Annotated in this window: 72 protein-coding genes and 1 other annotated feature (1 of these 73 running past the window's edge); of the genes, 69 read left to right on the top strand and 3 right to left on the bottom strand. The window is 45.9% G+C overall.

Annotated features, from left to right (window positions below):
* Nucleotides 1-1045 carry the 3' portion of a DNA integrity scanning diadenylate cyclase DisA gene (disA, locus tag FS818_RS27530; RefSeq protein ID WP_090924697.1) on the top strand. Its footprint begins 32 nt before the window's first position, so only the last 1045 of its 1077 coding nucleotides appear in the window; the start codon falls outside the window, past its left edge; it ends in the stop codon at nucleotides 1043-1045.
* 41 nt (nucleotides 1046-1086) lie between these two features.
* Nucleotides 1087-1818, top strand: coding sequence for a CDP-diacylglycerol--serine O-phosphatidyltransferase (gene pssA, locus FS818_RS27525; protein ID WP_090924696.1), 732 nt, complete (start codon nucleotides 1087-1089; stop codon nucleotides 1816-1818).
* A gap of 156 nt (nucleotides 1819-1974) precedes the next feature.
* Here pssA and FS818_RS27520 read toward each other — a convergent pair whose 3' ends face one another.
* The gene (locus tag FS818_RS27520) at nucleotides 1975-2370 is read right to left on the bottom strand and encodes a nucleoside triphosphate pyrophosphohydrolase family protein (protein ID WP_090924695.1); all 396 of its coding nucleotides are present in this window, start codon (nucleotides 2368-2370) and stop codon (nucleotides 1975-1977) included.
* A gap of 172 nt (nucleotides 2371-2542) precedes the next feature.
* Here FS818_RS27520 and FS818_RS27515 point away from each other — a divergent pair, with 172 nt between their 5' ends.
* From FS818_RS27515 to FS818_RS27200, 64 genes are all read left to right on the top strand, one after another.
* Nucleotides 2543-3628 carry a PIN/TRAM domain-containing protein gene (locus tag FS818_RS27515; protein WP_145336498.1) on the top strand — a complete coding sequence of 362 codons (1086 nt, stop codon included), beginning with the start codon at nucleotides 2543-2545 and terminating at the stop codon, nucleotides 3626-3628.
* Between the two features lie 102 nt (nucleotides 3629-3730).
* Complete coding sequence (ispD, locus tag FS818_RS27510) at nucleotides 3731-4423, top strand: 2-C-methyl-D-erythritol 4-phosphate cytidylyltransferase (RefSeq protein ID WP_145336496.1); 693 nt, start codon at nucleotides 3731-3733, stop codon at nucleotides 4421-4423.
* The gene (gene ispF / locus FS818_RS27505) at nucleotides 4420-4896 is read left to right on the top strand and encodes a 2-C-methyl-D-erythritol 2,4-cyclodiphosphate synthase (protein ID WP_017692052.1); all 477 of its coding nucleotides are present in this window, start codon (nucleotides 4420-4422) and stop codon (nucleotides 4894-4896) included. The genes ispD and ispF overlap by 4 nt, the downstream gene beginning before the upstream one ends.
* 33 nt (nucleotides 4897-4929) lie before the next feature.
* On the top strand, nucleotides 4930-6384 hold the full coding sequence (gene gltX / locus FS818_RS27500) for a glutamate--tRNA ligase (protein WP_145336494.1): 1455 nt from the start codon (nucleotides 4930-4932) through the stop codon (nucleotides 6382-6384).
* 137 nt (nucleotides 6385-6521) lie between these two features.
* Entirely contained in the window at nucleotides 6522-6827 is a 306-nt protein-coding gene (locus tag FS818_RS27495) for a hypothetical protein (protein WP_145336491.1), read from the top strand.
* A gap of 81 nt (nucleotides 6828-6908) precedes the next feature.
* Nucleotides 6909-7562, top strand: coding sequence for a serine O-acetyltransferase (gene cysE / locus FS818_RS27490; protein WP_145336489.1), 654 nt, complete (start codon nucleotides 6909-6911; stop codon nucleotides 7560-7562).
* A gap of 65 nt (nucleotides 7563-7627) precedes the next feature.
* On the top strand, nucleotides 7628-9028 hold the full coding sequence (gene cysS / locus FS818_RS27485; protein ID WP_145336508.1) for a cysteine--tRNA ligase: 1401 nt from the start codon (nucleotides 7628-7630) through the stop codon (nucleotides 9026-9028).
* Nucleotides 9025-9546, top strand: coding sequence for a Mini-ribonuclease 3 (locus tag FS818_RS27480; RefSeq protein ID WP_260989984.1), 522 nt, complete (start codon nucleotides 9025-9027; stop codon nucleotides 9544-9546). The genes cysS and FS818_RS27480 overlap by 4 nt, the downstream gene beginning before the upstream one ends.
* A 51-nt stretch (nucleotides 9547-9597) precedes the next feature.
* On the top strand, nucleotides 9598-10344 hold the full coding sequence (gene rlmB / locus FS818_RS27475; RefSeq protein ID WP_090924688.1) for a 23S rRNA (guanosine(2251)-2'-O)-methyltransferase RlmB: 747 nt from the start codon (nucleotides 9598-9600) through the stop codon (nucleotides 10342-10344).
* 5 nt (nucleotides 10345-10349) lie between these two features.
* Entirely contained in the window at nucleotides 10350-10871 is a 522-nt protein-coding gene (locus tag FS818_RS27470) for an NYN domain-containing protein (protein ID WP_145336486.1), read from the top strand.
* A 172-nt stretch (nucleotides 10872-11043) separates the two neighbouring features.
* Entirely contained in the window at nucleotides 11044-11688 is a 645-nt protein-coding gene (gene sigH, locus FS818_RS27465) for an RNA polymerase sporulation sigma factor SigH (RefSeq protein WP_024633601.1), read from the top strand.
* 310 nt (nucleotides 11689-11998) lie between these two features.
* On the top strand, nucleotides 11999-12148 hold the full coding sequence (rpmG, locus tag FS818_RS27460; RefSeq protein ID WP_072735843.1) for a 50S ribosomal protein L33: 150 nt from the start codon (nucleotides 11999-12001) through the stop codon (nucleotides 12146-12148).
* Nucleotides 12149-12169: 21 nt separating this feature from the next.
* Nucleotides 12170-12361, top strand: a complete 192-nt coding sequence (gene secE / locus FS818_RS27455) for a preprotein translocase subunit SecE (protein ID WP_024633600.1) — start codon at nucleotides 12170-12172, stop codon at nucleotides 12359-12361.
* 22 nt (nucleotides 12362-12383) lie between these two features.
* On the top strand, nucleotides 12384-12917 hold the full coding sequence (nusG, locus tag FS818_RS27450) for a transcription termination/antitermination protein NusG (protein WP_145336484.1): 534 nt from the start codon (nucleotides 12384-12386) through the stop codon (nucleotides 12915-12917).
* 68 nt (nucleotides 12918-12985) lie between these two features.
* Complete coding sequence (gene rplK, locus FS818_RS27445) at nucleotides 12986-13411, top strand: 50S ribosomal protein L11 (protein ID WP_017692062.1); 426 nt, start codon at nucleotides 12986-12988, stop codon at nucleotides 13409-13411.
* A 94-nt stretch (nucleotides 13412-13505) separates the two neighbouring features.
* A complete protein-coding gene (rplA, locus tag FS818_RS27440) occupies nucleotides 13506-14198 on the top strand; it encodes a 50S ribosomal protein L1 (protein ID WP_090924686.1) in 693 nt (230 codons plus the stop codon).
* 68 nt (nucleotides 14199-14266) lie between these two features.
* Nucleotides 14267-14413: a sequence feature (ribosomal protein L10 leader region), on the top strand.
* Nucleotides 14414-14436: 23 nt separating this feature from the next.
* A complete protein-coding gene (rplJ, locus tag FS818_RS27435) occupies nucleotides 14437-14940 on the top strand; it encodes a 50S ribosomal protein L10 (RefSeq protein ID WP_145336482.1) in 504 nt (167 codons plus the stop codon).
* 71 nt (nucleotides 14941-15011) lie between these two features.
* A complete protein-coding gene (gene rplL, locus FS818_RS27430) occupies nucleotides 15012-15374 on the top strand; it encodes a 50S ribosomal protein L7/L12 (RefSeq protein WP_145336480.1) in 363 nt (120 codons plus the stop codon).
* Between the two features lie 98 nt (nucleotides 15375-15472).
* A complete protein-coding gene (locus tag FS818_RS27425; protein WP_145336478.1) occupies nucleotides 15473-16075 on the top strand; it encodes a class I SAM-dependent methyltransferase in 603 nt (200 codons plus the stop codon).
* A 412-nt stretch (nucleotides 16076-16487) separates the two neighbouring features.
* Nucleotides 16488-20033 (top strand): DNA-directed RNA polymerase subunit beta, encoded by a 3546-nt coding sequence (gene rpoB / locus FS818_RS27420; protein ID WP_123067248.1) that lies wholly within the window; start codon nucleotides 16488-16490, stop codon nucleotides 20031-20033.
* Between the two features lie 112 nt (nucleotides 20034-20145).
* On the top strand, nucleotides 20146-23760 hold the full coding sequence (rpoC, locus tag FS818_RS27415) for a DNA-directed RNA polymerase subunit beta' (protein WP_145336476.1): 3615 nt from the start codon (nucleotides 20146-20148) through the stop codon (nucleotides 23758-23760).
* 201 nt (nucleotides 23761-23961) lie between these two features.
* Nucleotides 23962-24210 (top strand): ribosomal L7Ae/L30e/S12e/Gadd45 family protein, encoded by a 249-nt coding sequence (locus FS818_RS27410; protein WP_090924680.1) that lies wholly within the window; start codon nucleotides 23962-23964, stop codon nucleotides 24208-24210.
* Nucleotides 24211-24360: 150 nt separating this feature from the next.
* Complete coding sequence (rpsL, locus tag FS818_RS27405; protein ID WP_017692070.1) at nucleotides 24361-24783, top strand: 30S ribosomal protein S12; 423 nt, start codon at nucleotides 24361-24363, stop codon at nucleotides 24781-24783.
* 87 nt (nucleotides 24784-24870) lie between these two features.
* Nucleotides 24871-25341, top strand: a complete 471-nt coding sequence (rpsG, locus tag FS818_RS27400) for a 30S ribosomal protein S7 (RefSeq protein ID WP_145336474.1) — start codon at nucleotides 24871-24873, stop codon at nucleotides 25339-25341.
* 48 nt (nucleotides 25342-25389) lie between these two features.
* Entirely contained in the window at nucleotides 25390-27468 is a 2079-nt protein-coding gene (gene fusA / locus FS818_RS27395; RefSeq protein ID WP_145336472.1) for an elongation factor G, read from the top strand.
* Nucleotides 27469-27563: 95 nt separating this feature from the next.
* Nucleotides 27564-28754, top strand: coding sequence for an elongation factor Tu (tuf, locus tag FS818_RS27390; RefSeq protein ID WP_145336470.1), 1191 nt, complete (start codon nucleotides 27564-27566; stop codon nucleotides 28752-28754).
* Nucleotides 28755-29186: 432 nt separating this feature from the next.
* Nucleotides 29187-29495, top strand: a complete 309-nt coding sequence (rpsJ, locus tag FS818_RS27385; protein WP_017692074.1) for a 30S ribosomal protein S10 — start codon at nucleotides 29187-29189, stop codon at nucleotides 29493-29495.
* A 47-nt stretch (nucleotides 29496-29542) separates the two neighbouring features.
* Nucleotides 29543-30166, top strand: coding sequence for a 50S ribosomal protein L3 (gene rplC, locus FS818_RS27380; RefSeq protein WP_123067253.1), 624 nt, complete (start codon nucleotides 29543-29545; stop codon nucleotides 30164-30166).
* 25 nt (nucleotides 30167-30191) lie between these two features.
* The gene (gene rplD, locus FS818_RS27375) at nucleotides 30192-30815 is read left to right on the top strand and encodes a 50S ribosomal protein L4 (protein WP_110899280.1); all 624 of its coding nucleotides are present in this window, start codon (nucleotides 30192-30194) and stop codon (nucleotides 30813-30815) included.
* On the top strand, nucleotides 30815-31105 hold the full coding sequence (gene rplW, locus FS818_RS27370; protein WP_090924675.1) for a 50S ribosomal protein L23: 291 nt from the start codon (nucleotides 30815-30817) through the stop codon (nucleotides 31103-31105). The genes rplD and rplW overlap by 1 nt, the downstream gene beginning before the upstream one ends.
* Nucleotides 31106-31136: 31 nt before the next feature.
* Nucleotides 31137-31967, top strand: a complete 831-nt coding sequence (gene rplB, locus FS818_RS27365) for a 50S ribosomal protein L2 (protein WP_076292169.1) — start codon at nucleotides 31137-31139, stop codon at nucleotides 31965-31967.
* A 71-nt stretch (nucleotides 31968-32038) separates the two neighbouring features.
* Nucleotides 32039-32317: a 30S ribosomal protein S19 gene (gene rpsS / locus FS818_RS27360; RefSeq protein WP_056697694.1), complete on the top strand. Its 279-nt coding sequence runs from the start codon at nucleotides 32039-32041 to the stop codon at nucleotides 32315-32317.
* A gap of 35 nt (nucleotides 32318-32352) precedes the next feature.
* Nucleotides 32353-32685, top strand: a complete 333-nt coding sequence (gene rplV, locus FS818_RS27355; protein ID WP_090924674.1) for a 50S ribosomal protein L22 — start codon at nucleotides 32353-32355, stop codon at nucleotides 32683-32685.
* Between the two features lie 15 nt (nucleotides 32686-32700).
* Nucleotides 32701-33366, top strand: a complete 666-nt coding sequence (gene rpsC, locus FS818_RS27350; protein ID WP_110899283.1) for a 30S ribosomal protein S3 — start codon at nucleotides 32701-32703, stop codon at nucleotides 33364-33366.
* Between the two features lie 2 nt (nucleotides 33367-33368).
* A complete protein-coding gene (gene rplP, locus FS818_RS27345) occupies nucleotides 33369-33803 on the top strand; it encodes a 50S ribosomal protein L16 (RefSeq protein ID WP_076292170.1) in 435 nt (144 codons plus the stop codon).
* Nucleotides 33793-33990, top strand: coding sequence for a 50S ribosomal protein L29 (gene rpmC, locus FS818_RS27340; RefSeq protein ID WP_017692083.1), 198 nt, complete (start codon nucleotides 33793-33795; stop codon nucleotides 33988-33990). The genes rplP and rpmC overlap by 11 nt, the downstream gene beginning before the upstream one ends.
* A 48-nt stretch (nucleotides 33991-34038) precedes the next feature.
* Complete coding sequence (gene rpsQ, locus FS818_RS27335) at nucleotides 34039-34305, top strand: 30S ribosomal protein S17 (RefSeq protein ID WP_056697701.1); 267 nt, start codon at nucleotides 34039-34041, stop codon at nucleotides 34303-34305.
* 36 nt (nucleotides 34306-34341) lie between these two features.
* On the top strand, nucleotides 34342-34710 hold the full coding sequence (gene rplN, locus FS818_RS27330) for a 50S ribosomal protein L14 (RefSeq protein WP_024633579.1): 369 nt from the start codon (nucleotides 34342-34344) through the stop codon (nucleotides 34708-34710).
* Nucleotides 34711-34751: 41 nt separating this feature from the next.
* Nucleotides 34752-35105, top strand: coding sequence for a 50S ribosomal protein L24 (gene rplX / locus FS818_RS27325; protein ID WP_090924672.1), 354 nt, complete (start codon nucleotides 34752-34754; stop codon nucleotides 35103-35105).
* Between the two features lie 32 nt (nucleotides 35106-35137).
* Nucleotides 35138-35680, top strand: coding sequence for a 50S ribosomal protein L5 (rplE, locus tag FS818_RS27320; RefSeq protein WP_111271027.1), 543 nt, complete (start codon nucleotides 35138-35140; stop codon nucleotides 35678-35680).
* Nucleotides 35681-35754: 74 nt separating this feature from the next.
* Nucleotides 35755-35940, top strand: a complete 186-nt coding sequence (locus FS818_RS27315) for a type Z 30S ribosomal protein S14 (RefSeq protein WP_013312154.1) — start codon at nucleotides 35755-35757, stop codon at nucleotides 35938-35940.
* Nucleotides 35941-35972: 32 nt separating this feature from the next.
* The gene (rpsH, locus tag FS818_RS27310; protein ID WP_123067254.1) at nucleotides 35973-36371 is read left to right on the top strand and encodes a 30S ribosomal protein S8; all 399 of its coding nucleotides are present in this window, start codon (nucleotides 35973-35975) and stop codon (nucleotides 36369-36371) included.
* Nucleotides 36372-36401: 30 nt separating this feature from the next.
* Entirely contained in the window at nucleotides 36402-36944 is a 543-nt protein-coding gene (gene rplF, locus FS818_RS27305; protein WP_090924669.1) for a 50S ribosomal protein L6, read from the top strand.
* Between the two features lie 117 nt (nucleotides 36945-37061).
* A complete protein-coding gene (rplR, locus tag FS818_RS27300) occupies nucleotides 37062-37430 on the top strand; it encodes a 50S ribosomal protein L18 (RefSeq protein ID WP_017692090.1) in 369 nt (122 codons plus the stop codon).
* 27 nt (nucleotides 37431-37457) lie between these two features.
* Nucleotides 37458-37955 carry a 30S ribosomal protein S5 gene (rpsE, locus tag FS818_RS27295; protein ID WP_024633574.1) on the top strand — a complete coding sequence of 166 codons (498 nt, stop codon included), beginning with the start codon at nucleotides 37458-37460 and terminating at the stop codon, nucleotides 37953-37955.
* A 12-nt stretch (nucleotides 37956-37967) separates the two neighbouring features.
* On the top strand, nucleotides 37968-38153 hold the full coding sequence (rpmD, locus tag FS818_RS27290; RefSeq protein ID WP_090924668.1) for a 50S ribosomal protein L30: 186 nt from the start codon (nucleotides 37968-37970) through the stop codon (nucleotides 38151-38153).
* A gap of 45 nt (nucleotides 38154-38198) precedes the next feature.
* Nucleotides 38199-38639 (top strand): 50S ribosomal protein L15, encoded by a 441-nt coding sequence (gene rplO, locus FS818_RS27285; protein ID WP_090924667.1) that lies wholly within the window; start codon nucleotides 38199-38201, stop codon nucleotides 38637-38639.
* Nucleotides 38639-39937, top strand: coding sequence for a preprotein translocase subunit SecY (gene secY / locus FS818_RS27280; RefSeq protein ID WP_145336468.1), 1299 nt, complete (start codon nucleotides 38639-38641; stop codon nucleotides 39935-39937). The genes rplO and secY overlap by 1 nt, the downstream gene beginning before the upstream one ends.
* Nucleotides 39938-40027: 90 nt before the next feature.
* A complete protein-coding gene (locus FS818_RS27275; RefSeq protein ID WP_145336466.1) occupies nucleotides 40028-40672 on the top strand; it encodes an adenylate kinase in 645 nt (214 codons plus the stop codon).
* A gap of 3 nt (nucleotides 40673-40675) precedes the next feature.
* A complete protein-coding gene (gene map / locus FS818_RS27270; RefSeq protein WP_123067256.1) occupies nucleotides 40676-41428 on the top strand; it encodes a type I methionyl aminopeptidase in 753 nt (250 codons plus the stop codon).
* 10 nt (nucleotides 41429-41438) lie between these two features.
* A complete protein-coding gene (locus FS818_RS27265) occupies nucleotides 41439-41747 on the top strand; it encodes a KOW domain-containing RNA-binding protein (RefSeq protein ID WP_145336464.1) in 309 nt (102 codons plus the stop codon).
* A gap of 3 nt (nucleotides 41748-41750) precedes the next feature.
* A complete protein-coding gene (gene infA / locus FS818_RS27260) occupies nucleotides 41751-41966 on the top strand; it encodes a translation initiation factor IF-1 (RefSeq protein WP_017692098.1) in 216 nt (71 codons plus the stop codon).
* 152 nt (nucleotides 41967-42118) lie between these two features.
* On the top strand, nucleotides 42119-42232 hold the full coding sequence (gene rpmJ, locus FS818_RS27255; protein WP_003333770.1) for a 50S ribosomal protein L36: 114 nt from the start codon (nucleotides 42119-42121) through the stop codon (nucleotides 42230-42232).
* A 20-nt stretch (nucleotides 42233-42252) separates the two neighbouring features.
* Nucleotides 42253-42621, top strand: coding sequence for a 30S ribosomal protein S13 (gene rpsM / locus FS818_RS27250; protein WP_056697730.1), 369 nt, complete (start codon nucleotides 42253-42255; stop codon nucleotides 42619-42621).
* Nucleotides 42622-42640: 19 nt separating this feature from the next.
* Entirely contained in the window at nucleotides 42641-43036 is a 396-nt protein-coding gene (gene rpsK / locus FS818_RS27245) for a 30S ribosomal protein S11 (protein ID WP_123067258.1), read from the top strand.
* A 136-nt stretch (nucleotides 43037-43172) separates the two neighbouring features.
* On the top strand, nucleotides 43173-44117 hold the full coding sequence (locus FS818_RS27240; protein WP_024633566.1) for a DNA-directed RNA polymerase subunit alpha: 945 nt from the start codon (nucleotides 43173-43175) through the stop codon (nucleotides 44115-44117).
* 34 nt (nucleotides 44118-44151) lie between these two features.
* Complete coding sequence (gene rplQ / locus FS818_RS27235) at nucleotides 44152-44517, top strand: 50S ribosomal protein L17 (RefSeq protein WP_017692102.1); 366 nt, start codon at nucleotides 44152-44154, stop codon at nucleotides 44515-44517.
* Between the two features lie 160 nt (nucleotides 44518-44677).
* On the top strand, nucleotides 44678-45451 hold the full coding sequence (gene truA, locus FS818_RS27230; protein WP_145336462.1) for a tRNA pseudouridine(38-40) synthase TruA: 774 nt from the start codon (nucleotides 44678-44680) through the stop codon (nucleotides 45449-45451).
* A gap of 205 nt (nucleotides 45452-45656) precedes the next feature.
* Nucleotides 45657-46094, top strand: coding sequence for a 50S ribosomal protein L13 (gene rplM, locus FS818_RS27225; RefSeq protein WP_024633564.1), 438 nt, complete (start codon nucleotides 45657-45659; stop codon nucleotides 46092-46094).
* Nucleotides 46095-46113: 19 nt separating this feature from the next.
* Nucleotides 46114-46506 (top strand): 30S ribosomal protein S9, encoded by a 393-nt coding sequence (gene rpsI, locus FS818_RS27220; protein ID WP_090924661.1) that lies wholly within the window; start codon nucleotides 46114-46116, stop codon nucleotides 46504-46506.
* A gap of 791 nt (nucleotides 46507-47297) precedes the next feature.
* The gene (locus FS818_RS27215) at nucleotides 47298-47990 is read left to right on the top strand and encodes a phosphoadenylyl-sulfate reductase (RefSeq protein WP_145336460.1); all 693 of its coding nucleotides are present in this window, start codon (nucleotides 47298-47300) and stop codon (nucleotides 47988-47990) included.
* A gap of 118 nt (nucleotides 47991-48108) precedes the next feature.
* Nucleotides 48109-49278, top strand: coding sequence for a sulfate adenylyltransferase (gene sat, locus FS818_RS27210; RefSeq protein ID WP_145336458.1), 1170 nt, complete (start codon nucleotides 48109-48111; stop codon nucleotides 49276-49278).
* A gap of 68 nt (nucleotides 49279-49346) precedes the next feature.
* Nucleotides 49347-50102 (top strand): N-acetylmuramoyl-L-alanine amidase CwlD, encoded by a 756-nt coding sequence (cwlD, locus tag FS818_RS27205; protein WP_145336456.1) that lies wholly within the window; start codon nucleotides 49347-49349, stop codon nucleotides 50100-50102.
* A gap of 78 nt (nucleotides 50103-50180) precedes the next feature.
* Entirely contained in the window at nucleotides 50181-51284 is a 1104-nt protein-coding gene (locus FS818_RS27200) for an Mrp/NBP35 family ATP-binding protein (RefSeq protein ID WP_145336454.1), read from the top strand.
* 144 nt (nucleotides 51285-51428) lie between these two features.
* Here FS818_RS27200 and gerD read toward each other — a convergent pair whose 3' ends face one another.
* Nucleotides 51429-52181: a spore germination lipoprotein GerD gene (gene gerD / locus FS818_RS27195; protein WP_145336452.1), complete on the bottom strand. Its 753-nt coding sequence runs from the start codon at nucleotides 52179-52181 to the stop codon at nucleotides 51429-51431.
* Between the two features lie 125 nt (nucleotides 52182-52306).
* Here gerD and FS818_RS27190 point away from each other — a divergent pair, with 125 nt between their 5' ends.
* The gene (locus FS818_RS27190; protein WP_145336450.1) at nucleotides 52307-52921 is read left to right on the top strand and encodes a KinB-signaling pathway activation protein; all 615 of its coding nucleotides are present in this window, start codon (nucleotides 52307-52309) and stop codon (nucleotides 52919-52921) included.
* Nucleotides 52922-53037: 116 nt separating this feature from the next.
* On the opposite strand, the gene pdaB is transcribed toward FS818_RS27190, so the two are convergent.
* Complete coding sequence (gene pdaB, locus FS818_RS27185) at nucleotides 53038-53814, bottom strand: polysaccharide deacetylase family sporulation protein PdaB (RefSeq protein ID WP_145336448.1); 777 nt, start codon at nucleotides 53812-53814, stop codon at nucleotides 53038-53040.
* Between the two features lie 122 nt (nucleotides 53815-53936).
* On the opposite strand from pdaB, the gene FS818_RS27180 reads away from it, so the two are divergent.
* A complete protein-coding gene (locus tag FS818_RS27180) occupies nucleotides 53937-54554 on the top strand; it encodes a stage II sporulation protein M (protein WP_145336446.1) in 618 nt (205 codons plus the stop codon).
* A 170-nt stretch (nucleotides 54555-54724) separates the two neighbouring features.
* The gene (locus FS818_RS27175) at nucleotides 54725-54955 is read left to right on the top strand and encodes a hypothetical protein (RefSeq protein WP_090924652.1); all 231 of its coding nucleotides are present in this window, start codon (nucleotides 54725-54727) and stop codon (nucleotides 54953-54955) included.
* Nucleotides 54956-55433: the final 478 nt, after the last annotated feature.

Raw genomic sequence — 55433 nt, 5'->3', positions numbered from 1 at the left:
TGATTTGTTAAGGCTGATCGCACCAGGTACACCTTTCCGCGAAGGTCTGGAAAATGTGCTGCGCGCCAAGACGGGCGCACTGCTTGTTGTAGGATACAGCCCTGAAGTCATGGAAGTGGTAGACGGGGGATTTTCGATTAACTGTGATTTCTCCCCGAACTACCTGTATGAGCTTGCCAAAATGGACGGTGCCATTATTCTGAGTGAGGATTTGAAGCGGATTTTGTATGCCAACACACAGCTGATCCCGGATTCATCCATCTCTTCCTCAGAGACGGGCATTCGTCACCGGACCGCAGAGCGGGTGGCAAAACAAACCGGTAAGCTAGTTGTTTCCATCTCACAGCGCCGGAATATTATTACCCTGTACCAGGGAACCCTTCGATATTCGCTTAAGGAAATCGGGGTGATTTTGACCAAAGCCAATCAGGCGATTCAAACGCTCGAAAAGTATAAAGCGGTGCTCAAGCAGTCCCTTACGAATCTGAGTGCTTCCGAATTCGAGGAACTCGTTACGATTCCCGAGGTGGTTAATGTTATTCAGCGCACGGAAATGGTACTACGGATCAAAACCGAGATTGAACGATATATTGATGAGTTAGGTAATGAAGGAAGGCTCATTTCGATGCAAATGGAAGAGCTTGTGGGTACTACAGAGGAAGAAGCGTGGTTGCTGTATAAAGACTATGCTCGTGATGACAGTGATGACAAGATTCGCGATATTATCGTGGGCTTAAAAAGATTGTCGGACGATGAGTTGCTTGATGCACATCATATTGTCCGATTGCTTGGTTATCCTTCATCTGCGGCAACATCTGAAGATTCGGTTGCCCCTCGCGGATATCGGGTATTAAATAAGATCCCTCGTCTGCCTAATGTAATTATCCATAACCTGGTGGATCAATTTGAGCAATTACCTCATGTCATCATGGCAACGATTGAAGAACTTGATGAAGTGGACGGCATTGGCGAGGTTCGTGCCCGTACCATCAAGGAAGGTCTCAAACGTCTGCAAGAGCAGATGTTTATTGACAGACAGATGTAGGGATTGCTTATAACGGCTTCTAATGGATGAGGTGAAACAACATGTTAACCAGATTCATTCCAAATCTTTTTACCCTAGGTAATCTGTTTCTGGGTATGCTGGCCATTTTGCTGGCGATTAACGGGAAATACAGCTCGGCTGCGATTATGGTTATCGTTGCAATGCTGCTCGACGGTCTGGATGGACGGGTGGCAAGAGCACTGAATGCACAAAGTGAATTCGGCAAGGAGCTTGATTCGCTATCGGATATGGTTTCATTTGGTGCGGCGCCTGCATTGATTATTTTCATGGTGTCTTTTCAGGATTCCATGCCGATCTTTGCCTGGATCGCAACGGCGGCTTTTCCGATCTGTGGTGCGATTCGTTTAGCGAGATTTAACGTTCGCCCGGGCATTCCGGGGTATTTCACAGGGTTGCCCATTCCCGCTGCAGGCGGTGTGCTGGCTACGCTGTCCCTGTTTCACAAGGATATCGGACCCATTAGCATGATGATTGCTACATTGCTGTTGTCTTATCTGATGGTCAGCTCACTGAAATACCCCAATTTCAAAAAAGTCGGACTGCCCCGCAAGGCGATCTGGATCGCTCCGTGGGTTGTGTTACTTGCGGTTGCGCTGGCTGTTTTATTCCCGGATCAACTTTCCAAGCTGATTTTTATTCCGCTGGTGTTATATGCCCTGTATGGCATGAGATACAGTGTAAGAACGGCGGCTTCCCGCAATCGCGCTAAGAAACGCAAGGACAAGAAATCATCGCGGTCTTCTGACAACTAGAATAGGTAGGGTACTTAAGTACCAACCACTCGGCAAACTCTAAGATCCCTATGAGCTCAAAAAATAAAAAAAGCACGTACATTTTTCCTAACAAGGAGTGTACGTGCTTTTTATTTGTATTCTTTGATCTATGACGAAGTAACGAAAGACGATTAGCTAAGACAGATTAAACATCCCAAGCGTCGAACATTTCTGTGATTCGTGATTTACGACCTCTTCCATGTTGATGTCCAGCAGATTGCAAAGTGCAGACATATAGAACAGGTTCCGCCCCAGCTCGGAGCTGATCACCTCTTTGCAATTCTCACACAATTCACCTTCCACATGCGTTTCCAGCAGGCCCTTGGCTTGAGAAATATCACTCTCGGGGGCATATTTCTGTTTGGTGGCGTGCAACTCAATACAGCCGCATTCGGTAATGGCTTTGGACACAGCGCGGTTAACAGAGGCTCCGGCTTGTCCCGTTTTCGACAGTACATCAATCAGGCTGCGATGGCGCAGCAACAGTTCGGAAACTTGATCCTGAAAAGCCTGTAAACTTAGCGTACTCATTTTGCCACTCACCTCGGATATGAATTGAATTCATTATATGCCAATAAAAGTCTTACTTTCAACTGACGAGTACAAGATTTCCAAAAACTTCATGCTGACGCGATTAGGTTTTGGATAATTGGATCATACTGGATATGAAAATGAAGAATGATTTGAGGAGGTGCAGGAACTCATGTGGAGAAAAGGCATTTTAACTTTTACTGGATTGTGCGGCGCATGGTTCGGGTACACGGCTTATCATCTGGCAGGCAAGTCCATTCCTTGGATGGCTGAATGGATTCAATCAGCGGGACTGCTGGGTGCGGGTGTATCAACACTGCTGGGAGCAGTACTTTTTATGTCCGTATGCACGATCGGCGGCACAATGATGGCTAACAGATTAAACAGCGGTATCGATTCTTTGGCCAGAATACCCATGAACGAGCTTGCTGCTGGCGCAACAGGCATCGTGGCTGGATTACTCGTAGCATTACTGATGTATCCTTGCCTGGCTTGGCTCGGAACCGCAGGAGAGGTGCTACAGGTGGCACTCACGGTGATCGCTGCATATTCGGGTTATAGCTTGGCCATGGCCAAGAAAGACGATCTGGCGGCATTCTGGAAGTCGGGACGATGGGGGCACCCTGAGCCTGAAGAAGAGCGAAGACTGGAAGAACATAAAATTTTGGACACCAGCGTCATTATTGACGGCAGAATCGCAGATATCTGCAAAACCGGATTCATCGAAGGCACGATTGTCATCCCGGAATTTGTACTGGAAGAGCTGCAACATATTGCAGACTCGTCGGATCTGCTCAAGCGCAACCGCGGGCGCCGTGGGCTGGACATTTTGAATAAAATCCAGAAGGAGCTTGATGTACAGGTATTGATTTACGAAGGCGATTTCGAAGAAATCTCCGAGGTGGACAGCAAACTGGTAAAGCTCGCTAAAGTATTACAAGGCAAAGTGGTTACCAACGATTTTAACCTGAATAAGGTTTGTGAGCTCCAGGGCGTATCCGTACTTAACATTAATGACTTGGCAAACGCGGTGAAACCAGTTGTACTGCCGGGGGAAGAGATCATGGTACAGATTATCAAAGACGGCAAAGAGCATGGACAAGGCGTAGCCTATTTGGATGATGGAACGATGATTGTGGTGGAAGGTGGACGCGAGTATATCGGCATGATGATGGAAGTGCTGGTGACGAGTGTGCTACAGACGTCTGCGGGACGAATGATTTTTGCCAAGCCGAAACTGTTGGAAAAAGCCCAATAAAAGCGGTATGATGGGTAGTGTATCGTTGTACGATGATGGATATCGATGGAGATATGAATTGTCGCCCGGCGATAAACTGACAGACAAGGCAGGGATTGCGGCATGGATAAAGGGTGGGGCGTTGTCATTGTGGCGGCAGGCCGGGGAACCCGAATGGGAACGACCGAGAGCAAACAGTTTTTGCTGCTGCAGGACAAGCCCGTTTTCATACATACGCTTGAAGTATTTGCGGCTCTGGACGAGATCCGTGAGATGATTCTGGTTACAGGTGCTGCAGATGTTGAACGATGCCTGGAATGGGTAAAAGAATACCAACTGGAAACGCGTGTCCGCGTGATCCCCGGAGGGAAAGAGAGACAGCATTCGGTTCATGAAGGCCTTCGGGCGCTCAGTACCGATGGGGTTCTCGTTCACGACGGGGTGCGTCCATTTGTGACCCGCGAGCAGATTAGAGAATGTATGGCTGCCGCCGAATCAGGCGAAGGTGCTGTGCTGGCTGTGCCGGTGAAGGATACGATCAAACAAGTGAATGCGGAAGGTATCGTTACAGCGACGCCGGAGCGCAGCAGTCTGTGGAGCATTCAAACCCCGCAGGCTTTTCGTCTTTCTTCCCTGCTGGAGGCTTACGAATCCGCGGAACGTGACGGGTTTCTGGGGACGGATGATGCCATGCTGGCTGAGCGCCAGGGAATGTCGGTTAAGGTTGTGGAAGGCAGTTATACCAACATCAAACTAACGACACCGGAAGATTTACAGTATGCCGCGTTTTGGCTTGAGGGAGAGAAGAAGCGATGATACGTGTAGGACAAGGATTTGACGTGCACCAGTTGGTGGAAGGTAGACCGTGTATTATTGGCGGGGTAACGATTCCTTATGAAAAAGGGCTGCTGGGTCACTCGGACGCAGACGTGTTGCTGCACGCCATCAGCGATGCTATTCTTGGCGCGCTGGCACTTGGGGATATCGGCAAGCATTTTCCGGACACCGACCCGGAATTCAAGGATGCAGATAGCTTGAAACTACTAGAGCATGTATGGCAGCTTGTGAAGGATCGCGGCTATAAGCTTGGGAATATTGATTCAACGATTATTGCCCAGAAGCCAAAGATGGCACCGTATATCCCGCAGATGGCTGAGGTAATTGCCAAAGCGCTGGAAGCGGATGTAACACAAGTGAACGTAAAGGCAACAACAACCGAGCAATTGGGTTTCCCAGGACGGGGAGAGGGAATTGCCGCCCAATCCGTTGTATGCCTGGTACGTGTGTGATATCATCAATCAATTAGAGACGGAGGGAATCATATGAGCACAGAAATTCGGGTGCGCTACGCGCCAAGCCCAACGGGACACCTGCATATCGGGAACGCCCGTACGGCGCTGTTTAACTACTTGTATGCCAAACACAATAACGGAAAATTTATCATTCGTATCGAAGATACGGACGTGAAGCGCAACATTGCGGGCGGAGAAGAAAGCCAGCTGAAATACTTGAAATGGCTCGGGATCGAGTGGGATGAGAGTATCGATGTAGGCGGAGAATACGGGCCGTACCGTCAGACGGAGCGTCTGGATCTGTACCGCAAATACACGCAGGAACTGCTGGACAAAGGTCTGGCTTATCGCTGCTACTGCACGGAAGAAGAACTCGAACAGGAGCGCGAAGAGCAGTCGGCTCGCGGAGAGACCCCGCGTTACTCCGGCAAACACCGTGACCTGACACCAGAGCAGATCGAGGCATTTGAAGCTGAAGGCCGCGTGGCGAGCATTCGTTTCCGTGTACCGGCAGATCGCACATACACATTTAACGATATGGTTAAAGGTACAATTTCGTTCAACAGCAAGGAATCAGGCGACTTTGTCATTGTGAAAAAAGATGGCATTCCCACGTACAACTATGCCGTTGCCGTGGACGATCACTTGATGAAGATCTCCCACGTGTTGCGGGGGGAAGATCATATCTCCAACACACCTCGTCAGCTGATGATCTATGAAGCGCTTGGCTGGGAGCCGCCGCAATTCGGTCATATGACGCTGATCGTGAATGAAAACCACAAAAAACTGAGTAAACGCGATGAATCCGTCATTCAGTTTATTGAGCAATATGATCAGCTCGGCTATCTGCCAGAAGCGATGTTTAACTTCATCTCCCTGCTTGGCTGGTCGCCAGAAGGAGAAGAAGAAATCTTTTCACAAGAGCAGTTGATCTCCATCTTTGATACGAAACGTCTATCCAAGAGCCCGGCCGTATTTGATACACATAAGCTGGCGCACTTGAATAACCATTACATCAAAAATGCGGACCCTGCACGGATTGCCGAGATGGCTATTCCGCATCTGCAAAAAGCAGGACGTCTGCCTGCGGACCTGTCTGCGGAGCAAAAAGAGTGGGCGTATACGCTCGTACATCTCTATCAGGAGCAGATGAATGCGGCATCCGATATCGTAGAACTGTCCGAAGTGTTCTTCCGTTCCGAAGTTGAACTGGAAAGCGAAGGCGCTGCGGTACTTGCTGAAGAACAGGTTCCAACTGTGCTGAAGGCATTTGCGGATAAAGTACAAGCTAGTGATGAGTTCACGCCAAGCAAAATGGCTGCATTGATCAAGGAAGTGCAGAAGGAAACAGGCTTTAAGGGCAAACAGCTCTTTATGCCAATCCGCGTTGCTTTGACGGGGCAGACCCATGGACGTGATCTCAATCAGACCATTGTGCTACTGGGCAGAGACACGGTCACCCAGCGTTTGCTGGCACGAGTGTAACTATTCATTACCTCAACTTATGTAGTTGGATTCTGCTGGTTGTCAGTGCGAAGGCTTTTCGCTATAATAGCAACACAAGGTTGAATTGTCATAATACGTTCATATAGAACAGCAAAGACCGGGAGAAGTAAGCTGATTTGGACAGATCCAGAGAGGATGGCCCCACACAAGAACAGAGATTATATCTGTTCAAGCAAGTGGAGGCTGCGAGTCATCCACTGTCCGGCAGTCTGAAATGCACCCGTGAGCTGCACCGTCGAATCCGGCCCCGCTTCTATTCATTGAATAGAGGAAAACGTCAGGATAGATGGCGACGACTGGTTCCCGTTACCGAGCCGCCAGAGGGCTCATTCCTTTTATTTAAGAGGTGGAATGAGCCAAGCAGAGTGGGACCGCGATTAACGCCTCTGCAGCTTCGTGCTGCAGGGGCGTTTTTTGTTTAGGCGAGTGCGCAAGTATACTACCAAGGAACACGCCGTCCGGCGAACCCGGAGGACGAGAACCGGAACAAGAGGGGAACGAGCATGTTCAAAAAGATCAGATCCGATATCCAGACGGTCTTTGAAAATGATCCGGCCGCCCGGAGTTGGTTTGAAGTCGTATTTACGTATTCAGGGCTACATGCCATATGGGCCCATCGATTTGCTCACAATCTATACAAACGAAGATGGTACTCGCTCGCCCGGTTCGTATCACAGGTTAGCCGGTTTATGACAGGGATAGAGATTCACCCTGGAGCTACAATTGGGGATCGTTTGTTCATTGACCATGGTATGGGTGTTGTTATTGGAGAAACCTGTGAGATTGGTGACGATGTCGTGATCTACCAAGGAGTAACTCTTGGGGGAACAGGGAAAGAAAAAGGAAAGAGACACCCCACGATTGGTAATAATGTGGTTATCTCATCTGGCGCAAAGGTACTGGGATCATTTCGTGTGGGGGATCAGAGCAACATCGGAGCAAACTCCGTTGTGCTGAAAGAAGTTCCTGCAAATAGCACTGTGGTGGGCATTCCAGGTAGAATCGTCAAACAGGATGGACGAAGAGTGGATCGTCTTAATCAACAATTGCCCGATCCAGTTATTGACTCTTTGCGTAGCATGCAACGCGAAATAGAACGGTTGCAGGAAGAAGTGCGAAATTTGCAAAATACACGGGAATCTGAGAAATGCACATAACTCCATCGATAAACATAAACCATGGAATCAAGTAAAAGTAGTTTAGAATGAAAGGAAAAGTGATTATGACGCTTCAGATTTATAATACGATGAGTCGCACCAAAGAGGAGTTTGTTCCACAAGAGCCTGGCAAAGTAAAAATGTATGTGTGCGGACCAACCGTCTATGACTACATTCATATCGGCAATGCACGTCCGGTGATCTTTTTCGACACGGTTCGTGGATATCTGGAGCAGATCGGACATGAAGTGAATTATGTCGTGAACTTCACCGATGTCGATGACAAACTGATTCGCAAAGCAGAGCAGCTGGGCACAGACGTACCGCATGTGGCTGAAAAGTTTATTGCCGCTTATTACGCGGACCTGGAAGGACTCGGTATTCCTAAAGCGAGCAGCAATCCACGGGTAACGGAGAATATGCCGCTGATTATCGATTTTATCCGTGAACTGGTTGAAAAAGGTTTCGCATATGAAAATGGCGGTGACGTATATTATCGAACAGGCAAGTTCGAAAAATACGGTCAATTGTCGAAACAGAACTTGCAGGAGTTGCAATTCGGTATTCGAATCGGTGTAGACGAGCGGAAGGAACACCCGGAAGATTTTGTGCTCTGGAAAGCAGCCAAACCAGGCGAGATCTTCTGGTCTAGCCCATGGGGGGATGGTCGTCCTGGATGGCATATCGAATGCTCCGCCATGGCAAGAGAATACCTTGGTGACACGCTGGACATTCACGGGGGTGGACAGGATTTACAGTTCCCTCACCATGAATGCGAATGCGCACAGTCCGAGGCAATCACAGGCGCGCCTTTGGCGAATTACTGGATGCATAACGGTTTTATTCGTATTGATAACGAAAAAATGTCGAAATCCCTCGGCAACGGTGTTCTGGTAAAAGACCTGCGTAATCAGTACAAACGTGAAGCGATTCGTTACTTTATGTTGTCCACCCACTATCGTAACCCACTCAACTTCACAGAAGATACGATGGAACAGGCGCAAAACAGCGTGGATCGGATTGCCAATGCAGTAGGTAACCTGAGACATCGCCTAGGAGCTGTGTCTGTTAATCAGGAGGTTACACCGGAATTTTCAGCAAGGCTAGACCAGATTCGACAACAATATCATGAAAAAATGCAGGATGATTTTAATACACCGGATGCAATCACGGCGTTGTTCGAATGGGCAGCGGAAGCGAACCAGTTGTTGCAACAAGATGTGGTTAATGCTACTGAGATTCATGCACTGCTTGAACTATTTGGAGAACTTAATGCAGTGCTTCGAATCTATACAGACGTTGAACCAGAGCTTCTCGATGAGGACATTGAACGCTTGATCCAAGAGCGCGTGGAAGCGCGCAAGTCTAAAAATTGGGCGCGTGCAGATGAAATCCGTGATGAACTATCTGCTCAAGGGATTCTGCTGGAGGATACCGCACAGGGAATGAGATGGCGGCGCAAATGAGTGGAGAAAAAGAGAATGTTTTGTCTGGTTCTGTCGAGCGGGCTGAACAGGCCGAGCAAATAGTAACTAGTAATCAGGTTAATGGACTTGAGGGGGGATGGTTCCCATATCCACCCTCAAGACCTGCACGATTGATCCCGCCAATCGCGCTGGCTTACATCGGTGATGCGGTATATGAGGTTGCCGTGAGACAGTATCTGTTATCCAAAGCGAACATGCGTCCTAACCATCTGCACCGCAGTGCAACCAAACTGGTATCTGCCAAAGCACAAAGCCGGATACTGACAAGTATTGAGGCTGAACTGACTGAAGAAGAGCAAGATGTTGTGCGGCAAGGGCGGAATGCCAAATCGGGCAGTGTTCCCAAGAATGCAGATGTGCTGGAGTACAGACATGCAACGGCGTTTGAATGTCTTGTTGGTTACCTGTATAGCAGTAGTCAGCACGATCGCATGATTCAACTGATCGGGCTGGGTATTGAGCTGGCGGAACAAGCATCTGCATCAACGTCGAAATAGCTTCAGGGTTGAAATATATATAACAAGCAATACAGAGAGGAACGAATGAGGATGGAAGAAGAATGGATTGCCGGTAAACACTCCGTAACGGAGGCGTTGCGATCAGGCCGGACCATTAATAAAATATGGATTGCTGATACAGCACAGAAACATTTGACGCAACCGATTATTGCGGAAGCCAAAAAACAGGGGATTGTCATTCAGCATGTGGACAAGCGCAAGCTGGACCAGACGGTTCCTGGTATTCAACATCAGGGTGTAGTTGCGCAGGCAGCGCCCTATGCCTATGCAGAGGTTGAAGATATTTTGGAAGCAGCCAAATCTAAAAATGAACATCCGTTTTTAATTTTGCTTGATGAGATTGAAGACCCTCATAATCTGGGTTCTATCTTGCGTACAGCGGACTGCACAGGAGCTCACGGCGTTATTGTTCCCAAACGGCGCTCAGCGGCTGTAACTGCAACAGTGTCTAAGACATCAGCAGGTGCAGCTGAGTATGTTCCAGTCGCTCGTGTAAGCAATCTGGCGCAGACGATTGATCGTTTGAAAGAAGAAGGCGTATGGGTTGTAGGTACAGATGTTACCGCGCGTGAAGGTGTATTTGGCAATGGAGTATTTACAGGGCCGGTCGCACTCGTCATCGGGAATGAAAATAAAGGTATGGGACGTCTTATTCGTGAGAAATGCGATGTGCTGGTCAAATTGCCTATGCAAGGCCAGATTAATTCCCTGAATGCCTCTGTGGCAGCTGGTGTTGTTATGTATGAGGTGCTTCGTGCTCGCCAAGAGCAGGAATAGATGATATGGCTGATTCCCGTGATGTGCTTCTTGTAGACGGGTATAACATGATTGGCGGCTGGCCTGAATTATCCAAACTAGCCGAAAGTGGATTGGAAGAAGCGCGGAACAGGCTCCTCTTTCGTCTTGCGGACTATCAGGCTTTCTCCGGCCGCCGAGTCATTGTTGTGTTTGACGCCTACCTTGTGCCAGGACTCGGTAAATCCTTTACACAGAGCAAAGTGGAAGTTCATTTTACAAAGGAAAAAGAGACGGCAGACGAATGTATCGAGAGACTCGTTCGGGAACTAAGCATGCGAAGACGCCAAATCTATGTAGCTACCAGCGATATGGTAGAGCAACATGTTATCTTTGGACAGGGAGCGTTGCGCGTATCTGCCAGAGAGCTGCTGATTGAAGTGGAACAAAATGAAAAGGAATTGCAACAACGGCTTGCAGAGGATCAGGCAAGATCAACCCGGAATACAATCGGGGGCAAATTAAGCCCGGATATTTTAAAGCAATTTGAACGCTGGAGACGAGGCTGACAGCAGGTTTCTTACAATTTTTTCAATATTGAAACTATTGACAATTATGTTATAGCTGTTCTTTTTTAGGGATGCCGTGGTTGACGGTGGGAGGTACCATCATATATACTGTTCGTATATTTCATAGAGTAGAGTAACGGGGTACCTTGCGTTGCAGCCGGAGGGATTGTCTGTGAGTGTCGACCTCAAAGATATCATGTTATCCAAGTATGATTACCAAAGTGACGAAGACATTGTCGAAGCGGTCCGTGAAGGCGAAAGCGAAGCGCTGGAGTTTTTGATCAACAAGTATCGCAACTTTGTACGCGCCAAGGCAAGATCTTATTTTTTGATCGGAGCTGACCGGGAAGATATTATTCAAGAAGGAATGATTGGCCTTTACAAATCCATTCGTGATTTCAAAGGGGACAAGCTAGCTTCTTTCAAGGCATTTGCCGAACTGTGCATTACGAGACAGATCATTACGGCGATCAAGACAGCCACACGTCAGAAGCATATTCCGCTTAATTCTTATGTATCTCTGGACAAGCCCATTTATGATGAAGAGTCTGATCGTACGCTACTCGATGTGATTTGTGGAACTCAGGTCAGTGATCCGGAAGAATTGATTATTAACCAGGAGGAGTTCGTAGGCCTGGAAGATAAGATGTCCGAGATTTTGAGTGACCTGGAACGTAAAGTACTGATGTTGTACCTAGACGGGAGATCTTATCAAGAGATTGCAGTGGATTTGGATCGTCATGTAAAGTCTATCGATAATGCATTGCAGCGTGTAAAGCGCAAACTTGAAAAGTACCTGGAAGTTCGAGATAATTGAACAAAGGTTGTCGTCGTTGATGAAAAAGGCTCGGTGTTTGAGTCTTTTTTTATTGTCTGTAGTTTATATTGTCAAGGTTTGATAAATACTAGTAATCGCTCGGTTCATACTGGAGCAGTGAAAAAATCAGAGATGAGAGATACGTTGCGTTTCGTGCGGAATTAATACCCAACGATGAAAGGTTATTCTTTCGTTGACATGCTTATACCCTTGTGATAAAGTGTTTTAGGTAGGCCTATTTTACGGCTTTTTTTTCAGGATCAATTTAGAGACTCTGCTTCAATGTGGAAGTCTTCGGGAGGTGTACATCATGCGGGTAATTATTACTTTGGCTTGTACGAACTGCAAACAAAGAAATTACACTACGACAAAAAACAAGCGTAATCACCCCGACCGCATGGAGATGAAGAAATTTTGCAAGTTTTGTAACGAGCAGACTTCTCATCGCGAAACCAGATAGTTTTTTGGAGGTGTAGTCGGCGTGAAACGTAGTTTCAAATCTCTGATTTCCTTTTTCTCTGAAAGCTGGGCTGAACTTAAAAAGGTTCGCTGGCCTAATCGTAAAGAGCTGACGAACTACACGTTAATCGTACTTGGTACTGTTGTGGTTATGACGCTGTTTTTTTGGGTCGTAGATATCGGCATCTCCGCTGTGATCGAAGCGATTATTTAAGAAGGGTCCCAGGTGGCTTGATATGGAAAAAAGATGGTACGTCGTTCATACCTATTCAGGGTATGAAAATAAGGTCAAAGCCAATTTGGAAAAACGCGTAGAGTCCATGGGCATGGAAGACAAGATTTTCCGCGTTCTTGTTCCGATGGAAGAAGAAGTGGTGAACAAAGACGGTAAGAAAAAGACCGTTATGCGTAAGGTTTACCCCGGTTATGTCTTGGTCGAAATGGTTCAGACGGATGATTCTTGGTATGTTGTTCGCAATACACCAGGTGTTACCGGCTTTGTCGGTTCGACAGGTTCCGGTTCCAAACCAACAGCCTTGTTGCCAGAAGAAGTGGAACAAATTCTGAAGCACATGGGTATGGTTGAACCTAAGCCTAAAATTGAATTCGAGATTAAGGAATCCGTGCGTATTAAAGTCGGTCCTTTTGCGAATTTTGTGGGCTCCGTGGAAGAGATCTTGGTAGACAAGAGCAAGCTTAAGGTACACGTTAACATGTTTGGACGGGAAACGCCGCTTGAGTTGGAATACACCCAAGTGGAGAAGATATAGTTTCTTCAAGTTTCTTGTGGGAGGGCTGCGAGGCCCGTTAACCACTATTTTGCAAGGAGGTGTCTATCATGGCAAAAAAGGTAATCAAAATGGTAAAACTGCAGATTCCAGCAGGTAAAGCAAATCCAGCACCACCAGTAGGTCCGGCATTGGGTCAAGCAGGTGTCAACATCATGGCATTCTGTAAAGAATTCAACGCTCGTACAGCTGACCAAGCAGGATTGATCATTCCAGTTGAGATCTCTGTATTCGAGGACCGTTCCTTTACATTCATCACTAAAACTCCACCTGCAGCAGTTCTGTTGAAAGTGGCAGCGAAAGTTGAAAAAGGATCCGGCGAGCCGAACAAGAAAAAAGTTGCTACCGTTAAACGTGACGCGGTACGTCAAATCGCGGAAACAAAAATGCCTGACCTGAATGCTGCTGACGTTGAGTCCGCAATGCGTATGGTTGAAGGTACTGCCCGCAGCATGGGTATCACCATCGAAGACTAATTTTCACACGAAACATGGCTTCGTAAAGCCGGCCGATTCGCGGCCGGTCAATGTGGGAGGTATATCCGCTAAAACCACAAAGGAGGAATATAACATGGCTAAACACGGTAAAAAATACCTGGAAGCTGCTAAGCTGATCGACAGCGAAGCAACTTACGAGCCTTCAGAAGCTGTAGAGCTTGTGAAAAAGGCAGCTACTGCAAAATTCGATGAAACGATCGAAGCAGCAGTTCGTTTGGGCGTAGACCCTCGTAAGCAAGACCAGGCAGTACGTGGTGTTGTTGTCTTGCCACACGGTACAGGTAAAACACAACGCGTATTGGTATTTGCAAAAGGTGACAAAGCGAAAGAAGCGGAAGCGGCTGGCGCGGACTATGTTGGTGATGCAGACATGATCAACAAAATCCAACAAGGCTGGTTCGAATTCGACGTCTGCGTAGCGACACCGGATATGATGAGTGAAGTAGGTAAATTGGGCCGTCTGCTCGGCGGTAAAGGTCTGATGCCTAACCCTAAAGCCGGAACGGTAACTTTCGATGTAACTAAGGCTGTTCAAGAAATCAAAGCCGGTAAAATCGAATATCGTCTGGATCGTGCAGGTCAAATTCATGCACCGATCGGTAAAGCTTCTTTCTCTTCCGAGCAATTGAATGAGAACCTCAAAGCTCTCATGGATGCTCTGAACCGTGCTAAACCGGCGGCAGCTAAAGGTGTTTATCTGAAGAACGTAAGTCTTTCTTCTACGATGGGCCCTGGTGCACGCGTGAACGCAGCAGCTTTTAGATAAAATATTCTTGACAGGTTCGCCCTGTTCTGATATTCTATAAAAGTTGTGAGTCCGAGTGACTGACCGTTGACATTTGAATATGCTTGCCGTAGACAGTAGGTGCCATGTGGCTTAATTTCCTACCGAGGTGTGATTATACAACTTGAACGATGCAAATCGGATGCGAGTATATATCAAGCCTTCGTGATTCTACGGAGGCTTTTCTTAATGGGATAAATTTGATCAGGAGGTGTACAGATTGGCAAACGCAAAAGTGATTCAAGCAAAACAAGAGTCCGTTGATGCAGTAACAGCAAAATTGCGCGAAAGCGTGACAACAGTAGTCGTTGACTACCGCGGATTGAACGTTGCCCAAGCTACTGAACTGCGCAAGCAGCTTCGTGAAGCCGGAATCGAATTCCAAGTGCTGAAAAACACATTGCTTCGCCGTGCAACTGCTGCAGCAGAATTGACAGAACTCGATAGCGTTCTGACAGGTCCTACTGCGATTGCATTCAGCGGAGAAGATGCTGTGGCTCCAGCCAAAATTCTGAACGACTTCGCTAAGAAGAACGATGCACTGAAATTGAAAGGTGCTGTCGTAGAAGGTCGTGTAATTGGAGAAGCAGAAGTTAAAGCGTTGGCAGAACTGCCATCCCGCGAAGGTCTCCTCTCTATGCTCCTCAGCGTGCTTCAAGCGCCAGTTCGCAACTTCGCGCTTGCGGTTAAAGCTGTTGCAGACAAAGAAGAACAAGGCGCGTAAGCTACTTGATCTGAATACTGCCTAGCAGTAATGAAATAACAAAAAATAAAATTATATATGGAGGTTCAATCATGAGTAAAGAGCAAATCTTGGAAGCAATCAAAGGCATGACTGTACTGGAACTGAACGATCTTGTTAAAGCAATCGAAGAAGAATTCGGCGTAACTGCTGCAGCTCCAGTAGCTGCTGTAGGTGGCGGCGCAGCTTCAGCTGAAGCTGAGCAATCCGAGTTCGACGTAATCTTGGCAAGCGCTGGCGCTTCCAAAATCAACGTTATCAAAGCGGTTCGCGAAATCACTGGTCTTGGCTTGAAAGAAGCTAAAGAAGTAGTTGACAACGCTCCAAAAGCATTGAAAGAAAAAGTTTCTAAAGAAGAAGCAGAAACAATCAAAGCTAAGCTTGAAGAAGCTGGCGCTACAATCGAAGTTAAATAATTTAGCTTATCCAAGCTGAATGAACAAAACAACAAACCCCTTGACTTATATCAAGGGGTTTGTTGCTGTAAATGTAACTATGGAAAGTGAGTGAGGACATGTCCAATCATTATTATTCGGACAAACCACAAGTGGCACATGATCGCAAGGCTGCGGAAGCGGTACTCCGCGGAATTAGTCTGCGATTGGTGACGGATGCTGGTGTTTTTTCCAAAAATGGAATCGATTATGGCAGCAGAGTATTGATTGATGCGATGGAACTGCCGTCAGGCGCTCATGTTCTCGATGTGGGATGTGGTTACGGGCCAATCGGGCTTACAGCAGCAAAACTTGTACCGGATGGGCATGTCACCATGATCGATATCAACGAAAGAGCGGTTGAGCTTTCCAAAGAAAATGCCAAAGGTAATGGTATTGCTAATGTTACTATAATGCAGAGTAATCTACTGGCTGAAGTAAAGAAGCGGGATTTCGACGTGATTTTGACTAATCCTCCAATTCGAGCCGGCAAAGAAACGGTTCACACGATTTTTGAGCAGGCGTATGACCATTTGAAGGTAGGCGGGGTGTTATGGATTGTCATTCAAAAGAAACAAGGAGCACCTTCTGCGAAAGCGAAGTTGGAATCCTTGTTTACAAGAGTGGATGAAGTGACGAAGGATAAGGGCTACCGAATATTCAAAGCGGTGAAAGAAGAGTAGAGGAAATGCGAGAGATACTTTCGAATTTGTAAAGTAAGCAGGGGATCATTTTTTTTGCAATAGGACTATTGACTTGAAATTCAAGGCGTGGTATAGTTGTAAAATGTCAGTATTAAGATGCCCTACTTGGCTTTAGCTAACTAAAAATGTCAACCTTTTTTACGCCGAACCGGGCTTATTATGCCTATGTTTGGCGTATAATATGTACATTTTGGGCAAACTGGGGATAAGAATGATTTGGAAAGACATCCGCCGATCAAAGTTGCTCTTTTATCGAACGACATTTCGAATAAGGGCTTTTCTTTATTTGCGGGTGCATTGCTTTGCTCTGTATGTGTACCATTATAAGGTTACAAACAGAGGTTCGCAACGAAATTTTTAAAGTGAGTAGACATTGAGGGGTGAGTTTAAGTTGGCAGGACATCTTGTTCAATATGGTCGACGCACTCGGCGCAGTTATGCACGAATTAACGAGATACTCGAAGTTCCGAACCTGATTGAAATCCAACAGAAATCGTATGATTGGTTTTTGGAGGAAGGGTTGCGCGAAATGTTCCAGGATATCTCGCCGATCCAGGATTTTACAGGTAATTTGATTTTGGAATTTATCGATTACAGTCTCGGAGAACCGAAGTATACAGTAGACGACGCGAAAGAGCGTGACGTTACTTATGCAGCACCACTTCGGGTGAAAGTCCGGCTCATTAATAAGGAAACCGGAGAAGTCAAAGAGCAGGAAGTATTCATGGGAGATTTCCCGCTGATGACCAGCACCGGCACATTTATTATTAATGGTGCTGAACGGGTTATTGTCAGCCAGTTGGTTCGCTCTCCTAGCGTTTACTTCAGTACCAAAGTAGATAAGAACGCGAAAAAAACGTATACCGCTACAGTAATTCCTAACCGCGGCGCTTGGCTGGAGCTGGAGATGGACGCGAAGGATGTTGTTTACGTCCGGATCGACCGTACGCGTAAAATACCGGTTACGGTTCTCCTGCGTTCCCTTGGTTTTGGCACAGACGCCGAGATTCTGGATTTGCTTGGTAATGACGAATATATCCGTAATACACTGGACAAAGACAACACGGATTCCACCGAGAAAGCACTCATCGAGATCTATGAGCGCCTTCGTCCGGGCGAGCCACCTACGCTGGATAACGCGAAGAGCTTGCTCGTTGCACGTTTCTTTGATCCAAAACGTTATGACCTTGCAAACGTAGGTCGTTACAAAATCAACAAAAAACTTCACATTAAAAACCGTTTGTTTAATCAGCGTTTGGCTGAGTCTTTAATCGACGCTGAAACAGGCGAAATTATTGCAGAAGCAGGTCAGATGGTTGACCGTCGTTTGCTCGACGAAATCATGCCTTACCTGGAGAAAAGCGTTGGATTCCGCACATATCACGTGGGGAACGGCGTTTTGGATGCCAATGATATCCCGATGCAAACGATTGATGTGTTTTCACCAATCGAAGATGGTAAAGTGGTTAAGCTGATTGCCAATGGCGACATTGACAAGTCCGTGAAAAACATCACGCCAGCCGATATCATCTCTTCCATCAGTTATTTCCTGAACTTATTGCACGGCATTGGAAGCACGGATGATATCGATCACCTGGGTAACCGCCGTCTGCGTTCTGTGGGTGAACTTTTGCAAAACCAGTTCCGCATCGGTTTATCCCGTATGGAACGTGTGGTTCGTGAAAGAATGTCCATCCAGGATGCGAACGTCATTACACCACAGGCATTGATCAACATCCGTCCGGTCATTGCATCGATTAAAGAGTTCTTCGGTAGCTCCCAATTGTCACAGTTTATGGATCAAACGAACCCGCTGGGTGAGTTGACGCATAAACGTCGTCTGTCCGCACTCGGACCGGGCGGTTTGACTCGTGAGCGTGCCGGCATGGAAGTCCGTGACGTCCATCCATCCCACTATGGCCGGATGTGCCCGATCGAGACACCAGAGGGACCAAACATCGGTTTGATCAACTCCTTGTCGACGTTTGCGCGTGTGAACGAATATGGCTTCATTGAAGCTCCATATCGTTGGGTTGATCCGAAGACTGGCGTTGTCACCGAGCAAATTGATTACCTGACAGCAGACGAAGAGGACAACTATGTTATCGCTCAGGCGAATGCGAAGCTGAACGAAGATAGCACTTTTGCAGAAGATGCGATCATTGTACGTTACAACAAACAGTCGGATAACATCCTTACGATGCCGAGTGAACGAGTGGACTACATGGACGTATCTCCTAAGCAGGTTGTATCCGTCGCTACAGCGCTCATTCCGTTCCTTGAGAACGATGACTCCAACCGTGCCCTCATGGGATCAAACATGCAACGGCAGGCGGTTCCGCTCTTGATTCCTAAAGCTCCGCTTGTAGGAACGGGTATGGAACACAAAGCTGCGAAAGACTCCGGTGTATGTATTGTTGCCGATTACGACGGAATTATTGAACGTTCCTCTGCGAACGAGATCTGGCTTCGTCGTGTAGAAGAGGTTGATGGTCAGGAAGTCAAAGGCGATATCGTTAAATATAAATTACACAAATTTATGCGTTCGAACCAAGGAACATGCATCAACCAACGTCCGATCGTAAAAAGAGGCGCTGCTGTTAAAGCTGGCGACATCCTTGCCGACGGTCCTTCGACGGAAATGGGTGAACTTGCTCTTGGACGCAACGTAGTTGTTGCCTTCATGACATGGGAAGGTTACAACTACGAGGATGCGATCCTGCTCAGCGAAAAACTCGTTAAGGAAGATGTATACACATCCATCCATATCGAGGAATATGAGTCGGAAGCTCGTGATACGAAGCTCGGACCTGAAGAGATCACACGTGATATCCCTAACGTTGGGGAAGAAGCGCTGCGTAATCTGGATGAGCGTGGTATTATCCGCATCGGTGCCGAAATTGCTGCTGGCGACATTCTCGTTGGTAAAGTTACACCAAAAGGGGTAACGGAACTGACTGCAGAAGAACGCCTCTTGCACGCAATCTTTGGTGAAAAAGCACGTGAAGTACGTGATACATCTCTGCGTGTACCTCACGGTACCGATGGTATCGTCGTTGACGTGAAAGTATTTACCCGTGAAAACGGAGATGAACTGCCACCAGGTGTCAACCAGCTCGTTCGTGTTTATATTGCCCAAAAACGGAAAATTTCCGAGGGTGATAAAATGGCCGGACGTCACGGTAACAAAGGGGTCGTGGCCCGCATCTTGCCGGAAGAGGATATGCCTTTCCTGCCAGACGGTACACCGGTTCAGATCGTTCTTAACCCGCTGGGCGTACCTTCGCGTATGAACATCGGTCAAGTACTTGAAGTTCACTTGGGTATGGCAGCAATGCAGCTCGGTATCCACGTAGCAACACCTGTATTCGACGGAGCGAAGGAGTATGATGTCTTCGATACGATGGAAGAAGCAGGTATGCAGCGTAACGGTAAAACCGTGCTGTATGATGGCCGTACGGGTGAAGAGTTTGAACGTGAAGTTACCGTTGGTGTCATGCACATGATCAAACTGGCACACATGGTTGACGATAAAATCCATGCCCGTTCCACAGGTCCTTACTCGCTTGTTACGCAACAGCCGCTGGGTGGTAAAGCCCAATTTGGTGGACAGCGTTTCGGGGAGATGGAAGTTTGGGCGCTTGAGGCTTATGGTGCCGCTTATACTCTGCAAGAAATCCTGACAGTTAAATCCGATGACGTTGTTGGTCGGGTGAAAACGTACGAGTCCATTGTCAAAGGCGAGAATGTTCCGGAACCGGGTGTTCCTGAGTCGTTCAAAGTATTGATCAAAGAGCTGCAAAGCTTGGGTATGGACGTTAAGATTTTAAGTGAAGATGAGCAAGAGATTGAAATGAAAGAAATGGACGATGAAGATGACGCTGCGAGCGATAAGCTCAGCCTCAACCTTGAGGGTACAGAGGTCGGAGCGGAATAATCGCTCCGGGCGCATGATGACCGGCGTTTTTCATCAGGCTCACGTCATGCTCCGGCTACAGCCGGGGCATGCGTAACCTAGAATACAGGAATTGGTTAAGGAGGGTTGCTCCTTGTTGGACGTCAACAATTTCGAATACATGAAGATCGGGCTTGCTTCCCCAGAGAAAATTCGTTCTTGGTCCCGCGGAGAAGTGAAAAAACCGGAAACGATCAACTATCGTACGTTGAAACCGGAAAAAGAAGGGCTGTTCTGCGAAAAGATTTTTGGCCCTACAAAAGACTGGGAATGTCATTGCGGTAAATACAAACGCGTTCGTTATAAAGGCGTTGTCTGTGATCGCTGTGGCGTTGAAGTAACACGTGCGAAAGTCCGTCGTGAACGGATGGGCCATATTGAGCTTGCTGCTCCGGTATCGCATATCTGGTACTTCAAAGGTATTCCGAGCCGTATGGGTCTCGCATTGGATATGTCTCCGAGATCTCTGGAAGAGATCATCTATTTTGCATCATATGTAGTAACTGATCCAGGAGAAACTCCACTGGAGAAAAAACAGCTGTTGTCCGAAAAAGAATACCGCAGCTACCGTGAAAAATACGGTTATGGCTTCCAAGCAGGCATGGGTGCAGAAGCAGTTAAAAAATTGCTTCAAGACCTTGATGTAGAGAAAGAGCTTGAATTCCTGAAGGAAGAGCTCCGTACTGCACAAGGACAACGTCGTAACCGTGCAATTAAACGTCTGGAAGTAATTGAAGCATTTCGTAACTCTGGGAATAACCCGGAATGGATGATCATGGATGTACTTCCTGTCATTCCGCCGGAACTTCGTCCGATGGTACAGCTGGATGGTGGACGTTTTGCTACGTCTGACTTGAATGACTTGTACCGCCGTGTAATTAACCGGAACAACCGTCTGAAGCGTCTACTTGACTTAGGCGCGCCAGATATTATCGTGCAAAATGAAAAACGGATGTTGCAGGAAGCCGTTGACGCTTTGATTGATAACGGCCGTCGTGGACGTCCAGTAACAGGTCCGGGTAACCGTCCTTTGAAATCTCTCAGCCACATGCTGAAAGGTAAGCAAGGTCGTTTCCGTCAGAACTTGCTCGGTAAACGTGTTGACTACTCCGGCCGTTCCGTTATCGTTGTCGGACCTTACCTGAAAATGTATCAGTGCGGTTTGCCTAAAGATATGGCACTCGAACTGTTCAAGCCTTTTGTTATGAAGGAGCTTGTGAATAAAGGTCTTGCTCACAACATCAAGAGCGCGAAACGTAAAGTTGAGCGTGTAAGTCCTGAAGTATGGGATGTTCTTGAAGAAGTTATCAAGGAGCATCCGGTTCTCTTGAACCGTGCCCCTACGCTTCACCGTCTCGGTATCCAGGCGTTTGAACCGATACTGGTTGAAGGTAAAGCGATTCGTCTTCACCCACTCGTATGTACGGCATACAATGCCGACTTTGACGGTGACCAAATGGCCGTGCACGTTCCGTTGTCTGCGGAAGCTCAAGCAGAAGCACGTATCCTGATGCTGGCATCAGGTAACATTTTGAACCCGAAAGACGGTAAACCGGTTGTAACTCCTTCCCAGGATATGGTTCTTGGTTCGTACTATCTTACGATGGACAACAAAGAAGAGAAGGGTACAGGTATGGTTCTGCGGACAGTCAATGAGGCTGTATCTGCATACCAACGGGGTACTGCTGGACTGCATGCACGTGTAGCTATTCCGGTTAAGGCGCTTGGTAAAACAAGCTTCACGGAAGAGCAACAAAAAGGTATGTTGTTGACAACGATCGGTAAAATTATCTTTAATGAAATTTTCCCGGCAAGCTTCCCTTATATCAATGATGCGACTCGCGCGAACCTGTATCAAGGTACAGCGGATCATTCATTTGTTTATGAGAAAGGTACTGACTTGAGAGAAGCCATCATGAATGCTCCTCAAGCTGGTGGTGTCGGCAAAGAATATCTCGGTTCGATCATCGCTCGTTGCTTTGAAATTTATCACACAACCGAAACTGCGGTTATTTTGGATAAAATCAAACAACTTGGATTCACGTACTCGACGCGTGCTGGTATTACCGTAGCCGTGTCCGATGTTGTCGTTCCACCAGAAAAATTCGAAATTCTGAGACAGTCCGAAGATAAAGCTCAGATCGTTACAAATCAGTATCGTCGTGGTTTGATTACGAATGAAGAGCGCTATGACCGTATCATTGATATCTGGTCAAAATCCAAAGATGACATCACGGATATCCTGATGAAGTCCATGGATCGTTACAACTCGATCATGATGATGGTTGACTCCAAAGCACGGGGTAACAAATCACAAATCACTCAATTGGGTGGTATGCGTGGTCTGATGGCCAACCCGTCTGGTCGTATTATCGAACTCCCAATCAAATCAAACTTCCGTGAAGGTCTGACAGTACTCGAGTACTTTATCTCCACTCACGGTGCGCGTAAAGGTCTCGCGGATACAGCCCTGCGTACAGCCGACTCAGGTTACCTGACTCGTCGTCTCGTAGATGTAGCCCAAGACGTAATTGTGCGTGAAGACGATTGTGGTACAGATAAAGGCTTTACGGTTAGTCGTATCCAGGATGGTAAAGAGGTTATTGAAGATCTCTACGACCGTATTGAAGGCAGATACTGCTTCGAAACTGTTCGTCATCCGGAAACAAAAGAAATTATCGCTGGCCGCAATGAGTTGATCGACTCTGACAAAGCAGAAGCGATTATCAAAGCTGGCGTAACCAAATTGCAAATCCGTTCCGTTCTCAGTTGCCGTGCAAGTCATGGTGTCTGCAAGAAGTGTTACGGTCGCAACCTTGCGACTGGTAAACACGTGGAGATTGGTGAAGCGGTTGGTATCATTGCCGCACAATCCATTGGTGAGCCGGGAACACAGCTTACAATGCGTACGTTCCATACCGGTGGTGTAGCCGGAGACGACATCACGCAAGGTTTGCCTCGTATCCAGGAGTTGTTTGAGGCCCGTAATCCTAAAGGTCAAGCAACAATCAGTGAGATTGACGGTGTGGTTAAAGAGATTCGCGAAGCGAAAGATCGTCGTGAAATCGAAATTCAAGGTGAAGCAGAATCCAAAGTGTACTCTGTTACTTACGGTTCCCGTGTCCGCGTAAGCGAAGGCATGGAAATTGAAGCGGGTGACGAGTTGACGGACGGTTCTATCGATCCGAAAGAAATGCTACGCATCAAAGGCGTACGTGGCGTACAGAACTACATTTTGCAGGAAGTACAGCGCGTATACCGTAACCAAGGCGTAGAAATCAATGACAAACACGTTGAAGTTATGATTCGTCAAATGCTGCGTAAAATCCGTATCGTTGATGCGGGAGATACAACGCTGTTGCCGGGATCATTTGTAGATACGCATGAGTATGAAAGAGCGAACAAAATTGCGATTCTGAGTGATAAAGAGCCAGCGGTTGCAAAACCGATCTTGCTGGGTATTACAAAAGCATCGCTTGAAACAGACTCCTTCCTCTCTGCGGCATCGTTCCAAGAGACAACACGTGTACTGACGGATGCAGCGATCAAAGGTAAAGTGGATCAGTTGCTCGGTCTGAAGGAAAATGTTATCATCGGTAAGTTGATCCCTGCTGGTACGGGTATGAACCGATACCGCAGTATCAAATTTGCTGAGCCTGAAGATGGCCAATCTTCTGTAGAAGAACTGGAGCCAGTTTCGGTAGACTAATATAGATTTCCTCGTTCTGAGGAAGTAAAGAATGTGTATGTCAGGACGCGACGTTTGTAATATCCAAGCGGACGAATCCTGACGTACACAAACTTTATAAAAACTTTTTGGAATAGCATTGACAATGCTTGCGCTAGATGCTAATATATCAAAGGTGCGTGGGCAGCTGATTGTAATTGGTCCTATTCGGAGGAATGTATGATGTCTAATGAAAAAGGCTTGCAAGATGCTCATGTCAAGATTGGTACCAAACAGACCATGCGGACAGTGCAGACAGGAATGGCTTCAGAAGTCTATGTCGCAGAAGATAGTGATCCGCAGCTCACTTCCAAAATCATTGCCTTGTGTGAACAACACAATGTGAAGTACACGAAAGTGGACACAATGAAAAATCTCGGCAAAGCGTGCGGGATTGGAGTGGGAGCAGCGATGGCTGCTGTCGTAAAATGATACGGTAAGGAACGTTTTTGTCCGAGAACATTTAAGGATTCTCCAAGGCAAAAACTTTTCATTTGTCTTTTTATGAACCGCCTGGGTCTGTGGGCTTAGATAAAGGTTTGTAAAGAAACATGAATAATTGAGGAAGGGGGTGGCAATCACATGCCAACTATTAACCAACTGGTTCGTAAAGGACGTCAAGCTAAAGTTGAGAAGTCAAAATCACCAGCTTTGCAAAAAGGGTTCAACGCTTTGAAACGTGAATCCACTAACATCAGTGCCCCACAAAAACGTGGTGTCTGCACTCGTGTAGGTACAATGACTCCACGTAAACCGAACTCTGCACTTCGTAAATATGCCCGTGTTCGTTTGACGAACCGTCTCGAGGTAACAGCTTATATCCCGGGAATCGGACATAACCTTCAAGAGCACAGTGTGGTATTGATCCGTGGAGGTAAAGTAAAAGACCTTGCAGGGGTTCGTTATCACATCGTTCGCGGAGCTCTCGATACTGCAGGCGTGAACAACCGTATGCAAGCTCGTTCCAAATACGGCGCGAAACGTCCAAAAGCTAAAAAAGCCTAAATTATGATAAGCAGATTGCCTGAAAGCCTTCTGGCTTAGGTCTGGAAGGTACAGGGACTGCTGAACAAGAAAGAAAGGGGGATATCCATGCCACGCAAAGGTCCAGTTACGAAAAGAGACGTGTTGCCAGATCCGGTATACAACTCCAAGTTGGTTACTCGTTTGATCAACCGCATCATGCTCGACGGAAAACGCGGTGTTGCTCAAAGCATTCTGTATAATGCGTTCAAGTTGATCCAAGAACGCACGGGTAATGACCCGATGGAAGTATTTGAGACAGCAATCAAAAATATCATGCCAGTCCTGGAAGTTAAAGCTCGCCGTGTCGGCGGTTCCAACTACCAAGTACCAATCGAGGTAAAACCAGAGAGACGTACTGCTTTGGGATTACGTTGGCTCGTGAACTACTCCCGCAACCGCGGTGAGAAAACAATGGAAGAGCGTTTGGCGGCTGAGATCATCGACGCTTCCAACAACACAGGCGCTTCCGTTAAGAAACGTGAAGATACGCACAAAATGGCTGAAGCGAACAAAGCGTTTGCTCACTACCGTTGGTAGGATTCAGTTCACAAAAATAAACTTCAATTTTGAAGGGAGACCCATTTCATGGCTAGAGAGTTCTCCTTGAAAAATACACGTAATATCGGGATCATGGCTCATATTGATGCGGGTAAAACCACGACAACTGAGCGGATCTTGTTTTACACAGGACGTACGCACAAAATCGGTGAAGTTCACGAAGGCGCTGCGACAATGGACTGGATGGAACAGGAACAGGAGCGCGGAATTACGATTACTTCCGCTGCGACTACCGCTGCTTGGAAAGGTCACCGCGTAAATATCATTGATACCCCGGGACACGTTGACTTCACTGTTGAAGTTGAACGTTCCCTTCGTGTATTGGACGGAGCAGTAGGTGTATTCAGTGCGAAAGAAGGCGTTGAGCCTCAGTCTGAAACTGTATGGAGACAGGCTGACAAGTACGGCGTACCTCGTATCGCATATGTAAACAAAATGGATATCATCGGTGCTGACTTCCTGAACGTTGTATCCGACATGCGTGATCGCCTTCAAGCGAACGCTGTTGCGATTCAGCTTCCAATCGGCGCTGAAAATGATTTCAAAGGTATCATTGATATCGTTGCTCAAAAGGCTCATATGTACAAAGATGACCTGGGACAAGATATCGAAGTTACTGAAATTCCTGCGGATTTTGCAGATCAAGTTGAAGAACTCCGCAATGAATTGATTGAGCGTGTTGCAGAACTCGACGAAGAATTGACAATGAAATACCTGGAAGGCGAAGAGATCACTGAAGATGAGATCAAAGCCGCTCTCCGTAAAGGTGTAGTAGAAGTTAAAATCTTCCCGGTTATCTGTGGTTCCTCATACCGCAACAAAGGTGTTCAACTGATGTTGGACGCTGTAATCGACTACTTGCCAGCTCCTATTGACGTTCCAGCGATCAAGGGTATCCTTGAAGATGGAACTGAGGCAGTTCGTAAGTCTTCCGATGAAGAGCCATTCTCTGCATTGGCCTTCAAAATCATGACTGACCCTTACGTTGGTAAATTGACATTCTTCCGCGTATACTCCGGTGTACTTCAATCCGGTTCTTATGTATTGAATGCAACTAAAAACAAACGTGAGCGTATCGGTCGTATCCTTCAAATGCATGCAAACAGCCGTCAAGAGATCACTGAAGTTTACTCCGGTGATATCGCAGCAGCTGTTGGTTTGAAAGATACAGGTACAGGTGATACACTATGTGATGAGAAACACCCGGTTATCCTGGAATCGATGAACTTCCCTGATCCGGTAATCGAAATCGCTGTTGAACCTAAAACCAAAGCTGACCAAGATAAAATGGGTGTGGCTCTCGGTAAGTTGACGGAAGAGGATCCAACTCTTCGCGCTCATACTGACGAAGAAACAGGCCAAACCATCTTGGCAGGTATGGGTGAGCTTCACCTTGATATCATCATCGACCGTATGCGTCGTGAGTTCAAGGTTGAAACTACTGTGGGTAAACCACAAGTAGCTTACCGCGAAACATTCCGTGCTCCAGCGCGCGTTGAAGGTAAATTCGTACGTCAATCCGGTGGTCGTGGTCAATACGGTCACGTATGGGTTGAATTCGAACCTCTCGAGCCGGGCACAGGCAGTCAGTTCGATAGCAAGATTGTCGGTGGTTCCGTACCAAGAGAATACATTCAGCCTGCACTGTCAGGAATTGAAGAGCAAATGAAAAACGGTGTACTTGCGGGCTTCCCGCTGGTAGACGTTAAGGCTACAATCGTAGACGGATCTTACCATGATGTCGATTCCAACGAGATGGCATTTAAAATTGCCGGTTCGATGGCGCTCAAAGCAGCAAAAGACAAATGTGGTCCGGTTCTGCTTGAGCCTATTATGAAAGTAGAAGTAACAGTTCCAGAAGAGTACATGGGCGACGTTATGGGTATGTTGAACTCCCGTCGTGGCCGCATCGAGGGTATGGATTCCCGTAGTGGAGCTCAAATCATCCGTGCTAAAGTACCTTTGTCTGAAATGTTCGGTTACTCTACAACTCTTCGCTCCGGTACTCAAGGACGCGGCGTGTTCTCCATGGAACTCTCCCACTATGAAGAAGTTCCTAAGAGCATCGCTGAAGAGATCGTTGCCAAAACAAAAGGCACCGAGTAGTTTTCTCACACTGAATGCTTGTGCTTGAAACCTGGTTTGAAGCACCGCATTCAGTGAAAACATAAAATTATAAATTCTAAGGAGGCCACGTTCAAATGGCAAAGGCTAAATACGAACGTACTAAACCACACGTTAACATTGGTACTATTGGTCACGTCGACCATGGTAAAACAACTCTGACTGCTGCAATCACAACTGTATTGTCCAAAACTTACGGTGGTGCTGCTGTAGCATTCGACCAAATCGACAAAGCTCCAGAAGAGCGCGAGCGCGGTATCACAATCTCCACAGCTCACGTTGAGTACGAAACTGACACTCGTCACTACGCTCACGTAGACTGCCCAGGTCACGCCGACTATGTTAAAAACATGATCACTGGCGCGGCACAAATGGACGGAGCTATCTTGGTAGTATCCGCAGCTGACGGCCCAATGCCACAAACTCGTGAGCACATCTTGCTCTCCCGTCAAGTAGGCGTACCTTACATTGTTGTTTTCTTGAACAAATGTGACATGGTTGAAGACGAAGAGTTGTTGGAACTGGTTGAGATGGAAGTTCGCGACCTTCTTAACGAATACGAATTCCCAGGTGATGACACTCCAATCACTCGTGGATCCGCTCGTGAAGCTCTGCAAAACCCTGATGGTGAGTGGGCTCAAAAAATCGTTGAGATGTTCAAAGAAATCGACACTTACATCCCACTGCCTGAGCGTCAAACTGACAAGCCTTTCTTGATGCCTGTCGAGGACGTATTCTCCATCACTGGTCGTGGTACCGTTGCTACAGGCCGTGTAGAGCGTGGTACTGTAAAAGTCGGCGAAGAGATCGAGATCGTTGGTATCGTAGAAGAAACTAAAAAATCCGTAGTTACGGGCGTTGAGATGTTCCGTAAATTGTTGGATTCCGCACAAGCGGGTGACAACATCGGTGCGTTGCTGCGTGGTGTTGACCGTACTCAAATCGAGCGTGGTCAAGTACTTGCTAAACCAGCATCTGTTAAACCACACACAGAATTCACTGCACAAATCTACGTTTTGACTAAAGAAGAGGGTGGCCGTCACAAGCCTTTCTTCACAGGATACCGTCCACAGTTCTACTTCCGTACAACTGACGTAACTGGTATCATCAACTTGCCAGAAGGTACTGAAATGGTAATGCCTGGTGACAACATCACGGTTACTGTACAACTGATCTCTCCAATCGCGATCGAAGAAGGAACTAAGTTCTCTATTCGTGAAGGTGGACGTACAGTTGGTGCGGGTTCCGTAGCAACAATCCAAAAATAATTTGGCTATAGCCAATTATCTATAAGCAACAGTGTACTGGAACGAGTAACATTGTATTGTAACGAAGCTTCGGAAGAGTTCTTTATCCGACATCGGATAGAGAACTCTTTTATTATGTCAACGTTTCGGAACCTGCGTCATCTAAAACGGATAAAATTCATTTTATAGATTGATAGGTTAGGCAGCCTGGATATTTCAAAAATATCGTATTAAACAGCGTCTTTTCATTAGGAAAGATTTGTTTATATGTTTTTTTAAAATATGCTTGCAATACGCCCATCTTTTCTATATAATAATGAATGTTGTTCTTGTGACGTTGCGATGATGTGAGAGGTTACTGACACACCCGGCCCCTTTGCCATGGGAGAGTGGTCAGAAAATTTTCACGGAGTATGTCCGATAAAAAATTGGGCGATAGAAGGAGGGACTAAAATGGCAAAGCAAAAAATTCGTATTCGTTTGAAAGCTTACGACCACAGAATTCTTGATCAATCCGCGGAGAAAATCGTTGAAACAGCAAAACGTTCGGGTGCAGGTGTATCCGGTCCGATTCCGCTTCCTACTGAAAAACAAATCATTACTATTCTTCGTGCGGTGCACAAGTACAAGGATTCTCGGGAGCAATTCGAGCAACGCACTCACAAGCGTTTGATCGATATCGTTAACCCGACTCCACAAACTGTGGATGCCTTGATGCGCTTGGATCTGCCGTCCGGTGTAGATATCGAAATTAAATTGTAATATATAGCAACAAACAAGACCACGTATAAAGGAAAAGAGGTGTCAACATGAAAGGTATCTTAGGAAAAAAACTTGGAATGACTCAAGTGTTTACCGCTGAAGGTAATGTAGTTCCAGTAACAGTTATCGAAGCAGGTCCTTGTGTTGTTTTACAAAAGAAAGATATTGAGAACGATGGCTACGAAGCAGTTCAAATCGGTTTCTCCGATAAGAAAGAGAAAAATGCTAACAAGCCAGAAGCAGGACACGCTAAAAAAGCGAATACTGCACCTAAGCGCTACGTTCGTGAGCTTCGCGGCATCAACATCGCGGAATATGAAGTTGGCCAAGAATTGAAAGCTGACATTTTCGCTGAAGGCGAGTTCGTTGACGTAACAGGTATTTCTAAAGGTAAAGGTTTTGCCGGCGTTATCAAACGTTGGGGACAAAGCACTGGACCTATGTCACACGGTTCGCGTTACCACCGTGGCCCAGGTTCAATGGGTTCGATCCAAGCTAACCGCGTTCCTAAAGGCAAACGCCTGCCAGGACATATGGGACATGATACTGTTACAATCCAACGTCTTGAAGTTGTCAAAGTAGACGCTGAACGTAACGTGATTCTCGTGAAGGGTTCCATTCCTGGACCGAAGAACAGTCTTGTAAAAGTTAAAGAAACGGTGAAAAAATAACCACTGAAGAAAGGAGGAACACAAAATGCCAAAAGTATCAGTTTACAATGTAGATGGTAGCCAAGTAGGTGAGGTTGAACTGAATGATGCAGTATTCGGTATTGAGCCGAATCAACACGTTCTGTACGATGCAGTTCTTATGCAACGCGCTTCCCTTCGTCAAGGTACCCACAAAGTAAAAGGACGTTCTGAAGTGCGTGGCGGTGGACGTAAACCTTGGAAACAAAAAGGTACAGGTCGCGCTCGTCAAGGTTCGATTCGTTCTCCACAATGGAAAGGCGGCGGTATCGTATTTGGTCCGACTCCACGGAGCTATGCGTACAAACTGCCTAAGAAAGTTCGCCGTTTGGCGATCAAATCTGCCCTTTCATCCAAAGTGCAAGACAATGACATTATCGTTTTGGATGCTCTGACATTGAGCTCACCTAAAACTAAAGAATTTGCAGCTATCTTAAATAACCTTAAAGTAGGCCGCAAAGCTTTGATCGTAGCGCCTAGCTATGATGATAATGTAGCTCTTTCCGCACGGAATATTCCTGGCGTGAAATTCGTAGCTGCTGACGGCATTAATGTTCTTGACGTGCTTGGGCACGACAAACTGATCATTACGAAAGAAGCAGTTCAGAAGGTAGAGGAGGTGCTCGCGTAATGAAGGATCCTCGTGATATTGTAAAACGTCCGATTATTACGGAACGTACTGCTGACATGATGAACGACTTGAAATATGTATTTGAAGTCGATATCCGTGCAAACAAAACCGAGATCAAAAAAGCGGTAGAAGCTATTTTCGGCGTAAAGGTGAAAAACGTGAACACACTTCGTGTTCCAGCTAAACCGAAACGGTACGGACGTTATTCCGGATACACAAGCGAATGGAAAAAAGCGTTTGTAACATTGACGCAAGACAGCAAATCGCTTGAGTTTTTTGAAACTGTATAATTGAAATCTTTGAAGTAAGGAGGGAAAACTAGTGCCAATCAAAAAGTATAAACCAACATCCCCGGCAAGACGGAACATGTCCGTTTCTACATTTGAGGAAATCACCACAGATAAGCCGGAGAAATCGTTGTTGGCCCCATTGAGCAAACAAGCAGGCCGCAACAACCAAGGTAAAATTACAGTTCGTCACCACGGTGGTGGACACAAACGTAAATACCGTATCATCGACTTCAAACGTACTAAAGATGGAATACCGGGCCGCGTTGCTACAATCGAGTACGACCCGAACCGTACTTCCAACATCGCATTGATTCACTATGCTGATGGTGAGAAGCGTTACATCATCGCTCCTAAAGGTCTGAAAGTTGGAGATCAAGTATTCTCTGGTCCTGACGCAGACATCAAAATCGGTAACGCACTGCCACTTGAAAACATTCCAGTAGGTACCGTTATCCACAACATCGAGTTGAAACCAGGTAAAGGCGGACAATTGGTTCGTGCTGCTGGTACAGAAGCTCAATTGCTTGGTAAAGAAGAAAAATATGTTTCCGTTCGTCTCTCTTCCGGAGAAGTTCGTCGTATTTTGAAAGTTTGCCGCGCAACAATCGGATCCGTTGGTAACCAAGACCACGAGCTCATCAAAATCGGTAAAGCCGGTCGTAGCCGTTGGTTGGGTCAACGTCCTGAGGTTCGTGGTGTGGTAATGAACCCTAACGATCACCCTCACGGTGGTGGTGAAGGTCGTGCTCCAATCGGACGTAAATCGCCAATGTCACCATGGGGTAAACCTACTCTTGGTTACAAAACGCGTAAGAAAAATAAAGCTTCTGATAAATACATCATCCGTCGCCGCACGAAGTAATACACACTGTGCATAACTTCGTGAGGCATCTACGGATGCATAAAAGCTATGTTTGAAGGGAGGATCTCCACATGAGTCGCAGTTTGAAAAAAGGGCCATTCATTGATGGCTACATGCTCAAGAAGGTAGAAGAGATGGAAGCATCAGGCAAGAAGAACGTTATTAAAACCTGGTCCCGTCGCTCTACAATTTTCCCACAATTCATCGGACACACATTTGGCGTTTACGACGGTCGTAAACACGTGCCAGTGTATGTAACTGAGGACATGGTTGGACACAAACTGGGTGAGTTCGCTCCAACCCGTACGTACAAAGGCCATACTGATGATGACAAGAAAACAAGAAGATAAATGAACATCTCTAATGTTTGAGAGGAGGTTACACAATGGAAGCAAAAGCACATGCTAAGTTTATCCGGATTGCTCCTCGTAAAGTTCAACTCGTTGTTGACTTGATTCGCGGCAAGCAAGTAGGTGAGGCGGTTGCCATTCTCCGTCACACTCCGAAATCCGCTTCTCCAGTTGTTGAGAAGTTGCTTAACTCCGCTATTGCGAATGCGGAACACAATTATTCTTTGGATGTTAATAACTTGGTGATCTCGCAAGCTTACGTAAACCAAGGACCAACGATGAAACGTTTCCGCCCTCGTGCAATGGGACGTGCAAGTCGTATTAACAAACGTACTAGCCACATCACTTTGGTGGTATCTGAAAAGTAGAAGGAGGGAAAACGTGTGGGCCAAAAGGTAAATCCAGTCGGACTTCGTGTCGGAGTTATCCGTGACTGGGAATCTAAGTGGTATGCAGGCAAAGACTTCGGCGATCTTTTGATGGAAGACGTGAAAATTCGTGAATTCCTGAAAAATAAATTGAAAGACTCCGCTGTATCTCGTGTAGAAATTGAGAGAGCGGCTAACCGCGTAAATGTAACGATTCACACTGCGAAACCAGGTATGGTAATCGGTAAAGGTGGATCTGAAGTTGAAAATCTTCGTAATCAAATTACGAAAATTGCTGGCGGTAAAAAAGTACACATCAACATCTCTGAAATTAAGAACCAAGACCTGGACGCGATCCTGGTAGCAGAAAGCATTGCACAACAATTGGAACGTCGTGTTTCTTTCCGTCGTGCTCTGAAACAAGCTATTCAAAGAACTATGCGCTCTGGTGCTAAAGGTATTAAAACTCAAGTAGGCGGACGTCTTGGCGGTGCTGAGATTGCACGTTCTGAAGGCTACAGCGAAGGAACTGTTCCACTGCACACACTGCGTGCTGACATTGACTATGGTACTGCAGAGGCTCATACTACTTACGGACGTATCGGCGTAAAAGTATGGATCTATCGTGGAGAGGTTCTTCCTACGGCTAAGAAACAAGCTGCTAAGGAAGGAGGCAACTAATCATGTTGGTACCAAAACGTGTAAAACACCGTAAGCAACAACGTGGACATATGAAAGGCCAAGCAAAAGGCGGAACTACGCTGAACTTTGGCGAATATGGTCTGCAAGCTACGGAACCGGCTTGGATTACGAACCGTCAAATCGAAGCGGCTCGTATTGCGATGACTCGTTACATCAAACGTGGTGGTAAAGTCTGGATTAAAATTTTCCCTGACAAACCAATCACTCAAAAGCCTCTCGAGGTTCGGATGGGTAGCGGTAAAGGTAACGTAGAAAAATGGGTTGCAGTAGTGAAACCAGGTAAGATCATGTTTGAACTTGCTGGTGTACCGGAGGATATTGCACGCGAAGCGATGCGTCTTGCCGCTCACAAACTGCCAATCAAAACGAAGTTCGTGAAACGTGAAGAATTGGGTGGTGAAGCAAATGAAAGCTAGTGAATTTCGCAACCTAACCTCTGCTGAAATCGAGCAAAAGATTGCCGGATTTAAAGAAGAACTCTTTAACCTCCGCTTTCAACTCGCTACCGGTCAGCTGGATAACCCGACTCGAATCCGTGATGTGCGTAAAGAAATAGCTCGTGCTAAAACCATCATCCGTGAAAGAGAATTGGGAATCGGTTAATTAGAGGTCGGATATACATTCCGTCCGTAATCAGGAAGGAGGCCAACAATGAGCGAAGAACGTAATGCACGTAAAGTTCAAACTGGTAAAGTTGTCAGTGATAAAATGGACAAAACGATTGTTGTTGCTGTAGAAACCTACAAAAACCACAAATTGTACCATAAACGCATTAAGGTTACTAAAAAGTTCAAAGCGCATGACGAAGAAAACACTGCGAAAATCGGTGACACGGTGAAAATCATGGAGACTCGTCCGCTTTCGAAAGATAAACGCTGGAGACTTACTGAAGTCGTTGAAAAAGCGGTTATCATCTAATTGCATGATCAGCATAGCTGGAAGGAGGAATACTAAATGATTCAACCATTTACACGTTTGACTGTAGCCGACAACTCCGGTGCGAAGGAACTGATGTGTATCCGCGTACTCGGCGGTACGGGACGTCGTACAGCTCAAATCGGTGATCTGATCGTTTGTTCTGTAAAACAAGCAACACCAGGCGGCGTTGTCAAAAAAGGTGATGTAGTTAGAGCGGTTGTCGTTCGTACGAAGCGTTCTGTACGTCGTAAAGACGGTTCCTACATCGGTTTTGATGAAAATGCAGCTGTTGTTGTAAAAGACGACAGAAGCCCGCGTGGAACACGTATTTTCGGACCTGTTGCTCGTGAACTTCGCGAGAAAGATTTCATGAAAATCGTTTCCTTGGCCCCAGAGGTTATCTAATAGATTAAGCTCGTGATGTTTAGAAACAGGAGGTGTACGAAATGCCAAGAGTGAAAAAAGTTCTGGAATCCCATAACAACAAACTTCACGTTAAAAAGGAAGATACGGTTATGGTGATCAGCGGTAAAGACAAAGGTAAAAAAGGCCGTGTCATCGCTGCTTATCCTCGTGAAAACCGCGTCCTTGTGGAAGGTGTTAACATGGTGAAAAAACACCAGAAGCCTAACCAGCAAAACCCGCAAGGCGGCATTATCGAGAAGGAAGCTCCGATTCACGTTTCCAACGTGATGCACATCGATCCAAAGAGCGGAAAAGTAACCCGTATCGGTTACAAAGTGTTGGATAACGGTAAAAAAGTGCGCGTTGCAAAACGTTCCGGAGAAATTATCGACTAATTGAACCGAATGAGAAAGGAGGGCTATGATTCATGGCATCAAGAATGAAAGAACGTTACCTGCAAGAAATCGCTCCTGCTTTGATGCAGAAGTTTAACTATACAACGGTAATGCAAGTGCCGAAAATCGAGAAAATCGTTATCAACATGGGTGTGGGCGACGCTGTCCAAAACTCCAAAGTGTTGGATTCCGCAGTAAACGATTTGCAACTGATCGCAGGTCAAAAACCTGTAATCACTCGTGCGAAAAAATCAATCGCAGGTTTCAAACTGCGTGAGAACATGCCTATCGGTGTGAAAGTTACATTGCGCGGCGAGCGTATGTACTACTTCCTCGATAAATTGTTTAACGTAACACTTCCACGTGTACGTGACTTCCGCGGTGTATCGAGCAAAGCGTTCGATGGTCGTGGTAACTACACTCTGGGTCTGAAAGAGCAATTGATCTTCCCAGAGATCGAGTATGATAAAGTAGACAAAGTCCGCGGTATGGATATTGTCATCGTAACAACGGCGAAAACAGACGAAGAGTCCCGCGAATTGCTTACGCAACTGGGAATGCCTTTCGTTAAATAATGTTGGCATAAACGTTCCGGGTGTCTGGAAAGACTCCCTTTTCTCCGAAATTATTTAGGAGGTGTCAGGCTAAAGTGGCAAAAACTTCGATGAAAGTTAAACAACAACGTACACCAAAGTTTAAAGTACGTGCTTATACACGCTGTGAGCGTTGCGGTCGTCCACATTCGGTACTGCAAAAGTTCAAAATTTGCAGAATTTGCTTCCGTGAATTAGCTTATAAAGGCCAGATCCCTGGCGTGAAAAAAGCAAGCTGGTAAAAAGTCCTGAACGGGAAGGAGGTTAACTCACAATGACTATGTCTGATCCAATTGCAGATATGCTTACTCGTATTCGTAACGCGAACACTGTTCGTCACGAAACGGTAGAAATGCCTGCTTCGACAATGAAAAAACAAATCGCCGATATCCTGAAGCGTGAAGGTTTCATCCGTGACGCTGAATTTATCGAAGATAACAAACAAGGGATTATCCGTGTTTTCTTGAAATACGGTCAAAATAACGAGCGCGTTATCACTGGTCTGAAAAGAATCAGTAAACCAGGTCTTCGTGTTTACACGAAAAGCAATGAAGTACCTCGTGTACTTGGCGGCCTTGGAATCGCGATTATCTCGACATCCAAAGGTGTTATGACGGACAAAGAAGCTCGTCAATCGAAATCCGGCGGAGAAGTCGTTTGCTACGTTTGGTAATATAACGTCACAAGATAGGAGGTGCAACACATGTCTCGTATTGGTCGCAAACCAATTACAGTACCAAGTGGTGTAGACATCACTTTGGACAACACCGTTATTACGGTAAAAGGACCAAAAGGAACTTTAACTCGTGAACTTCACAAAGACATGAAGGTTACAGTTGAAAACAACGAAATTACAGTTGTGCGTCCTTCCGATAACAAAACTCACCGTTCTTTGCACGGTACTACGCGTAGCGTAGTCAGCAACATGGTGAGCGGCGTAACTGAAGGATTCGCTAAATCTCTGGAATTGGTTGGGGTCGGATATCGTGCAAGCAAATCCGGAGATAAAATCGTTCTGAACGTTGGTTACTCTCACCCGGTTGAAATTACACCGGAAGCGGGAATCGAATTCGAAGTACCTTCGAATACGAAAATCATTGTTCGCGGTATCGATAAAGAGCGCGTAGGTGCTTACGCTGCTAAAATTCGTTCCGTTCGTGAACCTGAGCCGTACAAAGGTAAAGGTATTAAATATGAAGGCGAGCGTATCATCCGTAAGGAAGGTAAAGCCGGTAAGAAGAAATAAGATTTCTCTTACCGCCTTTTCGCGGCTTTCGGCTTGCTTGCTTCGTGTGTTTCTAATATACCCCGTGGCTTCTGTTTTGAAGCCAGCGAGGTAACCTGAAAGGAGTGAATCCCTGAGATGATTACGAAACCAGATAAAAACAAGGCTCGTCTGAAAAGACACCTTCGTGTTCGTAAGAAAATCCAAGGAACGGCTGCACGTCCTCGTTTGAACGTTTTCCGTTCTGGTAAACATATGTACGCTCAAATCATCGATGATGTAGCTGGTGTAACAATTGCTTCCGCGTCTACTGTAGACAAAGAATTGAGCACTGACATCAAAAATGGTGCATCTGTTGAATCTGCTCGTAAAGTTGGCGAACTCGTTGCTAAACGTGCAAAAGATAAAGGTGTTTCCAATATCGTATTTGACCGTAGCGGATATCTGTATCATGGTCGTATCGCAGCTTTGGCTGAAGCGGCTCGTGAAGCAGGACTTGAGTTTTAAGATATTTTTCAAAAGGAGGTTAACGACTTGCGTGTAGATCCGAATACTTTGGAACTGTCTGAAAGAGTAGTAAACATTAATCGCGTAGCTAAAGTAGTAAAAGGCGGACGCCGTTTCAGCTTTAGCGCACTGGTTGTAGTCGGCGACGGCAACGGCTGGGTTGGAGCGGGTATCGGTAAAGCGGGCGAAGTACCTGATGCAATTCGCAAAGGTATTGAAGATGCTAAGAAAAACCTTGTACACGTTCCGCTCGTAGGAACTTCGATTCCTCACTTGGTAACAGGTAAGTTCGGCGCAGGACGCGTTCTGTTGAAACCAGCATCTGAAGGTACTGGTGTTATCGCTGGTGGTCCTGTACGTGCGGTTCTCGAACTTGCTGGTGTAGGTGACATTTTGACAAAATCTCTGGGTTCTTCGAATTCCATGAACATGGTCAATGCGACTTTGGAAGGTTTGTCCCGTTTGAAGCGTGCTGAAGACGTGGCTAAACTGCGCGGAAAATCCGTCGAAGAGCTTCTGGGTTAGGAGGGAATTCTCATGGCTAAATTAGAAATTACCCTCGTCCGTAGCTTGATCGGACGTCCGGAGACGCAAAGAACAACTGTGAAAACATTGGGATTGCGCAAAATCAACAGCAAAGTGATCCAAAACGATAATCCAGCCATCCGTGGTATGATTAACAAAGTAAGTCACTTGGTAGCTGTCAAAGAAGTAGAAGCTTAATAAACGGGTATACACCCACAAATCTTTAAGGAGGTGCAACGAACGATGAAGTTACATGAGCTTTCACCATCTCCTGGATCGCGTAAAGAACGCAAACGTGTTGGTCGCGGTCCAAGTAGTGGTACAGGTAAAACATCAGGTCGCGGTCATAAAGGACAAAACGCTCGTTCGGGCGGTGGTGTTCGTCCAGGCTTCGAAGGTGGACAAAATCCATTGTATCGTCGCTTGCCAAAACGCGGTTTCGTGAACCCAACTCGCAAAGAATATGCAGTTGTTAATATCGAAGACCTGAATAGTTTGCCTGCGGGTACTGAAGTAACTCCAGAATTCTTGATGACGAACGGCGTTGTTAAAAACGCTAAATCCGGAATCAAAGTCCTGGGTAACGGTGAAGTCACTGTGAAGCTGACTGTTAAAGCTAACAAGTTTTCTCAATCTGCGGTGGAGAAAATTGAAGCTGCCGGCGGTACAACCGAGGTGATTTAATGTTCAAGACCCTAAAGAATATCTGGCGGGTTGAAGATCTGCGCAAAAGGGTATTATTTACCCTTTTTGTACTGATCATTTACCGCATCGGCTCCTTTGTTCCCGTTCCAGGTGTTAACAAAGATGTGTTCGAAGCGACAAATTCTGCGGGTAAAGAAGTTTTTGGACTTCTCAATACGTTCTCGGGTGGAGCACTGTTCCAGTTCTCGATATTTGCACTCGGGATCGTTCCTTACATCACTGCGTCTATCATAGTACAGTTGCTTTCCATGGACGTTATTCCTAAATTAGCGGAATGGGCAAAGCAAGGTGAACAAGGTAAGAAGAAATCGGCACAACTGACTCGTTATTTAACGATCGGGCTGGCATTGATTCAAGCGTTTGGTACGTCGATCGGATTCAATAGCTTGTACAATACAGACATGATCCCTAACGCTACGTTTGCTGATTATATCTTGATCGCGATTGTACTTACGGCCGGTACTTCATTCCTGATGTGGCTTGGTGAGCAGATCACCGAGAAAGGCATCGGAAACGGAATCTCGATTTTGATCTTTGCGGGTATCCTGGCAACAGTACCTAACATTATCAAACAAACGATCGAGTCCGACTTCATCCAACCTGATCAATTGTTCATGAACATCCTTAAAGGTGTAATCATCGCGATTGTCATCGTGCTGATTATCATCGGTGTCATTTACATTCAACAGGCGATTCGGAAGATTCCTGTACAGTACGCAAAACGTGTCGTAGGAAACAAAATGTACGGTGGACAGAATACACATATCCCGCTGAAGATTAATGCAGCTGGTGTTATCCCTGTCATCTTCGCATCATCGCTGTTGATGTTCCCAACGATTATCGCAAACTTCTGGGCTAATCATGGTTGGGCACAGTGGATCGGTCAAAACTTGACTACACACAAACCACTTGGTATGGTGCTGTATGTCGTGATGATCTTCGGATTCACATTCTTCTATACGTTTGTACAGATGAATCCACAGCAGATGGCTGATAATATGAAAAAGAACGGCGGTTACATTCCGGGTATTCGCCCAGGTAAAGCAACCGAGAAATATCTGACCCGTGTCATGACTCGTTTGACAATGGCCGGAGCCATATTCTTGGCAGTCATTTCCGTTCTGCCTGTATTCTTAGGGGCACTTTCTGGTTTGCCTCAATCAGCGCAAATTGGAGGAACTTCCCTCCTGATCGTTATCGGTGTTGCGCTGGATACGATGAAGCAAATCGAAAGCCAATTGATCAAACGCCACTACAAAGGTTTTATCAATAAATAGGCAATAGGTTCCGGTTGAGTAAAGATTTACTTGCCGGCACCTATTGTGCTGTTTGTTGATGTAGGGTAGTCTTGGAGGGAGTGACATAACGTGAACATCCTATTCATGGGCCCTCCGGGGGCAGGAAAAGGTACGCAAGCAGACGTCATTGTGAAAGAGTTCGGTATTCCCCATATTTCAACAGGCGATGCATTTCGTCTTGCGATTAAACAGGGAACTCCCATTGGCCTGAAAGCCAAGGAATATATGGATCAAGGATTACTTGTACCAGATGATGTTACCATCGGCATCGTTGAAGAACGATTGCAACAGTCGGACTGCAGAGAAGGTTTTCTCTTGGATGGTTTTCCAAGAACCCTGTCTCAGGCAGAAGCGCTGGATGGCATCCTGGAACGACTGAACTCAGGTCTTGATCATGTGATCAACCTGAAAGTGGATCGCAACAAATTGCTGGCTCGTTTGACGGGTCGTCGTATTTGTAAAAACTGTGGTTCGACTTATCATGTCGTATTTAATCCACCGAAGCAGGATGGTATCTGTGATAAATGCGGCGGCGAGTTGTACCAGCGCTCTGATGATAACGAAGAGAGCGTAGGCACTCGTTTGGACGAATATATCAACAAAACAGCACCACTCCTCACGTTCTACGAAACTAAAGGCCTCCTTCGTCAGATCGACGGAGAACAGGATATCGATCAAGTTTCCCAAGAAATCGTGTCCTTGATGAGAGGTTAATTGATGATCATTGGTAAGTCCGAAACGGAACTGGGTTTGATGAGGGAAGCAGGGAGAATTGTTGCGGAAACGCATCGTCTCTTGGCAGAGCACATTGTTCCTGGTATTACGACTGGTGAACTTGACCATATGGCCGATCAATTTATCCGCAGTCAAGGAGCTGTGCCGTCTTTCAAAGGTTATAACGGTTTCCCTGCCAGTGTGTGCGCTTCAGTGAATGAAGAGTTGGTACATGGATTTCCCGGCAAACGCAAGTTGAACGAGGGCGATATCGTTACGTTTGACATTGGCGCGCAGTACCAGGGGTATCATGGAGATTCTGCCTGGACCTATCCAGTCGGTCGTATTTCCGAAGAAGCTCGTCGTCTTCTGGACGTTACGGAGGCTTCATTATACGCAGGACTAGCGCTGGTAAAACCAGACGTTCGCTTGTTTACAATATCTCATGCAATTCAGAAATATATCGAAGATGAAGGGTTTTCCGTCGTTCGTGAATATGTCGGTCACGGCATTGGAGCGAATCTGCACGAGGAACCATCGATTCCGAACTATGGTCTTCCTGATCGTGGACCAAGGTTAAAGGCTGGTATGGTGCTAGCTATTGAGCCAATGGTTAACGCAGGCAGACGGTATGTGAAAACGTTGGAAGATAACTGGACTGTCGTTACAGCTGATGGATCGTTATGTGCCCACTTTGAACACACCGTAGCAGTTACACCTGAGGGTATGGAAATTTTCACAAAACTGAATGCGTAGGTGATTAGGCATGAACAATTCGTCGAATCCGCAGCTCGGTCAACTTGTGAAGATCCGTAAAGGCCGCAATGCGGACCAAGCCGCAGTAATTGTTGCTATAGAGGACAATAGGTTCGTATATATCGCGGATGGAGACAAACGAAAGTTTGACCAACCCAAGAAGAAGAATATTCTTCATCTTGAACTTCAACCGATGATTAGCAGTGAGGTTGTAAACAGTTTAAACGAGAGTGGTCGGGTGACAAACGGAAAGCTCCGCTATGCGGTTCATTCGTTTCTGGAATCCACCAACATTCAAGCTGAAGAGAAAGGAGACTGACTAATGGCCAAGGAAGATGTCATTGAAGTGGAAGGCACGGTTCTTGAACCGTTGCCGAATGCAACGTTCAAGGTTGAGCTCGAGAATGGTCATCAAATTCTCGCTCACGTTTCCGGAAAATTGCGGATGCACTTCATCCGTATCCTGACTGGAGACAAAGTAGTTGTTCAGTTATCGCCTTATGATTTAACAAAAGGTCGCATAACTTACCGTAAATAGTAGTAGACAGTTGCAATGAACTGTGAAGCTTATGAAGCGGGTTTTGCCCGGCAAAACTTGCGAAAGCTTCGAAGCCGGTTTTACAATAGTAGAACGAGGTCAATGCTTACGAAGAGGGTTTTGCTAAGCAGAACTTTGAGGAGGTAATTCACATGAAGGTAAGACCTTCGGTCAAGCCGATTTGCGAAAAATGCAAAGTCATTCGCCGCAAAGGGAATGTAATGGTTATCTGTGAAAATCCAAAACACAAACAAAAACAAGGTTAATGAAGGGGGTGTAGCGTAAAATGGCACGTATAGCTGGTGTGGATTTGCCACGTGATAAGCGCGTTGAGATCGCCTTGACTTATATTTTCGGAATCGGTAAAACGACTTCCCAGAAAATCCTGAGCTCTACAGGCATCAATCAGAACACTCGTGTTCGTGATTTGACGGAAGATGAAGTCAGCAAATTGCGTGAAAGTATCGACAAAGAGGTCAAAGTAGAAGGTGACCTGCGTCGTGAAATCTCTTTGAATATTAAACGTTTGACGGAGATCGGTTGTTACCGTGGAGTTCGTCATCGTCGTGGTCTGCCTGTTCGTGGACAACGTACGAAAACGAATGCTCGTACTCGTAAAGGTCCTCGTCGTACTGTAGCAAACAAGAAGAAATAATAAGGGGGGATAAGAGAAAATGGCTAAACCGAAAAAAGTCGTACGTACTAAACGTCGTGACCGTAAAAATATTGAATCTGGCGTGGCACATATCCGTTCCACTTTCAATAATACTATCGTTACTATTACGGATCCTCACGGAAATGCAATTTCGTGGGCAAGTTCCGGCGGACTCGGGTACAGAGGTTCCCGTAAATCGACTCCGTTTGCTGCACAAATGGCTGCTGAGGCAGCTGCCAAAGCTGCAATGGAGCATGGGATGAAATCCGTTGAGGTTATGGTTAAAGGACCAGGCGCAGGCCGTGAAGCAGCGATCCGCTCTTTGCAAGCTGCTGGTCTTGAAGTTAACCTGATCAAAGACGTAACTCCAGTCCCGCATAACGGATGCCGTCCTCCAAAACGTCGTCGTGTCTAATGAGATTTGCCCCTGCGTGTGGTATACTTCCGGCACAATCTGCTAATAATGGTTGTTTAGGCATACTACTACATGTTTTCGCAAGAGAAGGTAAATGTTTCATAGAGGACCGACGTTTTGAAGGAGGGGTATTGCAGTGATAGAAATCGAAAAGCCGAAAATTGAGACGGTAGACGTCAACGATGATGGCACCTATGGGAAATTCGTAGTAGAACCGCTGGAGCGCGGATACGGTACGACGCTTGGAAACTCGCTTCGCCGAATCTTGCTCTCATCACTGCCGGGTGCGGCAGTGTCTTCGGTTCAAATCGATGGCGTTCTGCATGAATTTGCTACAGTTCCTGGCGTAATGGAAGATGTTACAGAGATTATCCTTAACCTGAAAGCTTTGTCGCTCAAAATTCATTCTGACGAGGAGAAAGTGCTCGAGATTGATGCTGAAGGCGAAGGAGCAATCACGGCTGGAGACATTCGTGCTGATTCCGATGTAGAAATCCTTAACCCGGATCTTCACATTGCTACGCTTGGACCAGGTTCGAGACTTCACATGCGTATTTTTGCCAATCGCGGTCGCGGCTACGTCCAGGCAGATCGGAATAAACGCGATGACCAGCCGATCGGCGTCATCCCTGTCGATTCCATCTTCACCCCGATCAGCCGCGTAAACTACGCTGTGGAAAATACGCGTGTAGGCCAAGTAACCAACTATGACAAGCTCACGTTGGAAGTTTGGACTGACGGAAGTATTCGTCCTGAAGAGGCTGTAAGCCTTGGCGCTAAAATTTTGACCGAGCATCTAATGCTCTTCGTGGGTCTTACAGACGAAGCGAAGGATGCAGAGATCATGGTTGAAAAAGAAGAAGACAAAAAAGAAAAAGTACTCGAAATGACGATCGAAGAGCTGGATCTCTCTGTTCGTTCTTACAACTGCCTCAAACGTGCTGGTATTAATACCGTACAAGAGCTGACTACGAAAACGGAAGAAGACATGATGAAAGTCCGTAACCTCGGACGCAAGTCTTTGGAAGAAGTTCAAGAGAAGCTTGAGGAACTGGGTTTGGGACTACGTACAGAAGAATAGACAGCTGAGTGCTTGAAGTGAAGGAGGGAAAACAATGGCATACCAAAAGTTGGGCCGTAATTCCAGCGCACGTAAAGCTTTGTTCCGTGACCTGGTAACCGACCTGTTCTTATATGAGCGCATTCAGACAACTGAAGCGAAAGCAAAAGAGGTTCGCTCTATTGCTGAAAAACTGATCACTAAAGCGAAAAAGGGAGATCTTCATGCCCGTCGCCAAGTGGCAGCATATGTTCGCCGCGAAACTATCGATGGTGAGCAAGATGCAATCCAAAAACTGTTTAGCGAATTGTCCGGTCGTTACGCTGAGCGTCCAGGCGGATACACACGTATCCTGAAACTGGGACCTCGTCGTGGTGACGCAGCGCCTATGGTTTACTTGGAACTGGTAGACCGCGCGTAATACAGATGTGAGATGAGGAAAGGGGACAGAGTCCAAGATTCTGGGTAAACCCTTTTTTTCTCTTCATTTTGGAATTCGTGCTGTAAATGAAGCTCCGTAAGGGGCTTCTTTTGCTGTTCGGGATAGGGTTATGTATAGTATGGAACAAAGGTGTGGGAATATGCGCAACTTATGTATGACGGTAACTTACGATGGAACGGCCTACTACGGCTTTCAAGTACAGCCAGGAGGTAATACCATTCAGGACCACCTTGAGGATGCTATTCGTGCGTTGACTGGTGAGACGGTAAAAATCACGGGGTCAGGACGAACGGATGCAGGCGTTCATGCCCGCAGACAAATCTTCAATTTTCCTACAGCGTCCCAGATTCCGGTGGAACGTTGGTGTATTGCACTCAACTCCAGATTGCCATCTGACATTGTTGTTATTGATGCAATGGAGGTACCGCTAGATTTTCATTCTCGTTATGCAGCGAAAAAGAAAACCTATCGATATACGGTCAATGCAAACCAATTCCCGGATGTCTTTAACAGAAGACTGCAGCATCATCATCATGCCAAGCTGGACGTCGCTGCTATGGAAGAGGGCCTGCGTCATTTCATAGGCACATATGACTTTACTTCCTTTGCTTCACGCAAGTCTCAGAAAGAGAATCATGTACGTTCGGTATACGAAGCATGGATAGAAGTGGACCGTTCAATGTGCAGGGACCATCCTCGCGATCAGGGTGTCATTCACATTTATGTGAGTGGTAATGGCTTTTTGCAACATATGGTGCGGATCATTGTAGGGACACTGCTGGAGATCGGAGAGGGCAAACGGAAAGCCTCTGATGTGCCGAATATGATTGCTGCATGCAACCGTTCTGCTGCGGGACCAACTGCAGTGAGTTGTGGTTTAATGCTCTGGGATCTTGAATACAAAAAAGATTAAATTTGGTGAGTAAAAAGCTCAAATAATACTTGCGATTTAGTCTCCTATCATGTAATATAAAAGTTGTGTTTTCTTAATGGCTTTCCCACAGCCCCAATTAAGATGTTCACATCGCAACAACTATCCATCAACACCTAAAGTTATCACTTAACGAACGAAGATAAATGAAAAATGATGATTTTGAACATTTAAGGAGGAACTTTTCATGCGTACTACGTACATGGCGAAGCCTAACGAAGTTGAGCGCCAATGGCACATCATTGATGCTGAAGGCAAAACCCTCGGACGTTTGGCGAGCGAAGCAGCTGCTTTGATTCGCGGCAAACATAAGCCACAATTCACTCCACATGTGGACACTGGCGATTTCGTTGTTATCATCAATGCAGAGAAAATTGTATTGACTGGTAAAAAAATGCAAGGTAAAAAATACTACCGTCACTCGATGCACCCAGGTGGTTTGAAAGTAACTACTGCAGAAGAGATGGTTAAAAACAAACCTGAACGTATGTTGGAATTGGCTGTTCGCGGTATGCTTCCTAAAACTCGCATGGGCGAGAAAATGAAGCTGAGACTTAAAGCGTACAGAGGCACTGAGCATCCACACGCAGCACAAAAACCAGAAGTTTACGAACTTCGCGGTTAATTAAAAGGAGGACAGTTTCATGGCACAAGTACAATACTATGGGACAGGTCGTCGTAAACATTCGGTAGCACGTGTTCGCCTTGTACCGGGTGAAGGACGCATTGTCATCAATAAACGTGATATTAATGAATACTTTGGTTTGGAAACACTCAAACTGATCGTAAAACAACCACTGACTTTGACAGAAACGCTCACTAACTATGACGTTTTGGTTATCGCTCATGGTGGCGGAATCTCCGGTCAAGCCGGCGCTATCCGTCACGGTATTTCCCGCGCTCTGCTCAAAGCAGATCCAGAATACCGTGCATCCCTGAAAAAAGCAGGATTCCTGACTCGTGACCCACGTATGAAAGAACGTAAAAAATACGGTCTTAAAGCGGCTCGTCGCGCACCTCAGTTCTCCAAACGTTAAGATTTTCAAAGTCCTTGGCTTCGGCCAAGGACTTTTTTCGTTTTATTTACGAAGAGACTATGTGTATCATTTGTATATTCTAACGTTAACGTAATACAATACGATTCCCATTGAGAGAAAGACAGGGCTCCAAGATAATAGATGTAGCATTAGTTTTGTATATCCTTGAATTTTAAGCTAATTCATATCTATATTAACTCCATATTTCGAATGAAATTCAAATTCATTAGTCTATGTCCATCCTCAATTTCCCCTTCTTAGCTTGATTATCTGTATAATCTAATCTTAATTATGCTCACACAAATCTTAGCCGTTTTAGTAATACCATTCTTCCAGATCATTATCATTTTCTCATGTCTGTGATATCAGTCTTTTTTATGAATACGATAAAGGGTTCTTACTTTTGTTATTTGACGGAGTTGTAGACCCAGGCTTTCAGTATGCTCAAAATGGAGATGGTGTTTAGACAGGATACGCTGTCTAATGATGCAAAATGTTTCTTCGATCATCCCAAGAATCCAACAATAGCAACGCTTTTTTCTCTTTAAGATCTCAAGTATTTGAAATTTATGTTCATGAGGTTTTTGTATCGTTTTGCCTATATCTTATCTGGAAGCCTAATGAGCACTAAAAATTGAGTGTTTTTATGTTGCTTGTTGTGAGTAGAATTGATGTAATTTACCAGATGGCAGGCATTGACATCGCGAGTGAAAGATTTATACTATACATAATTCATATTAGATTAGTCGGCTTTGTGTGGTTTGGAGATTATGAATGGGGGAAATTGAACAATGAACTTGTTAGAAAAGGAAGAATTGGCTCGTACAAAAGCAGAGGAACTGGAGCACGCAAGCCCGGAAGATATTATTCGCTATGCGGTTGAAACATTTCCTAATATCACATTTGCGTGCAGCTTCGGTGCAGAAGATGTTGTACTTGTAGATATGTTGCAAAAAATTAGCCCATCTACTGATGTTTTTTATCTGGATACAGATTTTCATTTCCAGGAAACATATGATACGCGTGATCGGATGCAAGAAAAGTACAACCTTGAGTTTGTAAAAGTATCGCCAAAAATCACACCGGAAGAACAAGCTGCTCAGCATGGAGAAGAATTATGGAAATCCGATCCCAATGCTTGTTGTAACATTCGTAAGGTGGAGCCCCTGACACGTATTCTATCGCAGTATGATGCATGGATTACAGGTATTCGTAGAGATCAAGCACCTACTCGTGCCAATGCGAAGAAGGTCGAATATGATACGAAGTTTGGTTTGATGAAATTTAACCCGATTGCTCATTGGACGAGTGAGGATGTGTGGGAATACATCCGTGCTAATAACGTGACATATAATCCGCTACATGATCAGAATTACCCAAGTATCGGCTGCGAGCACTGCACACGGCAGGTTATGCCTGGTGAAGATCCGCGTGCGGGACGTTGGTCTGGCAATGATAAAACGGAATGCGGATTGCATAAATAAGCTGCATGAATAGAGTACTGGCATGATAGTTCAAATGTCTTTTTCAAGTTAAACTATTTTTTAAATTATAATGCGGTTTGCATCAAAATATCGGATGTTTTAATAAGGAGCTGACAAGATGACTTCGATTCTGCCTCATGGAGGTGCGCTGGTACAGCGTGTCGTACAAGGAGAAGAACGTGATCAACTATTGCAGAAAAGCAAAAATCTGAACTCATTGCAGATTAATACCTGGACGATCTCAGATTTGGATTTGATTGGCGTAGGCGCGTTTTCACCACTTCAAGGATTCATGAATGAGGAAGATTATCTATCTGTCGTATCCCGAATGCGTTTGGCAGATGGCACCGTATGGAGTATACCGATTACACTGGCTGTCAATGATCAACAGGCTGCTTCCCTTCGCAAAGGTGAGACGGTAGCTCTTGTTGGTGAAGCGGATGGTGTAACGTACGGCTTACTTGAGGTTCAAAGCATTTATCAGGTAGATCAGGGTGAGGAAGCACGCCGCGTTTTCAAAACGGATGATCCTGAACATCCGGGTGTAAAAAAACTGCTGGGGCGTCCTGCAACATATGTAGGAGGTCCAATTCAAGTATTGAATCGTCCAAAACCGGCCAAGTTCGAAGAGTTCTATTACGATCCGGCTGAAACACGCAAAATTTTTCAGGAAAAGGGCTGGAGAACCGTTGTTGGTTTTCAGACACGTAATCCTGTCCACCGGGCACATGAGTATATCCAGAAAAGTGCAATGGAAATCGTTGATGCACTTTTCCTGAATCCACTTGTGGGTGAGACTAAATCGGATGATGTTCCAGCAAATGTGCGTATGAAGAGTTACCTGGTACTGCTGGAGAACTATTATCCGGCCGATCGTGCGTTTCTGGGCGTATTCCCGGCTGCAATGCGGTATGCGGGACCTCGTGAAGCCATTTTCCATGCCATGGTACGTAAAAATTATGGCTGCACCCACTTTATCGTAGGGCGTGATCATGCTGGTGTAGGTGATTATTACGGAACCTATGAAGCACAAGAGATCTTCTCTAATTTTACGGCTGAGGAATTGGGCATTACACCACTGTTCTTTGAACACAGTTTCTTCTGCACCAAATGCGGAAATATGGCTTCTAGCAAAACCTGCCCTCATGACAAGGAACATCATATGACTTTGTCGGGAACCAAGGTACGTGGTTTGTTGCGTAATGGTGAATGTCCACCGCCAGAATTTACACGTCCTGAGGTTGCTGAGGTGTTGATTGAGGGTATGGCAGAGCAAGTCCATTCCTAAGGGTATATTTGTCCATCTTGTCCCATATAGATGATTAGAGTCATTTATAGGGACGAGGTGGTTTTTTTATGCGCAAAAACATGGGGAAACATCTGGTAGTCTGGGTCCGGTTGAAAACAGTGAAGAGGGTTATGCTGAGCCTGTGTTTGTTGGCTATGTTTGTAGCAGTAGTTTCGTATGAGATGCCCTCTGCCAAAACGTCAGGATATTGGAGTCTGCCTCTGGCTGGCAAAGTGATCGCTATTGATGCAGGTCATGGCGGGCCAGATGGGGGAGCAGTGAGCAGGCAGGGAGTTATTGAGAAGGATATCAATCTGTCCATTGCGCTGTATGTCAGAGACTATCTGCAACAGGCAGGAGCTCTTGTTGTGATGACTCGTGAAATCGATAAGGATTTGGCCGACGAGGGAACGAGAGGGTACTCCAGACGTAAGACAGAGGATCTCAAACAGAGAGTAAGACAGATTGAGGATAAACAAGCGGATTTATTTATCACCATTCACATGAACAGTGTGCCATCTAATCGTTGGAGCGGTGCACAAGTCTTCTACACGCCTAATCATCCTGATAACGAAGGTCTTGCAAATCTGCTACAAGCCGAAATGATTCGGAATCTGGAAAATACAGATCGTATAGCCAAAACGGTAAGTACCGTTTATCTGCTTCAGGCTCTGAAAATCCCGTCAGCACTCGTTGAGGTCGGCTTTTTGTCCCATCCCGAAGAGGCTCGTCTGCTTGCTGAAGAAACGTATCAACGGAAAGTAGCTGCGTCTATTTATAACGGTATTCTCCGATATGCTTCAGGCGAACGTCCGAAAAGTTAGTCATAAGAAGAAAGGTAGTGCTATAATTGGAACAGCATACCTAACACATGCCAATAGATAAAACCGAGGTGCTGTCTGATGTTATCAAAAGAACAGATACTTGAACTTTTACAGCCATTACAGGAACCACAGCTAGGACAAAGCTTAGCGGAACTTGGATGGATTCGTGACATTATGGTGAAAGAACACCATGTGGCCTTAAGCATGGTGACACTGGAGAATCGGCCAGAAGATGCAACCGCTTTAACGGATGCTGCGCGTAACCTGCTATCCCAGCATGGAGTGAAGGATGTACATATCCGCACACGAGTAGCGTCAGAGCATGACCGTCAGAGCCTTAACCTGGGACAAGTGGAGCAAGAGCAAGATGAGGATGAAGTGCTTGTAAAAGGTCATGCGGCTGGTCTCGATGGACATGAGCTGTTAAGTCCTGAGTCGGGAGTTCGTTTTATTGCCATAGCTAGCGGTAAAGGGGGCGTAGGGAAATCAACGGTCACCGTTAACCTGGCTGTAGCCTTGGCACGTCAAGGGAAGAAAGTCGGTCTCATTGATGCTGATATTTATGGTTTCAGTGTGCCGGATATGATGGGGATTGAGGAATACCCTGTCGTTGAGGACGGAGTGATTCAACCGGTCGAACGTTTTGGAGTCAAAGTAATGTCTATGGGTTTCTTCATTCGGGAAAATAACCCTGTGATCTGGCGCGGCCCAATGCTTGGCCGGATGCTACGTCAGTTCTTCACCGATGTTCAGTGGGGCGAGCTGGATTATATGTTGCTGGATCTGCCACCAGGCACCGGAGATGTTGCGCTTGATGTGCACCAGATGTTGCCACAGAGCAAAGAGATCATTGTAACGACCCCACATGCCACTGCAGCCTTTGTAGCGGCGCGTGCCGGAGCGATGGCCATTCAAACGGAACATGAGCTGTTAGGTGTGGTCGAGAACATGGCGTACTACGAATGTGGTAAATGTGGGGAGAAAGAGTATGTCTTTGGTCGTGGAGGGGGCGGACGTCTTGCCGAAAGCTTGCACACAGTGTTGCTTGCCCAGATTCCATTAGGTGCTCCAGATAACCATCCTTCCGAGCCGGATTTCTCACCGTCTGTGTATAAGGCAGAGACAACAATAGGGGCCATATATGACGAGGTAGCCAAGTCGATTGAGTCTAAGTTTGAATGAGATTTTTTATGTGATTAAAATTTAATGTGCTTATAAATAAAGCCTGCGTCCTTTGGATGCAGGCTTTTTCACATGATCTCTACTTTGGAAATTGAGGCTTATCAACATTTATCTTCTTGTAGAACCTGGACCATTGTTGTAATTCTATGAACTTCCACCGCCACCACCGGAGTCTCCACCTCCAGAATCACCACTGCCACCATCTCCCCCGTCCTGACCACCGGATTCCTGCCCCTTTTGCCCGCCACCGCTCTCCGTTTTGGGCTGGAGTTCTTCTTGTACCACTTTTTTCAGCAAAGTAAGAACTTCCATGCGAAACAACGGATTTTGCATCACTTCCTGCATAACGGTCATCGTTTGTTTTCGGTATTCCGGGGTTTTGGTCATATCCATGAACATCTTGGATACTTCAGGAGATTTCATGATATCCCCAATCGACTTCTGATACGTCGGATCTTTGATAAGTTGCATATGCAGTTGTTTGCTTTGTCCGTTGATCGCTTTGGCGAATTCACCGGCAAATTGCGGATCGGTCATAATTTTCTCGAATTCCTTCTGGTATTCAGGAGCGGTTATGGTATCTTTTACGGCAATACGTATTTGTTCCGAAGATTGCATTGGCATTAACATTTTCATCCCCACCGTTCCCGATCCACCACCAGAGCTTCCGCCTTCTTCTGACCCACTGCCTCCACCGCCACCAGAGGAGCTTTGACCCGTTAGAGCCTCTTCAACAGCTTTCTTTCCTTCATCACTTTTCAAAATATCTACGACCATCGTTTTCATCTCTTTATAACTGCCCTGAGGAGGCGAAGAACTCTGATCTGAACCGCAGCCGGCGAGCATGACGGATAGCCCCAATACAACGCAGCATAGCTGCCATATAGGCCGTTTCATGTGTACAATCCCTCCTTGATTAGATACTGGATGTAGTATGTGATGGGAAAGGGGGAAATATGTTGAGCAATGATGGTTTTTTGCTGTGAAGGTTGGTAAAATAAACTCTCGGGGGTGGAAAACATTTGAATTTGCGTAGATGGTTTTTCCTGTTTTGGACAGCCTTGCTTATTGGTGCCGCAGGAGCATTAGGTACAGGGTTGATTATGATGTTGGTAAACGGAGAAAAAATGAACGGAATTGCTGATTTTATGCTGTATCTACTGATTCTGTTTGGCTCCGGAGTGATGATTAGCGTATATTCACAAATGGGTTTCTTTGCATATCTCATCTTGAATTATATGGGCAAGGGTGTATTCCCAAGACGCGGATGGCAGATTGTGCAGGTAGTGCTGACTGTGCTAGCTTTGTTGGACCTCATGTTTTTGCGTTTATTTGTCGGAGGAGGACGAGAGCGTATCTCGGACATTGTGCTGGGACTGATCATTTTGGCGGCTGCAATTGTTACCGCTTACGTGAAAGTGAAACAGACACATATCTCTGCGCTAGTACCAACGCTCTTCTTCATGATTGCCGTGACTGCAGTGGAAACGATTGGTGTATTGCGTATTGACGTTAATGCGGCCACCGTCTTTATTGTGATCCCTTTGCTGTTATGTAATGCATATCAGATGCTGATCCTGCACAAGCTGGTCGATAGCTCAAAAGAAGCTGCTGTGACCCCTGCCCCGAGTCGTTGAATGAATGGTGGGCATAAAAGAGTTGAAGGGTCATACACATGATTAAGGTTTTCATAACGATGAAAAATACAAAAAAGAGCTAACTGGGTTAGCTCTTTTTCAACTGTTTACGCGTATTATTGGCCGCTGGCTTGATCTCGTACTTCCTTACCCTCTACACTTGAATGGTTGAGTAGTTCAGATACGGTCACGAATTCATAGCCCTGATTTTTCAATTTGTCGATGATGGCTGGAAGTGCCTCATGGGTTTGTTTCGATGAGTCGCTGGCATGCAACAGGACAATATCACCAGGATGTGCTTTGCTGACGACACGATCAACGATTGTCTGTACTCCGGGGTTTTTCCAATCCAGAGAATCTGTATCCCATTGTACAACTTGATAGTTCAGACTATTCGCAACCTGAAGCACGCGTTTATCAAAATCTCCATTAGGCAATCGTAGCAAATTGGGTTCTTTCCCGGTTAAATCGGTTAAAATGCTGTGAGCTGTCGAAATTTCCTTGCGGATTTGCTCTTCAGTCAGGCTAGTATAGTTTTCGTGCCGATGTCCATGACTACCGATCTCATAGCCTGCATCTTTAATGGCATTAACAATCTCTGGATGGGTTTTACTCCATGGTGAGGAGAGAAAGAAGGTAGCCTTCTGTACTTTGTTATCCTGAAGAACTTTAAGAATCGGTTCGGTTCGTTTATCACCCCAGCTAATGTCAAAGGTAAGTGCAATGACCTTCTTGTCGGTTGGTACACTGTAGACGGCGGAAGGTGCTTCTTCCGAGAACACTGACACGTTACCACTTTCCAAATAAATAATACCAATTGCAAAAATGGCAGCAACGAGCACAATCAGATTACGTTTGATCTTTTTGCCGCTGAATACATAGAACGAGTTCATTTCGCTAAGCGCCCCTCTCCCAATAAAGAAATGCTTGTTTACTTTTCAATGTATGCTCGTACTGTCCAGTTATTCGTTTTACATCTTTGTTTGTCCATCATTTCGTTTTACAGGAGGTTGTTATGTTAAAATTCAGTACATTTATAAGAGACATGGGTAAGATTAGGGGAGCATTAATCTGGTCATTTGTGTTGTTCGCTGTGGGTATAGGAGCAGGGTGGGTGAGCACAGGTCCCTTAGAAGAGTTGCTGTTAGGGCAGATTGAAGGGCTTCGCCAAATCAGTCAGCAGTTGGAGCAAGGAGGAAATGTGCAGTGGAATTTCTTCTTGCTTATCTTTTTCAATAATGCCATTAAAAGTGTACTGGTTATCTATGCAGGGATTTTCTTCGGAATCTTGCCAATTATCTTTCTGCTAATCAACGGGATGGTGCTTGGCTTTGTTGTTCATACCACGATGAATTATGGTGCAAGCTTTTTTGATATTGTTGTGAAGGGGCTTCTTCCACATGGCATTATCGAAATCCCGGTTATTATTATTGCGTGTGCATTTGGATTGAGGTTCGGCGGTTTGGTCGTGCGGAGTCTGGCGCAACTGGGAGGCGAAAAAAGGGCTATGATCGGCTCTCGGTGGAAAGAGTACATGAATATGACGTTAACAGCGAGCTTTTGGGTAGTCGTCTTGCTTCTGGTTGCAGCGGTTATTGAGAGCACACTCACATATGCGCTTGTGAGAGGTTAAAATTACTTGTGGAAATTTTGTGATACCCAGCATTCATAAATTCCCAATAATTTGACCATAACAATAAAACGGGTTTCAGCAGTGCAGACAAAGAGAGATATGTTCAACAAAAGAAGATGCTGAAAGACGAGTGTGACTATAGAGGCTATGCACAAAAAGGAGAACTCTTAATGCTGGGTATGCTATTTAACGAGAAGGAATGCAAGGAGCTGGACTATGTATTACGCAAAGAGTTGGATGAGATGCTGTTTGATCTAAGTGACCACCGTCTTGACCAAGAGATTAAATATGCTATAGCGAGTCGGTATAAAACAGTATTCCGTATGTATGCAAGGTTTGCCCCGCCTAAAGAGTTATCCAAGTATGCAAGAGGCGGTAAGTTAAAAAACTCCAAGCTATAAAATAAAGCTGAACATATAAGTTTAAACGTTATGGTGAGAGGTGTAGCTCTCTAGATAGAGAATGCACCTCTCATTGTACTCGCCATTTGCTAAAGGGAATGATCAACCTATTTGTCGAAATAGGGTTGACCTTTTCGAAACTATATGGTAAATTAATTTTCGTTCCATTTTTAAGGAGCCGTTTGATTGGACAAGCATATTTATAAGACATGAACTAAAACGGTTAAAAAAATGCTTGCAAAGAAAACGTGAATGTGTTACATTATAAAAGTCGCCGCTGAAACGACGACAACATGAAAAATAACACCTCAAATTATGTTTGATCTTTGAAAACTGAACAACGAGTGAGTGAACATTCTGCTTGCAGAATGACGTGAAGGTTTTGATGCATGCCATCTGGTTGTATGAAAACCGGAACACAAATGAGATTTTTAATCTCGTCAGATTCAAAATGAGCTTATCGCTCTTTTCAATACCC

Origin of the sequence: Paenibacillus xylanexedens, from assembly GCF_007680605.1 — a bacterium.
GTDB classification, from domain to species: domain Bacteria; phylum Bacillota; class Bacilli; order Paenibacillales; family Paenibacillaceae; genus Paenibacillus; species Paenibacillus xylanexedens_B.
This window is presented reverse-complemented; position numbering and strand designations above follow the sequence as displayed.

What these genes read in the sequence shown, in the direction of transcription:
- rplE (WP_111271027.1), top strand. Translation starts at nt 35,138, where the DNA reads ATGGCATCAAGAATGAAAGAACGTTACCTGCAAGAAATCGCTCCTGCT.
- rplV (WP_090924674.1), top strand. Translation starts at nt 32,353, where the DNA reads ATGGAAGCAAAAGCACATGCTAAGTTTATCCGGATTGCTCCTCGTAAA.
- rplO (WP_090924667.1), top strand. Translation starts at nt 38,199, where the DNA reads ATGAAGTTACATGAGCTTTCACCATCTCCTGGATCGCGTAAAGAACGC.
- rplQ (WP_017692102.1), top strand. Translation starts at nt 44,152, where the DNA reads ATGGCATACCAAAAGTTGGGCCGTAATTCCAGCGCACGTAAAGCTTTG.
- ispF (WP_017692052.1), top strand. Translation starts at nt 4,420, where the DNA reads ATGATACGTGTAGGACAAGGATTTGACGTGCACCAGTTGGTGGAAGGT.
- rplP (WP_076292170.1), top strand. Translation starts at nt 33,369, where the DNA reads ATGTTGGTACCAAAACGTGTAAAACACCGTAAGCAACAACGTGGACAT.
- FS818_RS27520 (WP_090924695.1), bottom strand. Translation starts at nt 2,370, where the DNA reads ATGAGTACGCTAAGTTTACAGGCTTTTCAGGATCAAGTTTCCGAACTG.
- rplD (WP_110899280.1), top strand. Translation starts at nt 30,192, where the DNA reads ATGCCAAAAGTATCAGTTTACAATGTAGATGGTAGCCAAGTAGGTGAG.
- FS818_RS27180 (WP_145336446.1), top strand. Translation starts at nt 53,937, where the DNA reads ATGTTAAAATTCAGTACATTTATAAGAGACATGGGTAAGATTAGGGGA.
- rpsG (WP_145336474.1), top strand. Translation starts at nt 24,871, where the DNA reads ATGCCACGCAAAGGTCCAGTTACGAAAAGAGACGTGTTGCCAGATCCG.
- cwlD (WP_145336456.1), top strand. Translation starts at nt 49,347, where the DNA reads ATGCGCAAAAACATGGGGAAACATCTGGTAGTCTGGGTCCGGTTGAAA.
- FS818_RS27470 (WP_145336486.1), top strand. Translation starts at nt 10,350, where the DNA reads ATGGCTGATTCCCGTGATGTGCTTCTTGTAGACGGGTATAACATGATT.
- secY (WP_145336468.1), top strand. Translation starts at nt 38,639, where the DNA reads ATGTTCAAGACCCTAAAGAATATCTGGCGGGTTGAAGATCTGCGCAAA.
- gltX (WP_145336494.1), top strand. Translation starts at nt 4,930, where the DNA reads ATGAGCACAGAAATTCGGGTGCGCTACGCGCCAAGCCCAACGGGACAC.
- cysE (WP_145336489.1), top strand. Translation starts at nt 6,909, where the DNA reads ATGTTCAAAAAGATCAGATCCGATATCCAGACGGTCTTTGAAAATGAT.
- cysS (WP_145336508.1), top strand. Translation starts at nt 7,628, where the DNA reads ATGACGCTTCAGATTTATAATACGATGAGTCGCACCAAAGAGGAGTTT.
- rpsS (WP_056697694.1), top strand. Translation starts at nt 32,039, where the DNA reads ATGAGTCGCAGTTTGAAAAAAGGGCCATTCATTGATGGCTACATGCTC.
- rplF (WP_090924669.1), top strand. Translation starts at nt 36,402, where the DNA reads ATGTCTCGTATTGGTCGCAAACCAATTACAGTACCAAGTGGTGTAGAC.
- pdaB (WP_145336448.1), bottom strand. Translation starts at nt 53,814, where the DNA reads ATGAACTCGTTCTATGTATTCAGCGGCAAAAAGATCAAACGTAATCTG.
- rpmG (WP_072735843.1), top strand. Translation starts at nt 11,999, where the DNA reads ATGCGGGTAATTATTACTTTGGCTTGTACGAACTGCAAACAAAGAAAT.
- FS818_RS27480 (WP_260989984.1), top strand. Translation starts at nt 9,025, where the DNA reads ATGAGTGGAGAAAAAGAGAATGTTTTGTCTGGTTCTGTCGAGCGGGCT.
- nusG (WP_145336484.1), top strand. Translation starts at nt 12,384, where the DNA reads ATGGAAAAAAGATGGTACGTCGTTCATACCTATTCAGGGTATGAAAAT.
- FS818_RS27515 (WP_145336498.1), top strand. Translation starts at nt 2,543, where the DNA reads ATGTGGAGAAAAGGCATTTTAACTTTTACTGGATTGTGCGGCGCATGG.
- rpsH (WP_123067254.1), top strand. Translation starts at nt 35,973, where the DNA reads ATGACTATGTCTGATCCAATTGCAGATATGCTTACTCGTATTCGTAAC.
- rpmC (WP_017692083.1), top strand. Translation starts at nt 33,793, where the DNA reads ATGAAAGCTAGTGAATTTCGCAACCTAACCTCTGCTGAAATCGAGCAA.
- FS818_RS27175 (WP_090924652.1), top strand. Translation starts at nt 54,725, where the DNA reads ATGCTGGGTATGCTATTTAACGAGAAGGAATGCAAGGAGCTGGACTAT.
- rpsJ (WP_017692074.1), top strand. Translation starts at nt 29,187, where the DNA reads ATGGCAAAGCAAAAAATTCGTATTCGTTTGAAAGCTTACGACCACAGA.
- rpmD (WP_090924668.1), top strand. Translation starts at nt 37,968, where the DNA reads ATGGCTAAATTAGAAATTACCCTCGTCCGTAGCTTGATCGGACGTCCG.
- rplK (WP_017692062.1), top strand. Translation starts at nt 12,986, where the DNA reads ATGGCAAAAAAGGTAATCAAAATGGTAAAACTGCAGATTCCAGCAGGT.
- FS818_RS27215 (WP_145336460.1), top strand. Translation starts at nt 47,298, where the DNA reads ATGAACTTGTTAGAAAAGGAAGAATTGGCTCGTACAAAAGCAGAGGAA.
- ispD (WP_145336496.1), top strand. Translation starts at nt 3,731, where the DNA reads ATGGATAAAGGGTGGGGCGTTGTCATTGTGGCGGCAGGCCGGGGAACC.
- rplN (WP_024633579.1), top strand. Translation starts at nt 34,342, where the DNA reads ATGATTCAACCATTTACACGTTTGACTGTAGCCGACAACTCCGGTGCG.
- rpsL (WP_017692070.1), top strand. Translation starts at nt 24,361, where the DNA reads ATGCCAACTATTAACCAACTGGTTCGTAAAGGACGTCAAGCTAAAGTT.
- rpsI (WP_090924661.1), top strand. Translation starts at nt 46,114, where the DNA reads ATGGCACAAGTACAATACTATGGGACAGGTCGTCGTAAACATTCGGTA.
- truA (WP_145336462.1), top strand. Translation starts at nt 44,678, where the DNA reads ATGCGCAACTTATGTATGACGGTAACTTACGATGGAACGGCCTACTAC.
- rplL (WP_145336480.1), top strand. Translation starts at nt 15,012, where the DNA reads ATGAGTAAAGAGCAAATCTTGGAAGCAATCAAAGGCATGACTGTACTG.
- gerD (WP_145336452.1), bottom strand. Translation starts at nt 52,181, where the DNA reads ATGAAACGGCCTATATGGCAGCTATGCTGCGTTGTATTGGGGCTATCC.
- map (WP_123067256.1), top strand. Translation starts at nt 40,676, where the DNA reads ATGATCATTGGTAAGTCCGAAACGGAACTGGGTTTGATGAGGGAAGCA.
- rlmB (WP_090924688.1), top strand. Translation starts at nt 9,598, where the DNA reads ATGGAAGAAGAATGGATTGCCGGTAAACACTCCGTAACGGAGGCGTTG.
- pssA (WP_090924696.1), top strand. Translation starts at nt 1,087, where the DNA reads ATGTTAACCAGATTCATTCCAAATCTTTTTACCCTAGGTAATCTGTTT.
- fusA (WP_145336472.1), top strand. Translation starts at nt 25,390, where the DNA reads ATGGCTAGAGAGTTCTCCTTGAAAAATACACGTAATATCGGGATCATG.
- FS818_RS27265 (WP_145336464.1), top strand. Translation starts at nt 41,439, where the DNA reads ATGAACAATTCGTCGAATCCGCAGCTCGGTCAACTTGTGAAGATCCGT.
- FS818_RS27410 (WP_090924680.1), top strand. Translation starts at nt 23,962, where the DNA reads ATGTCTAATGAAAAAGGCTTGCAAGATGCTCATGTCAAGATTGGTACC.
- rplM (WP_024633564.1), top strand. Translation starts at nt 45,657, where the DNA reads ATGCGTACTACGTACATGGCGAAGCCTAACGAAGTTGAGCGCCAATGG.
- sat (WP_145336458.1), top strand. Translation starts at nt 48,109, where the DNA reads ATGACTTCGATTCTGCCTCATGGAGGTGCGCTGGTACAGCGTGTCGTA.
- FS818_RS27200 (WP_145336454.1), top strand. Translation starts at nt 50,181, where the DNA reads ATGTTATCAAAAGAACAGATACTTGAACTTTTACAGCCATTACAGGAA.
- rplA (WP_090924686.1), top strand. Translation starts at nt 13,506, where the DNA reads ATGGCTAAACACGGTAAAAAATACCTGGAAGCTGCTAAGCTGATCGAC.
- rplW (WP_090924675.1), top strand. Translation starts at nt 30,815, where the DNA reads ATGAAGGATCCTCGTGATATTGTAAAACGTCCGATTATTACGGAACGT.
- rpsQ (WP_056697701.1), top strand. Translation starts at nt 34,039, where the DNA reads ATGAGCGAAGAACGTAATGCACGTAAAGTTCAAACTGGTAAAGTTGTC.
- FS818_RS27425 (WP_145336478.1), top strand. Translation starts at nt 15,473, where the DNA reads ATGTCCAATCATTATTATTCGGACAAACCACAAGTGGCACATGATCGC.
- rpsM (WP_056697730.1), top strand. Translation starts at nt 42,253, where the DNA reads ATGGCACGTATAGCTGGTGTGGATTTGCCACGTGATAAGCGCGTTGAG.
- rplR (WP_017692090.1), top strand. Translation starts at nt 37,062, where the DNA reads ATGATTACGAAACCAGATAAAAACAAGGCTCGTCTGAAAAGACACCTT.
- rpmJ (WP_003333770.1), top strand. Translation starts at nt 42,119, where the DNA reads ATGAAGGTAAGACCTTCGGTCAAGCCGATTTGCGAAAAATGCAAAGTC.
- tuf (WP_145336470.1), top strand. Translation starts at nt 27,564, where the DNA reads ATGGCAAAGGCTAAATACGAACGTACTAAACCACACGTTAACATTGGT.
- rplC (WP_123067253.1), top strand. Translation starts at nt 29,543, where the DNA reads ATGAAAGGTATCTTAGGAAAAAAACTTGGAATGACTCAAGTGTTTACC.
- rplX (WP_090924672.1), top strand. Translation starts at nt 34,752, where the DNA reads ATGCCAAGAGTGAAAAAAGTTCTGGAATCCCATAACAACAAACTTCAC.
- rpsK (WP_123067258.1), top strand. Translation starts at nt 42,641, where the DNA reads ATGGCTAAACCGAAAAAAGTCGTACGTACTAAACGTCGTGACCGTAAA.
- infA (WP_017692098.1), top strand. Translation starts at nt 41,751, where the DNA reads ATGGCCAAGGAAGATGTCATTGAAGTGGAAGGCACGGTTCTTGAACCG.